Annotated in this window: 49 protein-coding genes and 1 other annotated feature; of the genes, 9 read left to right on the top strand and 40 right to left on the bottom strand. The window is 43.7% G+C overall.

Annotation, left to right across the window (positions count from 1 at the left end; all coding sequences use genetic code 11):
- Positions 1-756: 756 nt before the first annotated feature.
- The 4 genes from pepF to spxA form a co-directional block, all read right to left on the bottom strand.
- Positions 757-2565, bottom strand: coding sequence for an oligoendopeptidase F (gene pepF, locus DVB69_RS01090; protein WP_116015720.1), 1809 nt, complete (start codon positions 2563-2565; stop codon positions 757-759).
- A gap of 53 nt (positions 2566-2618) precedes the next feature.
- A complete protein-coding gene (locus tag DVB69_RS01085; protein WP_116015718.1) occupies positions 2619-3776 on the bottom strand; it encodes a competence protein CoiA in 1158 nt (385 codons plus the stop codon).
- A gap of 162 nt (positions 3777-3938) precedes the next feature.
- Positions 3939-4601 carry an adaptor protein MecA gene (gene mecA / locus DVB69_RS01080; protein ID WP_116015716.1) on the bottom strand — a complete coding sequence of 221 codons (663 nt, stop codon included), beginning with the start codon at positions 4599-4601 and terminating at the stop codon, positions 3939-3941.
- A 281-nt stretch (positions 4602-4882) separates the two neighbouring features.
- A complete protein-coding gene (gene spxA, locus DVB69_RS01075) occupies positions 4883-5281 on the bottom strand; it encodes a transcriptional regulator SpxA (protein WP_025786060.1) in 399 nt (132 codons plus the stop codon).
- A gap of 443 nt (positions 5282-5724) precedes the next feature.
- Positions 5725-5944: a binding site (T-box leader), on the top strand.
- Positions 5945-5998: 54 nt separating this feature from the next.
- Here spxA and trpS point away from each other — a divergent pair.
- The gene (gene trpS, locus DVB69_RS01070) at positions 5999-6985 is read left to right on the top strand and encodes a tryptophan--tRNA ligase (protein WP_116015714.1); all 987 of its coding nucleotides are present in this window, start codon (positions 5999-6001) and stop codon (positions 6983-6985) included.
- Here trpS and DVB69_RS17985 read toward each other — a convergent pair.
- The 3 genes from DVB69_RS17985 to DVB69_RS01060 form a co-directional block, all read right to left on the bottom strand.
- Positions 6942-7160 (bottom strand): YuzI family membrane protein, encoded by a 219-nt coding sequence (locus DVB69_RS17985; protein WP_483315844.1) that lies wholly within the window; start codon positions 7158-7160, stop codon positions 6942-6944. The two genes, trpS and DVB69_RS17985, sit on opposite strands and share 44 nt — an antisense overlap.
- A 129-nt stretch (positions 7161-7289) precedes the next feature.
- Positions 7290-8528: a beta-ketoacyl-ACP synthase II gene (gene fabF / locus DVB69_RS01065; RefSeq protein WP_116015712.1), complete on the bottom strand. Its 1239-nt coding sequence runs from the start codon at positions 8526-8528 to the stop codon at positions 7290-7292.
- Positions 8529-8607: 79 nt separating this feature from the next.
- Positions 8608-9540 (bottom strand): beta-ketoacyl-ACP synthase III, encoded by a 933-nt coding sequence (locus tag DVB69_RS01060; protein WP_116015710.1) that lies wholly within the window; start codon positions 9538-9540, stop codon positions 8608-8610.
- A gap of 187 nt (positions 9541-9727) precedes the next feature.
- Here DVB69_RS01060 and DVB69_RS01055 point away from each other — a divergent pair, with 187 nt between their 5' ends.
- Both DVB69_RS01055 and DVB69_RS17425 read left to right on the top strand, forming a co-directional pair.
- A complete protein-coding gene (locus DVB69_RS01055; protein ID WP_116015708.1) occupies positions 9728-9913 on the top strand; it encodes a DUF2929 family protein in 186 nt (61 codons plus the stop codon).
- Positions 9914-10025: 112 nt separating this feature from the next.
- Entirely contained in the window at positions 10026-10250 is a 225-nt protein-coding gene (locus tag DVB69_RS17425) for a hypothetical protein (RefSeq protein WP_147300745.1), read from the top strand.
- A 202-nt stretch (positions 10251-10452) separates the two neighbouring features.
- Here the strand turns inward: DVB69_RS17425 and DVB69_RS01045 are convergent, their stop codons facing one another.
- From DVB69_RS01045 to DVB69_RS01035, 3 genes are all read right to left on the bottom strand, one after another.
- Positions 10453-12594 (bottom strand): ATP-dependent Clp protease ATP-binding subunit, encoded by a 2142-nt coding sequence (locus DVB69_RS01045; protein WP_116015704.1) that lies wholly within the window; start codon positions 12592-12594, stop codon positions 10453-10455.
- Positions 12595-12790: 196 nt separating this feature from the next.
- The gene (locus tag DVB69_RS01040) at positions 12791-13099 is read right to left on the bottom strand and encodes a metal-sulfur cluster assembly factor (protein ID WP_039042094.1); all 309 of its coding nucleotides are present in this window, start codon (positions 13097-13099) and stop codon (positions 12791-12793) included.
- Positions 13100-13151: 52 nt separating this feature from the next.
- The gene (locus tag DVB69_RS01035; RefSeq protein WP_116015702.1) at positions 13152-13937 is read right to left on the bottom strand and encodes a prolyl oligopeptidase family serine peptidase; all 786 of its coding nucleotides are present in this window, start codon (positions 13935-13937) and stop codon (positions 13152-13154) included.
- A gap of 135 nt (positions 13938-14072) precedes the next feature.
- Between DVB69_RS01035 and DVB69_RS01030 the strand changes: the two genes are divergently transcribed.
- Positions 14073-14888: a Cof-type HAD-IIB family hydrolase gene (locus DVB69_RS01030; RefSeq protein WP_116015700.1), complete on the top strand. Its 816-nt coding sequence runs from the start codon at positions 14073-14075 to the stop codon at positions 14886-14888.
- Positions 14889-14905: 17 nt separating this feature from the next.
- The gene (locus DVB69_RS01025) at positions 14906-15754 is read left to right on the top strand and encodes a DegV family protein (protein ID WP_116015698.1); all 849 of its coding nucleotides are present in this window, start codon (positions 14906-14908) and stop codon (positions 15752-15754) included.
- A 97-nt stretch (positions 15755-15851) separates the two neighbouring features.
- On the opposite strand, the gene DVB69_RS01020 is transcribed toward DVB69_RS01025, so the two are convergent.
- The 7 genes from DVB69_RS01020 to DVB69_RS00990 form a co-directional block, all read right to left on the bottom strand.
- The gene (locus tag DVB69_RS01020; protein WP_116015696.1) at positions 15852-17303 is read right to left on the bottom strand and encodes an alpha-amylase family glycosyl hydrolase; all 1452 of its coding nucleotides are present in this window, start codon (positions 17301-17303) and stop codon (positions 15852-15854) included.
- A gap of 698 nt (positions 17304-18001) precedes the next feature.
- Positions 18002-18373: a YisL family protein gene (locus tag DVB69_RS01015; protein WP_116015694.1), complete on the bottom strand. Its 372-nt coding sequence runs from the start codon at positions 18371-18373 to the stop codon at positions 18002-18004.
- A 78-nt stretch (positions 18374-18451) separates the two neighbouring features.
- Positions 18452-19351 (bottom strand): fumarylacetoacetate hydrolase family protein, encoded by a 900-nt coding sequence (locus DVB69_RS01010; RefSeq protein WP_116015692.1) that lies wholly within the window; start codon positions 19349-19351, stop codon positions 18452-18454.
- A gap of 58 nt (positions 19352-19409) precedes the next feature.
- Entirely contained in the window at positions 19410-20591 is a 1182-nt protein-coding gene (locus tag DVB69_RS01005) for a DUF418 domain-containing protein (protein WP_233505293.1), read from the bottom strand.
- Positions 20588-24304, bottom strand: coding sequence for a helicase-exonuclease AddAB subunit AddA (gene addA, locus DVB69_RS01000; protein ID WP_116015690.1), 3717 nt, complete (start codon positions 24302-24304; stop codon positions 20588-20590). Before addA ends, DVB69_RS01005 begins: the two co-directional genes overlap by 4 nt.
- Positions 24273-27773: a helicase-exonuclease AddAB subunit AddB gene (gene addB, locus DVB69_RS00995; protein ID WP_116015688.1), complete on the bottom strand. Its 3501-nt coding sequence runs from the start codon at positions 27771-27773 to the stop codon at positions 24273-24275. The genes addA and addB overlap by 32 nt, the downstream gene beginning before the upstream one ends.
- Positions 27774-28204: 431 nt before the next feature.
- Positions 28205-28834 (bottom strand): TVP38/TMEM64 family protein, encoded by a 630-nt coding sequence (locus DVB69_RS00990; protein ID WP_116015686.1) that lies wholly within the window; start codon positions 28832-28834, stop codon positions 28205-28207.
- A 120-nt stretch (positions 28835-28954) separates the two neighbouring features.
- Here DVB69_RS00990 and DVB69_RS00985 point away from each other — a divergent pair, with 120 nt between their 5' ends.
- Both DVB69_RS00985 and DVB69_RS00980 read left to right on the top strand, forming a co-directional pair.
- Complete coding sequence (locus DVB69_RS00985) at positions 28955-29677, top strand: AzlC family ABC transporter permease (RefSeq protein WP_116015684.1); 723 nt, start codon at positions 28955-28957, stop codon at positions 29675-29677.
- The gene (locus tag DVB69_RS00980; RefSeq protein ID WP_116015682.1) at positions 29677-29985 is read left to right on the top strand and encodes an AzlD domain-containing protein; all 309 of its coding nucleotides are present in this window, start codon (positions 29677-29679) and stop codon (positions 29983-29985) included. The genes DVB69_RS00985 and DVB69_RS00980 overlap by 1 nt, the downstream gene beginning before the upstream one ends.
- Before the next feature lie 95 nt (positions 29986-30080).
- Here the strand turns inward: DVB69_RS00980 and DVB69_RS00975 are convergent, their stop codons facing one another.
- The 19 genes from DVB69_RS00975 to flaG all read right to left on the bottom strand — a co-directional run bounded on the left by DVB69_RS00975 (position 30081) and on the right by flaG (position 49604).
- The gene (locus tag DVB69_RS00975) at positions 30081-30341 is read right to left on the bottom strand and encodes a CsbA family protein (RefSeq protein WP_116015680.1); all 261 of its coding nucleotides are present in this window, start codon (positions 30339-30341) and stop codon (positions 30081-30083) included.
- A gap of 24 nt (positions 30342-30365) precedes the next feature.
- Positions 30366-31535: a PDZ domain-containing protein gene (locus DVB69_RS00970; RefSeq protein ID WP_116015678.1), complete on the bottom strand. Its 1170-nt coding sequence runs from the start codon at positions 31533-31535 to the stop codon at positions 30366-30368.
- A gap of 105 nt (positions 31536-31640) precedes the next feature.
- A complete protein-coding gene (locus DVB69_RS00965) occupies positions 31641-33089 on the bottom strand; it encodes a S41 family peptidase (protein ID WP_233505292.1) in 1449 nt (482 codons plus the stop codon).
- 277 nt (positions 33090-33366) lie between these two features.
- Positions 33367-33945 (bottom strand): TlpA family protein disulfide reductase, encoded by a 579-nt coding sequence (locus DVB69_RS00960; protein WP_116015674.1) that lies wholly within the window; start codon positions 33943-33945, stop codon positions 33367-33369.
- On the bottom strand, positions 33942-34592 hold the full coding sequence (locus DVB69_RS00955; RefSeq protein ID WP_116015672.1) for a hypothetical protein: 651 nt from the start codon (positions 34590-34592) through the stop codon (positions 33942-33944). The genes DVB69_RS00960 and DVB69_RS00955 overlap by 4 nt, the downstream gene beginning before the upstream one ends.
- 189 nt (positions 34593-34781) lie before the next feature.
- On the bottom strand, positions 34782-36140 hold the full coding sequence (locus DVB69_RS00950; RefSeq protein ID WP_116015670.1) for a murein hydrolase activator EnvC family protein: 1359 nt from the start codon (positions 36138-36140) through the stop codon (positions 34782-34784).
- Between the two features lie 37 nt (positions 36141-36177).
- Positions 36178-37062 (bottom strand): permease-like cell division protein FtsX, encoded by an 885-nt coding sequence (ftsX, locus tag DVB69_RS00945; RefSeq protein ID WP_116015668.1) that lies wholly within the window; start codon positions 37060-37062, stop codon positions 36178-36180.
- Positions 37052-37738, bottom strand: coding sequence for a cell division ATP-binding protein FtsE (gene ftsE / locus DVB69_RS00940; protein ID WP_116015666.1), 687 nt, complete (start codon positions 37736-37738; stop codon positions 37052-37054). Before ftsE ends, ftsX begins: the two co-directional genes overlap by 11 nt.
- 276 nt (positions 37739-38014) lie before the next feature.
- Positions 38015-38341: a cytochrome c551 gene (cccB, locus tag DVB69_RS00935; protein WP_370452901.1), complete on the bottom strand. Its 327-nt coding sequence runs from the start codon at positions 38339-38341 to the stop codon at positions 38015-38017.
- A gap of 314 nt (positions 38342-38655) precedes the next feature.
- Positions 38656-39105, bottom strand: a complete 450-nt coding sequence (locus DVB69_RS00930) for a hypothetical protein (protein ID WP_116015662.1) — start codon at positions 39103-39105, stop codon at positions 38656-38658.
- 143 nt (positions 39106-39248) lie between these two features.
- A protein-coding gene (gene prfB, locus DVB69_RS00925) for a peptide chain release factor 2 (protein WP_116015722.1) occupies positions 39249-40350 on the bottom strand; the annotation gives its coding sequence in 2 pieces (ribosomal slippage) (positions 39249-40277 and positions 40279-40350; 1101 coding nt in all).
- A gap of 39 nt (positions 40351-40389) precedes the next feature.
- Positions 40390-42897: a preprotein translocase subunit SecA gene (gene secA / locus DVB69_RS00920; protein WP_116015660.1), complete on the bottom strand. Its 2508-nt coding sequence runs from the start codon at positions 42895-42897 to the stop codon at positions 40390-40392.
- 1174 nt (positions 42898-44071) lie between these two features.
- Positions 44072-44641: a ribosome hibernation-promoting factor, HPF/YfiA family gene (hpf, locus tag DVB69_RS00915; protein WP_116015658.1), complete on the bottom strand. Its 570-nt coding sequence runs from the start codon at positions 44639-44641 to the stop codon at positions 44072-44074.
- Positions 44642-44764: 123 nt separating this feature from the next.
- A complete protein-coding gene (locus DVB69_RS00910) occupies positions 44765-45127 on the bottom strand; it encodes a PilZ domain-containing protein (RefSeq protein ID WP_158541002.1) in 363 nt (120 codons plus the stop codon).
- Between the two features lie 225 nt (positions 45128-45352).
- Positions 45353-46825 (bottom strand): methyl-accepting chemotaxis protein, encoded by a 1473-nt coding sequence (locus DVB69_RS00905; protein ID WP_116015654.1) that lies wholly within the window; start codon positions 46823-46825, stop codon positions 45353-45355.
- A 135-nt stretch (positions 46826-46960) separates the two neighbouring features.
- Positions 46961-47314 carry a flagellar protein FliT gene (gene fliT / locus DVB69_RS00900; RefSeq protein ID WP_116015652.1) on the bottom strand — a complete coding sequence of 118 codons (354 nt, stop codon included), beginning with the start codon at positions 47312-47314 and terminating at the stop codon, positions 46961-46963.
- Positions 47311-47715 (bottom strand): flagellar export chaperone FliS, encoded by a 405-nt coding sequence (gene fliS, locus DVB69_RS00895; RefSeq protein ID WP_116015650.1) that lies wholly within the window; start codon positions 47713-47715, stop codon positions 47311-47313. Before fliS ends, fliT begins: the two co-directional genes overlap by 4 nt.
- A gap of 34 nt (positions 47716-47749) precedes the next feature.
- A complete protein-coding gene (locus tag DVB69_RS00890; protein ID WP_116015648.1) occupies positions 47750-49228 on the bottom strand; it encodes a flagellar hook-associated protein 2 in 1479 nt (492 codons plus the stop codon).
- Positions 49229-49241: 13 nt separating this feature from the next.
- On the bottom strand, positions 49242-49604 hold the full coding sequence (flaG, locus tag DVB69_RS00885; protein WP_116015646.1) for a flagellar protein FlaG: 363 nt from the start codon (positions 49602-49604) through the stop codon (positions 49242-49244).
- Positions 49605-49757: 153 nt separating this feature from the next.
- Here flaG and DVB69_RS00880 point away from each other — a divergent pair, with 153 nt between their 5' ends.
- Both DVB69_RS00880 and DVB69_RS00875 read left to right on the top strand, forming a co-directional pair.
- The gene (locus DVB69_RS00880) at positions 49758-51740 is read left to right on the top strand and encodes a methyl-accepting chemotaxis protein (RefSeq protein WP_158541001.1); all 1983 of its coding nucleotides are present in this window, start codon (positions 49758-49760) and stop codon (positions 51738-51740) included.
- Between the two features lie 181 nt (positions 51741-51921).
- Positions 51922-53904 (top strand): methyl-accepting chemotaxis protein, encoded by a 1983-nt coding sequence (locus tag DVB69_RS00875; RefSeq protein ID WP_116015642.1) that lies wholly within the window; start codon positions 51922-51924, stop codon positions 53902-53904.
- 56 nt (positions 53905-53960) lie between these two features.
- Here the strand turns inward: DVB69_RS00875 and DVB69_RS00870 are convergent, their stop codons facing one another.
- The 4 genes from DVB69_RS00870 to DVB69_RS00855 form a co-directional block, all read right to left on the bottom strand.
- The gene (locus tag DVB69_RS00870; RefSeq protein ID WP_116015640.1) at positions 53961-54665 is read right to left on the bottom strand and encodes a gamma-glutamyl-gamma-aminobutyrate hydrolase family protein; all 705 of its coding nucleotides are present in this window, start codon (positions 54663-54665) and stop codon (positions 53961-53963) included.
- Positions 54666-54873: 208 nt separating this feature from the next.
- Entirely contained in the window at positions 54874-55479 is a 606-nt protein-coding gene (locus DVB69_RS00865) for an ABC-2 transporter permease (RefSeq protein ID WP_116015638.1), read from the bottom strand.
- Positions 55472-56338, bottom strand: a complete 867-nt coding sequence (locus DVB69_RS00860; protein ID WP_116015636.1) for an ABC transporter ATP-binding protein — start codon at positions 56336-56338, stop codon at positions 55472-55474. Before DVB69_RS00860 ends, DVB69_RS00865 begins: the two co-directional genes overlap by 8 nt.
- A gap of 5 nt (positions 56339-56343) precedes the next feature.
- Positions 56344-56715 carry a GntR family transcriptional regulator gene (locus tag DVB69_RS00855; protein WP_116015634.1) on the bottom strand — a complete coding sequence of 124 codons (372 nt, stop codon included), beginning with the start codon at positions 56713-56715 and terminating at the stop codon, positions 56344-56346.
- Positions 56716-57175: the final 460 nt, after the last annotated feature.

The raw sequence follows: 57175 nt of genomic DNA, 5'->3' as shown, positions 1-57175 counted from the left end.
ATCCATGTCTAAGGTAAAATTAAGTTGGGCCATTTTCCATTCCTCCAATGTTATCGTCGCTGAAAACATTTTATCACAGGAATGGAAAGGCCTTTTCCTATTTACACAATTATATGGACTTCACCGGTTATGATCACTTTTCGCGATTTATGAGCGCTTTCCAGTGGTTATGATCACTTTTCGCGATTTATGAGCGCTTTCCAAGGGTTATGATCACTTTCCACCATTTATGAGCGCTTTCCAAGGGTTATGATCACTTTCACCGATTTATGAGCGCTTTCCAGAGGTTATGATCACTTTCCACCATTTATGAGCGCTTTCCACGGGTTATGATCACTTTCCCTGATTTATGAGCGCTTTCCAGTGGTTATGATCACTTTCCACCATTTATGAGCGCTTTCCAGTGGTTATGATCACTATTCCCTTTACAGACACGCTTTCTCAGATATCCTCTTCCAAATTAAAAAGAACACCGCTCCTGGGGGGAAGCGGTGCTCGTATAAAGGGAATGGGAAAAATGTTCACGTTCAAACAAAAGGGGTGTATGTTTGGTTTGTGAGTTTCATTCACAAGTTAAATCTATCACAAAATAATTGTTACATCAACAATTCACAATCGATTTCATCGATTTGTCACAAATGATATCCTTGAAAACGCTTACTTACAGGATTACTTTCCGCATAGCAAAACAGACATTCATATGCAATGCACATGAATGTCTGTTAAATCATTATTTTGGTATATTAAATTTAAAAATTACTGTTTGGCGAGCAATTCTTCCAACTCATTCAAACGCTCTTCGAATACTCGACACGCTTCTTCAATTGGTGCAGTCGTTGTCATATCGACTCCGGCTTTCTTCAACACTTCAATTGGATAATCAGATGATCCTGCCTTCAAGAAGTTTGTCACATAGCGCTCTACAGCAGGCTCACCCTCTGTAAGGATTTGATGGCTCAACGCAACCGCCGCACTATATCCTGTTGCATATTGATACACGTAATAATTCATGTAGAAGTGAGGAATGCGTGACCACTCTAATCCGATTTCCTCATCCACAGTCATAGCGCCGCCAAAATACTTTTCATTCAAAGCATAGTACTCTTCGGTAAGCTTCTCTGCTGTCAATGCCTCGCCTTGCTGATCCAACTGATAAATTCTGTGCTCAAACTCGGCAAACATTGTCTGGCGGAATACAGTTCCACGGAATCCGTCCAACCAGTGATTCAATAGGTAAATACGTTTCTGATCATCATCTGTTGTCTTCAACAAGTAATCGTTGAGCAATGCTTCATTTACAGTTGAAGCCACTTCAGCTACAAAGATAGAATAACCGCTGTAGATATATGGCTGGTTTGCACGTGAATAATAACTGTGTGCACTATGACCAAATTCGTGAGCCAACGTGAACATGTTATTCACATTATCCTGCCAGTTCATTAAAATGTATGGGTTCGTGCCATATGAACCTGAAGAATACGCACCTGAACGTTTCCCTTTGTTCTCACGGACATCTACCCACCGGCTTTCGAGGCCTTTTTTAATGATGGAACGATACTCTTCACCCATTGGTTCAAAGCTCTCAAGCATCGTCTTTGCTGCATCCTCATAAGTGATCTTCATATCAAGATCTTTCACAAGTGGCGCATAGAGATCCCACATGTGGAGATCGTCCAATTCAAATACTTTTTTGCGAAGCGCGATATAGCGGTGTAGCAACCCAACATTATCCGAGATTGTATTCACGAGGTTCTCATACACTTGCTCCGGAATATGGTTGTTTGACAAAGCAGCATCACGAGCAGATTCATAATTACGGACGGTAGCATTGACATTATTCGTCTTCACATTTCCAGACAGTGTAGATGCAAATGTGTTTTTGAACGAACCATATGTTGCATACATCGCTTTGAACGCTTCTTCGCGTACAGAACGGTCTGGGCTTTCCAGGAAGTTAATGAAGCGCCCTTGAGATAGCTCAACTTCTTCCCCTTTTTCATTTTTCACGGTCGGGAACGTCAAGTCTGCATTGTTCAACATGCTGAAAGTTTTGGATGAACCTTGTGCAACTTCAGACATTTGAGCAATCAGCGCTTCTTGCTCCGCTGGAAGCACATGCGGACGCATGTTGTTCAATTCCTTCACTTCTTGTTTGTATAGAGAAAGCCTTTCATTTTCTTCTACTAGTTGATCGAGCTTAGCTTCATCAATGGAAAGCAACTCTGGTAAGAAAAATGAAAGCTTTGTGGAAACTTTGACAGCCAATGACTTGGCACGGCTATCCATCGCTTGGTACGTGCTATTTGTTGTATCTTGATCTGTCTTTAAATGTGAATATGTGTAGAGCATCCCTAACCGCTGTGAGAGTTCGTCCCGATAAGTAAGTGCTTTCAAAAGCGCTTCCGGCCCATCATTCAACGTTCCTTGGTAAGATTCTGCATGCGAGGATAGTTTTTCAATCTCCTCGTATTCCGTAGTCCATGCCGCATCGCTTTCAAAGATGTTTTCCAAGTTCCATGTTTCTTCAACGTTCACTTCATCACGCGTAAGTAATTTCTCAGCCAATGTAATTCCTCCTTGATCCCGATAATTCGGGAATCGAATCTTCTACCATTTTCTCAATTTTCTATCTGTATTGCAAGGAATCGCTCTAGAAGTATGTGAACAATCTCTTTCTCTATTCGTGCATTCGGGATGGACTCCTTCTTTTTCCATTCAAATCTTTGAAGGAATTGTAAATAGTCCATGCAGGCTTCAATCTGTTGCTCGCTACGGCCCGTATAGTCATGTACAAATCGGCGCAATCGCTGGATTGGAACGCGGGTCGGCGAAAGCTCGAAACGTCTCATCAAGTGGAGTAAACCAAGCTGCCACTCGCAGTCATGAACAGCAAATGCACGATTTCCTTTTACAGGCACACCTATCCACAAGGGAAGTTCTGTTGGATGGAGTTTTAGTTCATAGCAATGGCGTAAAAAAGGATTCTGGACGCCACGTCGATTTAAAAAGATGGACCGCTGCAAGTACGTCGTCCTGTGTATTTTGTAGGACTTATAATAGTGGAGGAGCATATGGTGATCAGGTAGTTTCGGACGCGCGAATGGAAAGGTTTGTAAGTGAGTGGGTAATTTGCGATGGATTGCGATGAAGCGATTTCCATCGATAGGTAGAAGATGACTAAAATAATGGAATTGCTTTGTGTCAGGGGATAATGTGAGCAGTGTGTCTTCTGGGGATAGGCTCTTTGTAAAGAAGAGTTGATGGAACGCCGAAAAACTGAATAGTCCCATGCCTTCAGGTCGCTCCCTATACTTTTCAGGAGTTTGTAAAATCCAAATAGGTTCCATTCCTAAAGATCTGTATCCTTCAGTCCGATTGAATTTTATTTCTTCAGGCAATCGGCTGCATTGGAATTCGATCGGAACAGATTCACCATCATGCTCTACAAGCAGGTCAGGGCGCTGTGCGAGTTGAGGGATAAGCGGTTCCAATACAGATGGTTTTTCTAAGCGTCGAAAGAACGAGTGCAGTAGCTGTTTTCCTTGAAGATGTGGAATTGACTCCCCTTCGGAAAAGCTAGCAGAACAGGTTGAGTCCACTTCATGTGCAAAATGAGGAACCCGTATCGAACCAACTTTCAATAAAACACGTTCACCACATTGTGGACAACGGAACTGTTGCTCGGTACGCCACGTTCTCAGGTGCTCTCGTTTAACCGTATCATCGAGAACAACGGGTGTTCCATCGGTTAACTTTGCTGTAAGAATATCAAACACTCCTTTCTCTGAATAGTTTACGAATTACTAGGTGAAATAGCAAATTTAAACTTCAACATTGATTTATTCATAACGAAATAAAAAATTCAAGGCTTCGCGCTCCTGACTATCACATAATTTTAGTCAAAAGAAAAACCACCTCGAAAGGTGGCTTTAAATCATTTAGAAATAAGATTCAATGGTTTGGAATACATTAGAACCCATTACTTCTGTTCCATATTCTTTCAATCGATGGATCGTCAAATTCGTAGGCGTTCCATACTCAAGAATAATGCTTTCCACATCAATTTTATCTGAGGTTTCTTTATCTGATGAACTATAGTCTATATACAAGTAGTACTTCTCTTCGAACGCATATAATGCAGTCGTTTCATCAAGATCAGAAAGTTGAGAAGCCAAAGGAATTAAATCATCAAATTCTTTGAAAACGAACAACTCACGTGCTGTTGCCATTCTGCTATCTGTAACTGGATCATTTGCCGACTCAGAAGAGTCAATCGATGCTTCAAGTTCAGGCTGGAAGAGTTTACGAGGATCGTCAATGCCATAAGGATATTCTGTCGATTCCCCTTCTTCAGGTAACTGAGCGCGTGTAACAAGGACTTCAATCCCACCACTCATTGCATGCACTTGAATCCATAAAGGTCCTTCAATCTCAAATTCAATGTCAGACTCCGAATCGATTTCCTCCATCATATCCCAAAACAATTCCTCACTCTTATCGCGGTTATACCACACTTCTTCACGAGTAAAGCCACGTTCTTCGATATCCATATAAGACAAGTAAAATTTAACCGTATTCTCATTGATTCTCTCGATCTCCATGATTATTCTCTCCTTTCCCCTGAAGTAGACGTGCTGTCCAACTTCTTTTTTCGTTCCCGCGATGCTTCTTCTACTATATGTTCAATTCACCAGTAACGAAAGGGTTTTGCCTCGAACATCGCAGACAAATTTTTTTTAGCGAAGAATAGCCACTATCTACGCCAAGTTACTGAGTAGAATCCATCTGATGCATCGTCCACGGAAACCAGGAGAATGGAAAAAGCTGATAGGTTTACGGCATTCACCATGACATCCCCTATCAGCTTATTTATAAGTATTCGTTAGTTTACCATGCGACGTGCTTCTAGTAACTGATAGGCTCTAACCTTTCTAGGCAAGAAGCGGCGTATTTCATCTTCATTATAACCTACTTGAAGACGCTTTTCATCTAAGATGATTGGTCTTCTTAACAGACCTGGATGTTCTTGGATCAATTCATATAATCGTTGTAGCGGCAAGCTCTCAACGTCAACATTTAGTTTTTGGAAGATCTTAGAGCGAGTTGATATGATTTCATCTGTTCCGTCTTCAGTCATTCGAAGAATTTGTTTGATTTCATCAATATTTAGAGGTTCAGAGAAAATGTTACGCTCCTCGTAAGGAATTTCATGTTCCTCCAACCATGCTTTCGCTTTTCGACATGATGTACAGCTTGGTGATGTAAATAATGTAACGCCCATTTGCTGACACTCCCTTTCAATCGGCTTCATATAATGGTGACTACCTTTTTTACATTAGAATTATTTTAATTTAATGTTCATATTTACTATTATACACACATTTGTTCCCAATGAATACACTTTTTAAAAATTATTTCTTGTGCTGTTCAAGATTGTAACAATTCCGCAATAAACGCCAAATCTTAAGCAAGATATTTATGTAATCTCTTTTGTTATTCCCTTTTCAGAAAGAGATTAAACATCAATTTTCTACAATTCGTATTATCAATTACAAAATCGAAGTGAAAATGTGTTCTTGTCTACTAGTACGTTCTAAACACCAAAAGGTTCCAATTAAGATTGAAGTTTTCGATGATTATTTTGAGTATTCCCCAAGAACTCAATTTAAAACCGAATAGAACTTGCATTCCAGGAATAAACATATTATACTTACTGAAATTATAGCAACGGCTAAGACGGAACAAGTACTTTTAATGTAGCTTCTAAAGAGAGCCTGTGGGTGGTGTGAACAGGTGGAGCGGTTAAGAGGAATGGGCTCCCGAGCTCGGTAGAATGAGTAGAATACACTACTTTTCCACTGCGTTCCCCCGCGTTACGGGGTTTTGAGTGGCCTTCGGGCAATTCGGGTGGCACCGCGGTTCCTACACATCGACCGTCCCTATTTTTATAGGGATGTGTCGGTGTTTTTTTGTGTTTAAATTTAAGGAGGAAGCAACTATGACAACTATTTTTTCAGGTGTACAGCCGACAGGTATTATTACGTTAGGGAACTATATTGGAGCATTTCGGCAATTCATTGAGCTTCAGCATGAGGCGGAATGTATTTTCTGTATCGTGGATCAGCATGCGATTACCGTTCAGCAAGATCCAGATAAGCTGAAAGAAGCCATCCGTTCGCTCGCTGCGACGTATATCGCGAGTGGAATTGATCCTGAGAAGTCTGTTCTTTTCATCCAATCGGAAGTACCCGCACACGCTCAAGCAGGATGGATTATGCAATGTACGTCTTCCATCGGAGAACTCGAGCGGATGACCCAGTTCAAAGATAAATCGGATGGGCAAGATGGTGTGTCTGCTGGTTTGCTCACGTATCCGCCACTTATGGCAGCAGACATTCTCCTCTACAATACAAATGTTGTCCCTGTCGGAGAAGATCAGAAACAACATTTGGAGTTAACACGTGACTTGGCTGAGAGATTCAACCGCCGTTATTCGGAAGTGTTGACGATCCCAGAAGTGCGCATACCAAAAGTTGGTGCCCGCATTAAGTCGCTGCAAGATCCATTAAAAAAGATGAGTAAATCGGATCCAAATCAAAAGTCCACGATTTTCTTAATGGATACACCGAAACAAATCGAGAAGAAAATTAAAAGCGCCGTAACGGATTCTGAAGGAGTTGTCCGTTTTGACATCGAGAATAAGCCAGGTGTCTCGAATTTATTGATCATCGAATCTGCATTAACGGGGGTTTCTGTGGAGGATCTTGTTGCTAAGTATGATGGTCAAGGCTATGGTGCTTTTAAAGCGGGAGTTGCTGAAAGCGTCATTAATCACCTAGCACCCATCCAAGAAACTTATCAATCATTGATGGAATCAGAAAAATTGGATGAGATTCTAGATGCAGGCGCCATTAAAGCGAATGCAATTGCATCCAAAACTCTTACGAAAATGGAAGCCGCGATGGGACTCGGACGTAAACGGTAAGCAATAATAAGAAGATGGCCCCTATAAATAGCGCAAAGTCTGCAGATTGCAGGATGAAAAGCCCAACAGTCTTTACATCAAATCCCATCGATGTGTAGTTTAAATACGTAATCATCGTGGTACAGGTCGTCACAATGAGGCCATAGCTCAGTAGGAAGAAGAACAGTCGCGTCATGACATCGGTCCTTTTTTAGTTTTGTCCTACTATATGAAAGTTATCCACATTTTAAGACTGACACGCTACACAAGAAAAAAGAGCTACTTCGGAAATTAAACCGAGTAGCTCTTTTTTTGTTAAAATGTATTAGATTTTCTTGAAGATAAGTGATGCGTTATGACCACCGAATCCAAGTGAGTTGCTCATCGCATATGTGATGTCTGCTTTACGGGGTCCATCGGTAATGTAGTCCAAATCACACTCGGGATCCGGATTTACATAATTAATTGTTGGTGGCAAGATCCCTTCTTGCAACGCTTTTGCAGTAAAGATTGCTTCTAGTCCACCTGCTGCTCCGAGCAAATGACCTGTCATCGACTTCGTTGAACTAATTGCAAGCTTGTATGCATGATCGCCGAATACGGTTTTCGCTGAAATTGTTTCATACAAATCGTTATATCCCGTACTCGTTCCGTGTGCATTGATGTAGCCGATTTCATCAGGTGAGATGCCCGCTTTTAGAATCGCTTGTTGCATCGCACGCGCAGCACCTTCGCCCTCAGGAGCAGGTGCTGTAATGTGGTGTGCGTCCCCTGTAGACCCATAGCCCACTAATTCAGCGTATATTTTCGCACCACGTTTTACTGCATGTTCATACTCTTCCAAGATGAGAATGCCTGCACCTTCACCAATAACAAATCCATCGCGTTCTTTATCAAACGGACGTGAAGCGGTGTTTGGATCTGGATTTAGAGATAATGCTGTATTTGCACAGAATCCAGCTACAGACATCGTTGTGATTGGAGCCTCAGCTCCCCCTGTGATCATGACATCTGCATCGCCTCGAAGAATTACTTCGAATGCATCTCCAATTGAGTTTGTGCCTGATGCACATGCTGTTACGGTACAAGAGTTAATGCCCTTCGCACCAAAGTGAATGGAAACTTGACCAGAAGCCATATCCGGAATCATCATTGGAACGAAAAACGGACTAACACGACGATATCCTTTTTCTTGGAATGTAAGGAACTGCTTTTCGTGAGTTTCCATTCCGCCGATTCCTGAGCCGATCCAAACCCCTGTTCGAAGGCCAGTCTCTTCATCCAACTCTTCAAGTCCTGCATCTTTCATCGCCATGATGGAAGCCGCCATTGCGTAATGCGTAAAACGGTCCATTTTGCGAGCATCTTTTTTTGGTAAGTAGTCTTCGATGTCAAAGTCCTTTACTTCCGCAGCAACACTCACCGGGAATAACTCAGTATCAAGTCGTGTCAACGGCCCTATACCTGACTTGCGGTCAAGAACGGACTGCCATGATTCCTCAGCCGTATTTCCTACCGGGGAAACGGCCCCGACTCCGGTAATGACTACGCGTCGTTTTTCCATTAGTTGAACTCTCCTTCGTTTCATAGATAGCATAGTTGCTTCCATCTGTATGGTTTAGTGTGATAAATGTCTTGTTGACTTACTTGCCCCAGCGCATACAAATGCCGCCCCAAGTGAGGCCACCGCCGAAACCGACAAGTACGAGAATGTCATCGTCTTTTACGCGACCTTCTTCGATATCGTCATGTAACGAGATTGGAATCGATGCTGCTGAAGTATTTCCATATTTATGAACCGATTTAGACATTTTTTCTGGAGGAAGTTCGAGTCGTTCGCGTGAAGCTTCCATAATTCGAATATTTGCCTGATGAGGGATCAGGAAGTCGACGTCTTCTTTTGAAAGTCCTGCTTTTTCAATGACGTTAACAGCAGATTGCCCCATTTGACGAACCGCAAACTTGAACACTTCACGGCCATTCATCTTCAAATAACGGTCTTGATAAAGATGCTCGCCACCTGTTCCATCTGCACCAAGTTCAAATGAAAGAATACCGCGGTCTCCGCTTACTTTCCCAACAATTCCCGCTCCAGCGCCATCTCCGAACAAGACAGCCGTGTTGCGATCTTTCCAATCGGTGATTTTAGATAGTTTTTCAACACCGACTACCAGTACATAATCATGTGTGCCAGCTTCCACGAAATGCTTAGCAGTCACAACTCCGTACATGAAGCCGGCACATGCTGCAGAGATATCCATTGCAGCGGCATTCTTAGCACCAAGACGTGCTTGGAGCATCGTTGCTACGGATGGAAACGGTTGATCAGGCGTCACTGTTGCCACTAAGATCATTCCGATTTGTTCAGGCTCAATACCTGCTTTTTCGATTGCTTCTTTTGCAGCGGCGTAAGCCATATCTGATGTATCTGTACTATTGTCTGCAATTCGGCGTTCTTCAATTCCTGTGCGCGTACGAATCCATTCGTCTGATGTATCCATTCTTTTTTCAAGATCTGCGTTTGTCAGCACGTGTTCAGGGACATACTTGCCAATACTTAGAAGTCCTACACCCATTGCTCATACCCCGTTCCTTGTTATCTATTGTTAGTACCTGGTATCAATGATAGTGGATATCGCAAATTTTTTCAACAATGGAGACACGAAACCGTCAAACTCTTTTATGGACGTTGGAAATTAAGTTTCGAAACAAGCGGCGCTATGATATGATGAAAGGTGAAAAAGTATTCTAGAGGTGATTTCGATGAAGTTCATCATGACATTTGTTTGGTCATTCCTATTGGTTTCCATGCTTAACTATGTAGCCGGCGCCATTGCGAACGTACCGACGTTTGAATTTACAACTGGAATCATTGTCTCACTCGTTTTGTCTATTTTGATTTTCGCTATTTCAGCGATTATCCCGGACGAGCCAGTTGCAGAACATTGATCCTCATGACAGTAAAAGGGAGATTTCCCTTTTGCTGTTTTTTTGTGCAGAAGTTGATGATGAGAGTCGATTGTAAGCTATTGAGCGGGTTGACTGTCGGGTGCTGTGGGAAATGAGCGGGTTGTGCTCCGAAACGAGCGGGTTGTGCTCCGAAACGAGCGGGTTGCATGCCGAAACGAGCGGGTTGCACGCCGAAATGAGCGGGTTGCACGCCGAAATGAGCGGGTTGCACGCCGAAACGAGCGGGTTGCACGCCGAAATGAGCGGGTTGTGCTCCGAAACGAGCGGGTTGCACGCCGAAACGAGCGGGTTGCACGCCGAAACGAGCGGGTTGTAGTCCGAAACGAGCGGGTTGCACGCCGAAATGAGCGGGTTGTGCTCCAAAATGAGCGGGTTGTGCTCCGAAACGAGCGGGTTGTACGCCGAAACGAGCGGGTTACGACCGAATCTTGCTGCTTCCCTGAATCTAATAACTACATTCCCTTCCACACGAAAAAAGCCACTCATCGCATCACACGAAAAGTGGCTTGAATCCTTATTTATAACGTATCTACAACCAAGGCCCCGTCCTTCATACGAAGATGCAGACGCTGCCCTTCCTCCAAATCACCTTTGATGACTTCCTTAGCCACCGCCGTTTCCACATAGCGTTGAATGAACCGTTTTAATGGGCGTGCTCCGAAATCCGCATCGGTTCCTTCTGCAACGACCCAATCGAGTACAGGTTCTTCATACGTTAATGGGATGTCTTGACCGCCCAATCTACGAACGAGATCATCCAGCATCTTGTGCGCGATTTGAGCAAATGCATTTCCTGTTAATGAGTGGAAGATGATAATATCATCCATTCGATTCAGCAACTCCGGCTTAAAGTGATTCCGTAGCTCCGCCATCACTAAATCTTCTGCCGCATGTTCTTCAGATTCGAACTGTCCGCTCATTAAATATTGAGAGCCAATATTGGATGTCATGATGACCACTGTATTTGTAAAGCTCACTAGCCGCCCTTGGCTATCCGTAATTCGACCATCATCTAAGATTTGCAATAAAATATTTGAAACATCTGGATGAGCTTTCTCGATTTCATCCAATAAGACAACCGAATAGGGATTGCGGCGAACCGCTTCTGTCAGCTGTCCACCTTCTTCATACCCAATATATCCTGGAGGTGCTCCCACAAGTCGGGATACGCTGTGCTTCTCCATATACTCCGACATATCGATACGGATGAAATGATCCACAGAGTCGAACAACGTACCTGCAAGTGTTTTCGCAAGCTCCGTTTTACCAACACCCGTTGGCCCTAAGAACAGGAACGATCCAATCGGTTTGTCAGGATCTTTAATGCCTGAACGGGCACGCCATACTGCTTCCGTTACAAGTTGAACAGCATTATCTTGACCGATGACACGCTCTTTCAATGTATCCGCCAAACGCAATAACTTCTCGCGTTCGCCTTCCATCAACTTCGTCACAGGAATACCGGTCCAGCGCGCCACAATCATGGCGATTTCGTCTTCTGTTACTTCTTCACGAATCAGACGGTTCTCTTCCCCGCCTTTAAACTGATCCTCCAATTCATGAAGTTGATGTTCCAAAGTAGGAATTTTACCATGACGTAATTCTGCGGCTTTGTTCAGGTCGAATTTGTTTTCAGCATCTTCTAGCTCACGACGATAGCGATCCAACTTTTCGCGCACATCTTGTACTTCCTGGAGCTTTTTCTTTTCGCTTTCCCATTGCTCCCGCATGCCTGATGAAGACTCTTTCAACTCTTTTAACTCGTCACGCAAGGCAGCGAGTCGATTCTGACTGATAGGGTCCTTTTCTTTCGTCAACGCTTGTTCTTCGATTTCCAACTGTAAAATACGACGAGTCACTTGGTCGAGCTCTTGTGGCATTGAATCAATTTCAGTACGGATCATCGCACTTGCTTCGTCCATTAAGTCAATCGCTTTGTCGGGCATGAATCGCTCCGTCAAATAACGATCCGACAATGTTGCAGAAGCAACAAGTGCACGGTCATGGATGCGAACACCATGGTGCAATTCAAATCGCTCTTTTAACCCGCGTAAGATGGAAATTGTATCTTCAACGGATGGTTCGCGTACCAATACTTGTTGAAAGCGTCGCTCAAGAGCTGGATCTTTCTCGATGTACATCCGATATTCGTCCAAAGTAGTTGCACCAATACAATACAATTCCCCTCGAGCAAGCATCGGTTTCAACATGTTTCCCGCATCCATCGCGCCTTCAGTCTTCCCTGCTCCGACAATCGTATGAATTTCATCAATGAACAAAATAATTTCACCATTACTGTCTTTCACTTGTTTTAACACGGCTTTTAGCCGTTCTTCAAATTCACCACGATATTTTGCGCCTGCAATTAAAGAACTCATATCTAGTTCGTGAATTTGGCGGTCTTTCAATCCTTCAGGTACGTCACCTTTCACAATACGCTGTGCTAACCCTTCCACGATTGCCGTTTTCCCAACACCCGGTTCACCAATCAACACTGGATTGTTCTTCGTTTTTCTAGATAAAATCCGGATCACATTACGAATTTCTTCATCCCGGCCAATAACCGGATCCATTTTTCCGTTTTTTACATCATCTACTAGGTTGCGCCCAAATTGTTCTAATGGGGAACGCTGATCTTCTTGTACGCCGTCCATTCTCATGAACCATCACCTCGTTATTATTGTTAGGTTGTTTGACTTTGACTATCTTTGACTAATACTAGTATACCTCGCTTTTTCGTGTGTGTAAAGTCAAAAGCTTAGGTCTCATTAACTAGTATTTCCTAAGTTGATTCGGTTAAAACGACAAAAAATCCGACCAGTGAAAAACTCACTAATCGGATCATTTTTTGTTTATTTATCGGACGCCAAGTGCCATTTTAGCATAGCGTGACATATTCTCGCGTGACCAAGGTGGATTCCAAACAATATCAACTTCCACTTCTTTCACTTCAGGAAGCTCCATTAGTTCTTGTTTCACGTTCGCAACAATTTGCGGTCCCATTGGACAACCGATTGATGTAAGTGTCATTGTTACTTTACCGATTCCGCCTTCAAGCAATTCTGCATCATAGACGAGACCTAGATTGACTATATCTACACCAAGCTCAGGGTCAATTACGTTTTCAAGTGCGCCCATCATGCTTTCTTTCATTTCATCAGCCATTGGAATTCCCCTCTCCATTTCAATTCGTTGTTCACATCATAGCAAAATGAGCTCAATCATTCAAATTGTCTGCCATAAAGTCCACCGCACGTAACATTCCAGATCTTGAAACGGCGTGACCTGCATGCTCGTCCACCATGAATTCAAAGTCTTCTGGGTGGTCGTTGTATTTCTCTTTTACAGCATTGTAGAAATGATGCGTCGGCTCAAACGGCACCATGGTATCGTTCATGCCGTGCCAGAAAAAGACGGGGCGTCCATTCAAACGTTCTGGATGTTGAGTTAAGTCAAATTCAGCGAGCGTATTCAATAACTTTTGGACATCTTCATCTTTCATCGGAAGCTTGAATCCTTTATTCTCAAACTGCTTCATTTGCCCTTTTGCAAGTTTCACATATCCCGGTGCTCCCATCATGACTGCTGCGCTATGGATCCATGGATACGCTGCTAGGCACCCAAGCGTCGTAATTCCTCCCATGGACGTGCCTGAAAATGCAATTCGACCAGATGCTAACAATCCTTTTTCTTTCAATTGTTGTTGTAAGACACCTGCTTCTTCAATGGAAGTCAAGACGATTTCCCAGAACCGCAAACTGAGCTGGACTTCATCCAGTCCTTCAGAGCGGACACCATGGAGATGGGCTTCAGGTAAGAGTACTCGGATTCCTCTTTTCGCTATATTAAATGCGTAATGTAAGTTATGCTCTTTCGCACTCGTAAAACCATGAAAAAAAATGACAACCGGCATCTCAGACGATTCCTGTTGTTCATCTACAATATGCAATAAAGGGATTGGATTTTGGCCATCGGAACCCCATTGTTCTTCTCTGATAATCATCCGCTACACCTCGTCTTTAGTTTAATTGAGCATACCAATGTTTTTCTAAAAAAACAAAAGTTGCGCACGTGTGATTACTTTTGACTTGCATGCAGCTGAAAGGATACACTTGAATGAAGAAGGAGGCGTTTTGCCATGAAATCTCATTTAATTGTACTCGATTTAGACGGAACATTATTAAATGATAAAAAAGTAATCTCTGAAAAAACGCTAGCTACACTCAAACAAGCGGAATCGGAAGGTCATCAAATCATGATTGCAACGGGACGCCCCTATCGTTCCAGTGAAATCTATTACCGCCAGCTCGGACTGAAAACTCCAATTGTTAACTTCAATGGAGCATTCGTGCATCACCCAACTGATCGAACATGGAAAACTGTCCATGAAACGATTGATTTGTCTGTTGCTAAAGATGTCGTCGACGCCATGGCCGACTTCAACTTGAAAAACATTGTGGCGGAAGTCATGGATGACGTCTACTTGCATTATCACGACGAAAAGTTACTCGATATCTTCAGCTCTGGTAGCCCGAAAATTCAAGAAGGCGATATTCGCCAGCTCCTTCAAGTGAATCCAACGAGTCTTCTCATTCAAGGAGGCAAAGGGATGGCTGATCCGATTCGCAAGCATTTAGAAGAAGTTCATGCTGAAGTCATTGAGCATAGACGCTGGGGAGCTCCTTGGGAAATTGTCGAAGTCATTCGTCATGGACTCAACAAAGCAGTTGGAATTTCCAAAGTTTCGGAGTGGATTGGTATACCACAAGAACGAATTATTGCATTCGGGGATGAAGACAATGATCTAGAGATGATCGATTACGCCGGGATCGGTGTGGCAATGGGCAACGGTATTGATCAGCTGAAATCGATTGCAAATGAAGTGACATTGACGAATAACGAAGACGGCATTGCCATAATGTTACAAGAACGACTTAATTTAAAAACTTTATAAGCGATTGGAGGATTCCCATGAAAATTTTCGTAGATAGTGGTTGTGACCTACCCAAATCGTATTTAGATGAAAATGATGTTACGCTACTGCCTTTGACAGTGTTGCTGGATGGAAAAGAATATCAGGATATTGTGGATATTGACTCAAAAGAAGTATTCCAAGCGATCCGTGCTGGCAAGCAGCCGAAAACGTCACAAGTCTCTCCAGATCGGGTTCTCGCATTGTGGAAAGAATTTGCAGAAACTGGAGAAGACGGGATTTATATCGCATTCTCTTCCGAATTGTCGGGTACATATCAGACCTCTGTCATGATGCGGGATCAGGTGAAAGAAGGCAATCCGCGCATGAACTTAATCGTCATCGATACGCGTTGTGCATCACTTGGCTGTGGATTAGTCGTTCAAGAAGCAGTTCGCTTACGGGATACTGGAGAAGACGTGCGGACCATTGAGCGCAAAATTCGTAAAATGGCGGGCAACATGGAGCATTTGTTCACAGTTGAAGATCTCGATTACCTCGCAAAAGGCGGTCGCGTCTCGAAAGCAAGCGCATTTTTCGGCGGGTTATTGAACATCAAACCGTTGCTTCATGTGGAGAGTGGACGATTAGTGCCGATTGAGAAGCATCGCGGACGCAAAAAAGTGTTCCGTAGAATTCTAGAACTTATGGAAGAACGCGGAGATCATGTGTCTGAGCAAGTGATTGCAATTAGTCACGGTGACGACGAAGCAGGCGCAATTGAATTGCGTGACTTGATCGAAGAGAAGTTTCATCCTAAAGAAATTCAAATTCACATGATCGGTTCCGTTATCGGCTCACACGCTGGCCCCGGAACACTCGCAGTATTTTTCTTGAACAAACAATAAAAGTAGCCCAGTCGCCTATATTTAATGGCAACTGGGCTACTTTTAAATTGTGCCTTTTTCCAAACAAAAAAGAGCACATATGCGCTCTCTTTCATCCTTACTTCTTCGCTGCATCTTTTCGTTCTTGACGTGCTTTACGACCTTTTCTCCAAACTGCCCATAGGAAGCTCAGGAACAAGACGTACACCATGATCGATGCAATTAGATAGGGGACATTGAATCCTTTGTCCTCTTTCACCAAATAGACTTCTGCCATTTCACGATCTACAACGACGTGGTATTTGTCATCTTCGGTTTCCACGATTTGATCACTATCCAGCATTCCACGTAATCGTTTCTTACTTCCGATTTCTTCCGCGTCCATAGCATAACTTTGTGTTTTAGATGTATTGTTGATAGCAATAATCCACGATTCGTTTTCATCGTAGATTTTATAAACTATATACCCATCTTTGTTGTGAAGCATTTTAAAGTTCCCGTTACGAAGAGCATCTGATTGGTTACGAAGTGAATTCAGGTTCCCAATCAACTCTTTCAATTCCATATCCGTTTTAAAGTTAAACAACGGATGACTTTCAGGAGCTTCTTTCCCATTCACCGCAATCTCTGTACCATACGGCATGACGGGAATTCCAGGTAACGTAAAGAGCGCAGTAACGGCTACTTTCCAACGTGTCGGTGGAAACATTCTCTGTTCCACGATGTCGTACGTGAAGCGCGGTCCCGTTAACTGATCGAATTGAATCAAGTCCTTGGAATGTTCCGTTTCAAATTGATTCATTGGAGAGGAGTCGGGATCCACTTTAACGAATGATTGACGTAACGCTTCCATGGAAGCATCATTTGGCTGCGAGTCTACATTTGCGTCAGTTTCTTCACCAGACAATACATACAATTTAGGGGATGCTTTTTTTAGCGCCGCAATGAAATGGTCGAGTACTTCTTTCGAATACCCTTGCGTTTTCGTCAAACGAATTCCATCTAACGGATACGTCTTCACGAAGTCGACCATCGCCTCTTCAAGGTTCCGTTGTACGTCGGCATCGTCTGCTTTCCAATCAATCGTATTGCCTTCACCTTTTGTGAAAGGAAGTTTGTTAGCCCATACGTGATCTTTGCTCACTCCTGCTAATGGGAAATCCGCGATGATTTTAACGTCCTTATCATGCAATTCCTTAAGCATTGAGTTAAAGTCTTCGACTGTACCAAAATGTTTCTCCAACTTCGTGTAATCCAGCACTTCGTTGCCGTCATAAGAAGCAGTCTGGAAAACAGGTCCGATCGAAACCGCCGTGAAGCCCATATCTAAAATATGTTGCAAACGGAGAGAAATCCCGGAGAAATCGCCGCCATTAAATGCCGACACATCCTGTGCATTCGTATCGACATCATTTCGTCCGTCTCCGTTATTAAAACGGTCAACCAATAAATCATATATACTCTCGTCTTTCAAGGTCCGTTCCGCCTTAGCAGAAACCAAGCCTGGAAGTGCTGTCGTTGCCAGCAATAGAACCATCATTATTATGCCAAGTAATCGTTTGACGTTCACTAAAAAAGCCTCCTTCTACAATAAATCCGTTGGGTGTCATCATACCCCATGGGATGTGCTCATAAATCCCGAAATGTGATCATCACTCACGCATTCCGCTCATATATCCCGGAATGTGATCATAACCCACGCGTTCCGCTCATAAATCCCGAAATGTGATCATAACTCACGCGTTCCGCTCATATATCCCAGAATGTGATCATAACCCACGCGTTCCGCTCATATATCCCAGAATGTGATCATAACTCACGCGTTCCGCTCATAAATCCCGAAATGTGATCATCACTCACGCATTCCGCTCATATATCCCGGAATGTGATCATAACCCACGCGTTCCGCTCATAAATCCCGAAATGTGATCATAACCAACGCGTTCCGCTCATAAATCCCGAAATGTGATCATAACTCATCACTTAATACTACCAAACCATCCCCACCGTCGCCATGGTTTCCGAAGAAAACTAAAACCCGTATTCAAAAATAAGTCAATCCTGTGAAAATGGCATAGCAAAACCCGCTGAAACGTTTCAGCGGGTTCCTGATTTCATTCTAACTCATCATTGTTTTCCATCGATTGCATCTTTCGTGATGTGACAACTACAGAAAGTGCGAATAGAAGCATGATGCCAAAAACAGCTAGCAAAACCGTCCATCCGACCATTCGAAACCCTCCTTAGTTAGCCATCCGACAAAGAATATTAAAAGAGCTGGATACCAAATGGTAAGTGGAAACCAAGTCCTACAGTTACCAATACTGAAATGATAAACAAAATCCAAAATAGTTGAGTGGGTTTGTTTTTCGCCTGGCGTGCTAATACCATCTCCATCATTCCGATTGTCAAAATGCCGAATATGAATTTCACGCCATACAATGCAGCGTCACCACTCATAAGTTTAATGAACAGTGCTACACCAGTAACGATGATCAAAATGTAGAATACACGCAATACCATTTTCAAAACTTTACGACCTTTTGAGTCAAGTGGTTGTCCTGTAGCAATCACAAACAATATAATGCCAACAACCCATGAAAAGATGTGTAAGTGTGTTGAGCTTGTTAAAATTTCCAAGTTATTCACCTCATTCAAATGTCTTAAGTGCATGTATTATCTTACCATACATCATAAGCGAGGCAAAATAAGGGACCTTTACTCAAAGTAGTTCACAAGTGTTCCGATTCCTTCGACAGACACTTTCACGGTGTCCCCTGCTTTCAAGTAACTTGGAGGGTCCATCGCTTTTCCAACACCTGCTGGAGTTCCTGTCAAAATGACATCGCCCGGTTCAAGTGTGACAAACTTAGAAAGCTCCGCAATGATTTCATCGATTGGAATAATCATGGAACCTGTATTGCCATTTTGACGGACGTCATCATTCACTTTTGTCACAATTGACAAGTTATGAGGATTCGGGATCTCGTCTTTCGTCACGATGTATGGGCCAAGCGGACAACTGCCGTCAAGCGTTTTTCCGAGGAAGAACTGCTTGCGCTCCGCCTGCAAATCACGCGCAGTCAGATCGTTTGCAATTGTATACCCAAAAACGATATCGTATGCGAGCTGTTTTGGAATGTTACGACCACCTTTTCCGATTACAACGGCAAGCTCCCCTTCATAGTCGAGCTGATTCGTCACGTTTTCATGGACTGATAACTTCTGTTCGTCCGCTGCAATCGCAGTGTGTGCTTTCGTGAAGATCATCATTTTCTCGGGAGCACCTTCTCCACCCATCTCAGACGCATGATCAGCGTAATTTTTACCGACACAAAGGACGTTTTTAGGAGTCCGTGGAATTGGCGATAACCATTCGATTGTATCATAGGAATACTTAAAAGCATCCACATCTTCATGCGTAATTGCTTGTTCACATAAGTCACGGATTTTTTCTACAAAATCCATGCCACCTGCAACGCCTTCAGCAATCGACGTTGGGAAATGCTGCACTCCAACTGCCTCCGCAATTTTCTGTACATCCCATACCGCTTCCTCTTTTTTCACTTTAGGTCCGAATAATGTCTTCCCGTCATACTTGAACGAAAGTAGTTTCATTGAGTTGTCCATCCCTTCCATCATTGGTTTGCATTACGTACAGTTACGACAAATGTCGTCACTTCTCCTTTTTATTCGATAAAATTGTGCCATACGTACCGATTCGCCATACCCATTCAAGTGGCCCCATTTTATAGCGTGATAACCACAAGTCCGCGAGCAACGCCTGAACGACAAAGATTCCGACAGCCATAAGCGTTCCAGTCATTATATCCACTTTGCCGTACATTCCGAAGCCATAGTGGTAGAAGATAAGTGTCGCAATGACGGATTGACCAATATATGTCGTCATTGACATGCGTCCTGCCTTGGCAACGGGACGGAAAATATTCGTAAACCATTGCCTTGTGCAAAACAGTAATACGATCGCGCCATATCCAATTGCAACGAGCGGTCCGCCGAAATACGTTTGAACGAGTTGCATGGAGAATTCAGGGCCAATTAAAAATGGCAGTGCCTTTAATAACAAACCGATTACAAGTGTACTCATTCCCACGACAACTAGGTGGCCCTTCAATTCTTTCGCGCGCTCAAAAATTTTCCACTTTGCAAACGCCGCCCCGATCATCATGAGTGGCAAAATCATAATTGGTGTTAAAAATAGATTCGCACCGCTTATCATTAACCACTCTTTTGCACGAAATGCCACTGCCGCCAAGTAGCTTCCATGGCCATAAACTTCAATCGATTCCTGAAGCTGCTGAATGTCCGCAAACTCAGAAAGTGATGTACCTCCCGAAAATTGCTCGCCTAGGTAAAACAATCCTGTAATCAACAGGTTCGGTACCACATAAAGAGCAAGCGCTCCATAAAACAACCACTTTGGAGGAACTCGAACAAGTGCGATCATGATGAAGCCCATAATGGCATACGTGAACAATATATCCCCAGACCAGATGAAGAACCCATGGATGAGTCCGAACAAAAGCAGGATTGCCATTCTGCGAACTGCGACAGGTCCAAATGGTGACTTCTGCAGCAAAGACTTTTCATACTGCATACTTAGTCCATACCCGAAAAGCATCGCAAATATCGGATAAAAACTCGCTTCTACAAATATATCCAGCCACATGAATGGAAGTCCTTCTCCATTGTCGACAAACCAACTATACGGATCCATGTACATATAAGGAGAATGGAATACGAGCATATTGGCGATGAAAATACCTATTAATGAAAATCCTCGAAGCATATCTAGCGCTTCAATCCGTCCGGCATCGCCGGTTGGTAGTCTAGTCAAACTGTCTCCTCCTGAACTGTCAATGTTCGACCTTCATCAAACAAATACAATAGCATTTCTTTAATCGTAACGTGAGTAATTGCTTCTATCGCGGTTTTGTACAAACTAAGTTGCATGCTATAACGCAAACGCATTTCTGCATCTATTGCCTCTTCAGATGCAAAACGCCCCTTCAGGCGGTCGGTTTTATAATCCAACAGCACCCATCCGTCTGGTTCCTCAAACAAGCAATCCGCGATCCCCTGTAAAATCTGTGAATCTCCATCCGCTCCATCATATGCATAGGTGAACGGTAGTTCCTTCAACACTCGCGTTGCATTTTGCATGCGTCCTGCCACCGATGAGTTAGCAAACTGCACTACAGCATCCTGATCGAGTGCATTCACTTCTTCTTCGGTCAACAATTGTCGCTGCAATAGATTATCCAAAAGCGCTAGAACACTTTCCTGATCATTCGTTGTTCCTAAGTCAATATGCTGCATCACCGTATGCATTGCCGTTCCGACTTCCGCTGCACTGATCGACCGTTGTTGCAAGAAAGCCGGTCTTGCGTGCAAGTAAGCTTGGCTCACTTCACCATCGAGGTTTGCGAACGAGTCATTAGCTGTTGACTCTGCTTCCAGTTGGGCAATACGTTTCAATTCTGTCACAGACACTTTCGAACGCTTCTTAACAGATGCAAGATGAGGATATTCATAGTCAAACCGCTTCGTTACTTCAGCCAGAAGGGATTCATCTACATCCGGAACCAGCACTTCTTCTGTTTCGGATAAATCTTCGATGAACTCCTGCTCAGCCATTGACTCACTAAAATAGGAGACTGGCAGTGCACTGATATTCCACTTTGAAGGATGTTCTTTCACCATTGCCCCTTGCGTCAATCCGAACTTTGAAAAATCGGCATGACGTGCCACCGCTGGACCAATCCAATCCAAATAACCATTCGCACGGGAACGCATGTAATCTGGTAAACGTTCACCAGGATCAACGAGCTGTGCATCTTGCCACTTCGTCACCGACTTTTCGATGTCTTTCACCGTCGCGACTAGCTCCAATTGTTCTTTTGCCCGAGTCATCGCGACATAGAGAATACGCATCTCTTCAGAACGCATCTCCAACTCTTTCTGCTCTTTCATCGCAAGAAAAGGCAATGATGTATACATGATTCGTTTATCCGGATCAATCGCTTTCACCGCAAGACCGAAATGTTGGTCAAACAAATACGGTTCGTTGAAATCCATTTTGTTGAACTGCCTGCCCATACCAGCGACAAAGACATTCGGAAATTCCAAACCTTTCGATGAGTGGATCGTCATAATTCGCACGACATCTTCCTTTTCACTCAAATAACGTGCCGCCCCGAGATCATCCCCACGTCGTTGCATTCTGTCAACAAAACGTAAGAACCGGAACAACCCGCGGAATGAGGTCTTCTCATATTCAATCGCTCGATCATGCAACGCTCGTAAATTCGCCTGGCGCTGTTTCCCGTTCGACATGGTACCGACCATTTCATAGTAGTTCGTATCACTGTAAACGTGCCATATGAGTTCCGATAATGAGCCTCGTCGTGCCAAATTCCGCCACTCTTCAAACGCGAGCAGGAATCGCTGCAGCTTTTGCTGTGTTTCAGGCGCCATTCCAGTTCCCTTCGTTGCAATGAACGTCTTCAGTGCTTCATAAAACGGTGCATTCTTCGCAGCTAGACGTACTTGCGCCAACTCATTTTCCGTCAACCCGACAAACGGTGCACGTAGCACGGACGCGAGTGGAATGTCCTGATATGGATTATCGATCACCCGTAACGTATTCAGCATGATCGTCACTTCAAGTGCATCGAAATACCCGCGGGACAATTCCACGTAAACAGGAATTTCTGCGCGCTTGAATTCCTCTGCAATTTCAGCGGACCACGTCATTGAACGCATAAGAACGACAATATCGCTATATCGAATCGGCCGCTTTTCTCCGCTGAATGCATCGGACACTTCATGTCTGTCCGTCATCCACTTCTTGATTTTCTTCACCATATAACGCGCTTCTGCCTGAGAACTCTTCAGATTTTCCAAGTCTTCCGCCGTTTCATCTTCAAACTCTTCCTCTTCTGAGTAAAGGACAGTCAAATGAGCAGCCGTTTCCATTTCAGGATAACGCGCGCCGTATTTCAACTCTGCAGCTTCGTCATATTCTATTTCTCCGACACGTTCTCCCATGATTTGAGAGAAGATGAAGTTTGTCGCATCCAATACTTCTTTACGACTCCTGAAATTTGCGTTCAAATCGATTTTCAATCCATGATCTAAAGCGTCTTCAGTAAATCGTCCGTATTTCCCTAAAAATAATCCCGGCTCAGCAAGGCGGAAACGATAGATAGATTGCTTCACATCCCCTACCATGAACAAGTTGCCGTCTGACTCCGTTCCGCTTTTCACGAATTGGACAATCGCTTCTTGCAAAAGATTCGTATCTTGATATTCATCGACGAGCACTTCTTTGAACTTCGATCGATAGTCTATCGCGATATCGGATGGGACCAGTTCGCCCCCTTCCCGGTCGGTCAAAATGTCGAGCGCGAAATGCTCAAGGTCGGAAAAGTCGACAATCCCTTTTTCCGTTTTGACTGCGCGAAAGCGATGACCAAATTCTATGACCAGTTCAATGAGAGTATGCATCATCGGTGCCATTAAGCGGATTTCTGTAAGTAGACGGGCCGGCGTGCGCACGAAATAGGCATCTTTGATTCCCGTGACGAGCTTCTTCACAGAATCTCTTAATGATTTCGCGCGCTTTGCGAGTTCTTCATCACACGAATCCTTTTTTACAGCCCCAGCTTTCACCCAAACGAGCTGTTGGAAAATCGTATGGGTTTGTTCCCAAGTATTAGTTGAAATTGAACGAATGGCTTCGTTGATCCAAACCAAGTCCGCTTCCGCCGTCTTAATGAGCGGTGTAGGACCATCTGGCAAATCTGCAATACGATGCAGATCTGTCGCAAGCGCAGCCGCTTCTTCCAGCTTTTGCTGAATGGCGGATTTCAAAGGTTGGATAAATTCCAACTCATCGATCGTGACCTCATCGCCTATTTCGTATTGCTGTGGAATTTGCAGCAACCACGATTCAGGATTGGGGTGCACACGGGAATAGTCGTACAGCCGATCAATCAATAATTCCAGCGACTGGTCATTCCGGTCGGACGTAAAACTGTCCGCCAATCGATATACTGCTTCAGGATTTTCTGCGCTATAGGCATCCTCTAATACGTCCGCAATCGTATCGTCGCGCAGTAACGCCGCTTCCGTGGTATCCGCAATTCGGAATCCCGGGTCAATATCGAGCAGGTACGCGTATTGCCGCACGACATTCAAACAGAATGAGTGCATTGAAGATATTTGTGCTTTGTTTAATAAACTGAGCTGTTTTCGTAGATGAGAAGATTCTGGATGCAATGCGATTGCTTCTTCCAAGGCTGCTCCCATGCGATGCCGCATTTCTGCAGCCGCAGCATTCGTGAAAGTCACAACGAGCAATTCATCCACGTTAATTGGGTTTTTATCATCCAAAACTTTCTCAATAAGACGCGTAATGAGGACTTTCGTTTTCCCGGATCCAGCAGCAGCGGAAACAAGAATGTCCTGCCCTGACGCGTAAATCGCTTTCCATTGGTCGTCGGTAAATGTCACGTCACTCGGTTTCGGTGGTATGTGCATCGCCATCAGCCTCCTTCCGCATTTTTTCGAGCGACTCTTTCGCCGAAAGTTCCGCATAATTTCGGTACTTCGCATCCGGATCCGTCGTGTCGAACTGACAGACTCCTTGGTACGGGCAGTAGTTACATGGCATCCGTTCCTTTAATCGATATGGATACACCCGTGCATCCCCTGCAAGCATCGCATCGCCCGCTTGACGATGGCGTGAACGGACTGCCCCACGCAGCAATTGCATATCGTCTGGTGCGAGCACTTTAGAGGTCGCATAGAACGAACCATCTTTCTTCACACGAGCAGGAATAATTTTCGATGATTGTTCAATGTCGCTATCCATTTCTTTCACGACAGAAAGATCCTCTAGCACATACCCTTTCATCGAAAACGATTTCAACATCTCTTCTTCAATCGCTTCTTCGGTCAGTTCTTGCACGCTACGAACCATCGGGTTATGGACGTGGACATATAACATTCCAGCAGGATCTGCGTGCACGTGCAGCCATTCGTCAGCATGCTCGAGTGCAACGTCCAAATACGTCAGCATTTGCAGCGACAGTCCGTAATATACTTCCGTCAAGTCAAGCGCTTTAGATGATGACTTATAATCGACAATGCGAATAAACGTCTTATCATTGACGTTCGAAGCATCGACCCGGTCAATCCGTCCGCGTAAATTCATCTGACCTCCACGTTTCAATGGAATTGTCAATGGTGGCATCTGCTCCCCAGGACCGAATCCAACTTCGACCGCAATCGGTTCAAAGCTTGAAGCAGTCGCTTGGCTACGGAGCGCAAACAGCGTCCTCTGAATAATGCGTGTCAGTTTGCGTTTAATGTAAACGTGCCTGCTTGTTGATAGCAAAATCCGATGGAAGAAATACGGTGCGATGCTGTCCACAGCTTCCCTTGCCAAGCGAAAACAATCTTCTTTTGTTAGTCCAGCCCACGTTTCACCGGTCCTCATAATTTCATCAGATACCCATTTCAGTGACGCGTGGAATAAATCCCCGATTGCCGGTGCTTCCAACGTGAATTCTGAACGCTCCTGCAACCCCAGTCCATACGTCGCAAAATGTTGGAACGGACAACTGTAATACGATTCTACTCGCGATACACTCGAGGACATCGTTTCACCGTATAGTCCATGTGTTAAGTCTGGCGTCAAACGCTCCGTATCTGTCCCATGTTTGCGTTTTCCTTGAATTCCAGAGAGAATCGATGCCCAAAGTGGGTCATCTTCATAATAAGCAACAACGGCTTGCCATAGAGGGGATAATCCTCCTGCAGTTTCTGCATGACGTAGTTGCGCAGCCGCGTATGGCAACGCAGATTTCGGATGGGTGATGTAAGGTAGTTCATCCGCATTCTCTAGTAAATCTAGCGGATCAGTCACCACCATCTCTGTCTTCAAACCTTCGAATAGTTGACCAAGTCTCGGGATATAAAGCGATGGAATGAGTGCTTTCCCCGCTTCATCTGCAATTGGATAAGACACCGTCAATCCTTCTGACGCCGCAGTGAACGCACGATACGCTTTGTACGTTTCATCCATCAATCGTGATTTTGCAGAGGGGGCCAGTTCAAATCCGACGGCTTCAAACCATTGTCGATCGGTATCGGATATGAGTCCTTCATTGTCGATTCGTTGTGGCAAAATGCCATCATTCGTCCCGATAACAAACACTTCATCCATACTTAAGAATGTGGCGAGGTCAATTGTCATGACCGTCACTTGGTCGAGAGACGGTGGAATCCGAGAGAATTCGAGCGTATCGAACCCTTCATCTAGTACCCGTACCGCATCTTTCGGCACCATTTTGACATCCCCAAACATGAGCACAAACTGATCTAGGATATTGATCCATCCCGTCCATGCCTGTTCATGTTCTGACGCTCCAAGCAATCGTCCTGCGCGCTCTTCTTTAGCACGAAGGTCAATGATTTTGTCATATATATTGAGTTCTTCCATGAAAGTAAACAAGGCTTCAGCAGCTTGTCTGCCGTCTTTTGCCGCTTTCAACTTTTCCCCAAAAGTCTCAAGTGGTTCACGAATCAAATCCCGCACACTATGCAATTCTGCTTGCATCGCGAGTTCTTCATCTGTCTGGACTTCGGTATGCAATTCGAGTCCTCGATACTTTTTCACGCGCCATCGAACGTCGTCAAACCAACGATGCCCATGGATTCCATGTGCCAGCACATAGTTTTCCAAGCGATCTGCACGTTCCCGCCAAATCTGACGGTCTTCTCCATGCGGGAAGAACAAATCTGTTTTCACAGCACGGAAAACCGCTTCATACGACCAATTCCCGGTGACTGCCTCGAGCACTGAACGTGTAAATTCGATGAGCGGATGGTGCAGCATCGGCTTTTTCTGGCTAATGAACACCGGGATATCATACTGCGGAAAAATCGTTTCGATCAATTCATCGTACACTTCTGGCTGACGATACAAAATCGCCATTTCGTTATATTGTTTCCCTGACATCGCCAGCTTTCGAATCGAACGTGCCACAGCGTGCATTTCAGCCCGACGATCCGTTGCTTCAATAATCCGAACATCCCCGCTACTCACTTGCTGCGTTGCGGGATACTTATCAAATTGAGCTTCTAGATGTAGCACATCAGGATTCCGAAAACGTTGTGTGGTCCTCAATCGCACCTCTGACTCGATTTCCACAGATTCCTCACGTGCAATTTCCGTAATGAGTTGTTTCGTACGCATTGGACTGAAAAATAGCTCGTGATCCTCTGTTGCTTCGCCCTCTTCATCCGTCGGGAGTGCAACGGTCACGCGCTTTGCATATTTCAATAATTCCCGGACGATCTCATGCTCACGGTTCGTCAATAACTCGAACCCATCTATGTAAATATCTGCTTCTTTCATATAGGAAGAAAATTGGACTTGACCTGATAGCATTGCTAAATGTCCTTCACTATCGACGTGCGTTGTCCCAAGACGTTCTTCCACTTTGGAGAGTAGCAATGACAAGTCTCCGGCTTTATCGACTAACGAACGCGGCGCAGATGCTGCGGATAACTGCGTATGGAGCTGTGCAAGTGTTGTGTGATCGAGACAATACCGACTGAACTCTTTCAATACACCTTCGACTTGCTCCGTAAATCCTCGCTTATCAGCAGCTTGACGGAACAATTTGAAGTCCTCGCGATTTTCTTCCAGCACACTTCGAATGAGCATTCGGTAACCGAAACCGTCCACTTCGCGTCGTGTGATGCCCCCTGTTTCTTGTAGCACTCTCCAAGCCAAACGCTTGAACGTCAACACTTGTGCACGCACCATCCCGTTCAATCCGAATTGGGCTGCCAAACTATGCTCCAACGAATAAGACATCTGGTCCGGCACAATTAGCACAATCGGTTGGCCAAGCGGATCTTGTTTAAGCGCTTCTACAATTTCCTGTTCAATCATATAAGTTTTTCCTGTCCCTGAACGTCCAGTTATAAATCGCAGCGTCATCAGATAGCCCCTCTCATTTGTAACTTGTCTCCTCATTGTAATTGTTTTCGCTGGAAGAATCAAAGTTCGAGAGGTGATTTTACGAATAAATGTTCGCATTTATGAAAGTGCTGCTGATTGGAGGTTGTTAGATGAAATGTCGCGGAGTAATAAGGGGTGGGCGAAAGGGTTATGAGCACTTTGATAGCTTTATGATCACTTTCCACTGGTTATGATCACTTCCCGCAGTTTTTGAGCACTTCCACAGACTTATGATCACTCTCCGCAGTTTATGATCACTCTCACAGCTTTATGAGCACTTCCACAGCTTTATGATCACTTTCACAGCTTTATGATCACTTTCACAGCATTACGAGCACCCAAACAAGTTCCCCCCCTTATTTGTCCCAAATCAAAAAACGCTTCGCCAGGCGAAGCGCACATCATTCTCTTTAGTTGTCCTTCCAGTCTTTCTTTCCATCCCATTCCCGCGCATGGCGTTCGACTTTCTTATTCAAGCGGCGCTCAAAATACTTGCCAGCTAGCCATAATAACAAAATCACAGCTCCGACAATTGCCGTTCGAATTGGTTGGGTCAGCAACGCTTTCAAATCGTACCCTACAAAACTGATCATGAAGATCATGACAAACTTCCCTGCCATTAAGATCATCAAATAATACGTCTTCCGCATATTCGACAGTCCCGCGACCAAATTCACGAGAGCTGAGGGTGTAAATGGAAAACAGATGAACAAAAACAATGGTCCAAACCCATTGCTCTCCACCCACAAAATAAGCTTCTTCACTCTTTTATGGCGAGTGATGAAGTTCAGTAAACGGCTTTGCCCATACTTTCGGATCAGTAAAAACACCGCGTAGGAACCAACCGTTGTCCCCACCCATGATAGGATGAACCCTAACCACAATCCATACGCCGCAGAATTTGCGAAGATGAACACAAACAACGGTAAAAAGGGAAGAAACGACTCGATGAACGGCAGTAAAATGCCGATGAACGGGCCGAATGCCTTATATTGTTCTGCAAGTTCGATAACTTTATCCACACTTAACCATTCTTGCATCTCGAGTCACCCCAACCTTATTCTCTCTTTTTTTAACCATTCAAAGATTCAGTCTTGTTGTCTATAGCAAATATAGTATAATCACTAGTATTGAAAATCATTAGAAAGCTGGGATGCGAAATGGAACGCAGTGAATTTAATAACGGCCTTCGTGCCGGTCTCAGCATTGCCATCGGGTACTTTCCCGTTGCGCTTACGTTCGGTCTACTTGCAAAGACAACCGGTCTTTCGCTGTTTGAGGCGACCGCGATGAGTATTTTCGTCTTTGCCGGCGCCGCACAATACATATCGCTCAGCTTGATTACTGCTGGCGTCGATCCATTTTTAATCGTCATGAATACATTCATCGTTAACATCCGCCACTTTCTTATGACGGCTTCGCTGAATGAAAAGATGCAACCCGCACCAAAGCCCGTCAAAGCGGCTTATGCGTTCGGCGTCACGGATGAAACCTTTTCTGTTATCGCAACGAGTAAACAAGAAAAAGTATCGAGTGGACATGCATTCGGCGTTATCGTCATCGCCTACGGAAGCTGGGTCGTTTTCACTGCCCTTGGGCATGTCATTGGCGCCAATTTACCACTTTTCCTGCAAGCCGCCATGTCCATTGCACTTTATGCCCTCTTCATCGCTTTACTTGTCCCATCTATGGAAGGCAATCGGAAAGTTGTCTTACTTGCAAGTGTTGCTGCAATCTTGCACTGTATCTTTTATTATACCGAATTATTATCGACAGGGTGGGCCATTCTTGCTTCTACCTTGCTCTCTTCCGTCCTTATCGAGCTGCTCTATGTAAAGTACGGTCGAGCCCTTATTCCAGTAATTGAAAAGGAGGAGAGCTAATGGGTCCAACTTATTGGTGGATGTTGTTCGGTATGGCGCTCGTGACATATATTCCACGTATGATCCCACTTACAATTCTTGATGGAAAAAAGCTCCCTCCACTCGTTACAGGAATTTTAAGTAACATCCCGTACGCCGTGCTCGGTGCTCTCATTTTCCCAGCAGTATTCTATGTACAGGAAGGCAACATATTTTTCGGATTAATCGGCGCCGTCACCGCATTTCTCATAGCAATCTTTGGCTTTGGACTGATGACTGTCGTCCTTGGCACTATCGGTGTACTCGCAATCTATAGTCTGTTCATGTAACCCCTTTGAACCTACCATACCCCAAAATCATGGTTCTCATACTTATAGAATAGAAGAAACGAAAAAGCCTCACACACTTGTGCAAGGCTTTTTCGTTATTCATGGAGATTTTCATTGGATCGACGTTGTGCATTCGCAACCATTCGATTTGCATACCAAAATCCGACTGTCAACGATAACGCGTCTGCCACGTACAGCATCCAATTATGCGTATACCCTGCATAGACGGAGGCGGCGATAAGTGCGATCGTCAATACCAATCCGACTAGTTGATGAAACGTGACCCGCGTAAAGAACACAACGAGAATGCCAGGAATGAACAACGCCATCACGAGTTTTGTTGCTAAACTTTCCACTCGACACCGCCTCCTCTCCATCTATCATCTAACAAGTAACAAACCGAGCTTATAATGATCATGACGATACAACACCTGTTGCATAAGACGGACTTCTCCATTTCGATCCGCTACTTGCAAGCGACAATGTGCAGCATTCACTTGGATCGCATCATATAACTCTTTATCGTTCGCGACTTGCATGCCGTTCACCGCACGTATGACTTCACCTGGCTTCAATCCGAGCTTCTCAGCAGGCGAACCAGGAAGAACCCCTGCAATGACTACACCTCTCGCACTCGGCGATGCTGCGTAACCACCGTTACGTTCTTGCACGGCTACTGCAATCGTCAATACTGTGCGAATCACGACACCGATTACCAATGCTCCCCAGCCAATCAATGGCTCGAAGAGTGCACCTAATCCAAGTATCGTCACAGCGATTCCGCTCCAGATTACCGACACCCCAAGCTTCGGAAAGAGTTCATCTGGAAAACGTTTGCGTGCAATCTGGCTAAAGCCAATCAACACCGGCACTGGAACAAAGCTAAATGTTTCTGCACCTAGCGTAAACTGTGGCCAATACGGCACATATGCTGAAATCATATCACCCGGCACTAGCAAAATAACCGGCAACAACCAAATCTTTTTTACTTTGAAGACGGCAGCACGTAGTCCTCTGTTCGTCTTTTCCAAATGGGGCGATGCATAGTTCACTGTGGATTTCCGGATAAGCTGTCCTTCTGCAATTAGTAAAAGACCTGCGATAATCGGAATCGTTATCGCCAATTGGTCTAGTAAATCCACGTCTTGCAGCGACCATCCGTGGTACGAAAACGATCCACCAAATTTCTGCCACACCACCAATCCGAAAAATGCGATTGCCGTTGTGTAAATTGGTGACCCCCATTGGTAATAAAAACTGATCAGAACAATAACCATGACGATGGAAAACAGCACAATCCATCCTGCATCTGTCACTAATCCGATCCCACTTAGCAGGACGGACAAAATGAGTGCATGCACCCATGAATCTGCAAGGAGCCGTCTCAATTCCGTGAGTCCCGGCAACTTACGAATGTTGAAGTCTTTCCGCTCCCGCTTCACCCTCATATATCCGAGCGCAACCGCAACGAGGAGAATTAGCCAGAATAGTGGATTTAGGAAAAAGACTGCTGCTGCACGTAAGACGTCAAACCACCAATTCTCAGACACGTTCTATCACACTCCAATCCAATCCTGCTTTTCTTCTATTGTAACAAAGATTGGAATGGAATGGATAGTCGCGACAGACTGTTATTTACGTGTAGGGCAAATCGATCACTTACCGGACAACTTATGGTGTAAATATCCGATCGCCATCGACAGCTGTTCGTCGTTCGCCCGATCGTTCCGATAGGCCTCTGAACTATCCTTCAACGTCTGGAAGAACTTGCTGTCCATATCTCCCGACGAATCTACCTTTTCATGATCCATGAATTTAGCAAGAGCTTCGCCCGTTCCCTCATCAAAGAAACCGTCTACTCTCCCTGGATCATATCCAAGCGATTTCAACAATCGCTGTGCATACGCCACATCATCGTGATACTGCTGTTCTTTATAAACCTCTGCAATGACTCTGAAATGCTCCGAGAACAGGCTATTTTGCTTCACTTCGAGATCCGTTGTGATTCCTTCCGTATGAATCCATCGTTCTTTCGGCGTCAACCACTTATGAGTCGACAGTTTCACTTCTCCGCCATTTGAGAGTTTCATCGTCTCCTGCACGGTTCCTTTACCAAAACTCGTCGTCCCGACAATGAACCCACGACCTAGATCCTGAAGCGCACCACTCAATACTTCACTCGCAGAAGCACTACCTTTGTCTTGTAGCAAGACAACCGGAAGAGCCTGCAATTTCGGATTGTACGTTATCTCTTTTGACGCTTCTGTCACAAGGGGAGTCAATTGCCCTTTTACGTCTTCCATATAGGCAAATACCGTATCTTCAGGAAGCATACTCCCTGCGATATTACCGACGGCGTGTAAATATCCTCCAGGATTCCCACGGACATCAATAAGCAATGCTTCCGCACCTTCCTTGACGAGTAACTCTGTCGCCGCCTGCCACTCTTTCGCACTGTCCTCCCCGAACATCGTCAACCCTATGTAACCAATTTTCTTTCCTCGTTCTTCCAATATTTCCGATGTCACTGTGTGGACTGGAATGACATCTCGTTCAATCGACATTTCCACGTGCTTACCGGATTCCGGACGATAGACCACGAGTTTCACGGATGTCCCTTGCTTACCTCGGATCTGTTTAATGACTTCTTTCAGTGTTAATCCGTCCACTCGCTCCCCATCAATTTGAACAAGTTCGTCATAAGGAAGCAATCCAGCTTTTTCAGAAGGCGAGCCTTTTACAGGTGAAACAATTACAAACTTACCATTCGTCCGAGTGATTTCAGCACCAATACCCACCCGTTCTCCTGCAAGCGATTCTTTATGGGACGCAGCCTCTTCTTTCGTCAAGTAGGTCGAATACGGATCCCCGATCACGTCTGCCATTCCTCGCAATGCCCCTTCGATCAACTCATCATCTTTAAGTTTATACACCGCATTCCCCGTAATGACGTCGTATGCTTCGTCAATGACGCCAAACTTTCCACTCGAGGTGTGAACCTTTTCCTCACCTTTCCCACAGCCATCCAACACCAATACAAGACAAACCGCAACTGCGGCTAAAATACCGAACGCAAAAACCCGGCTCCTACGCATCGTCACCATCCCCTCCTCTTTCCACTATATGAAAGAGGGTAGATGGTTACGACAAGCATGGGCCGGGAATTAAAAATAGTGTAAACTGTGTTGATTTGCGCTTCAGACGGACGCGTTCCAGGGGGCTCGATTTCAGCCGCTTCCTTTGCTTCGCTCTGTCCAGGGTCTTCAATCTTCGCTGATCCCCTAGGAGTCGCCGTCTAACGCTTCAATCAACGAGAACGGTTGGAATTATTATTTTCATTGAATAAAAGAGATAAAAGAAAAACATTTAGTTCAAAATCCTTTACTCAACGTCCTTCACTAGCTGTTCCATCATTTTTTCGTCCATAGGGCCAACGATTTGGTTATCGATGGTGCCATCAGTCCTCAGGATGTATGTCGTTGGAATCGAGAATACTTTGTAGTCCGTCATGCCGAGATCTTCCGTATCGAGCAAGATTGGGAATGTTAACTCGTACGCATCTGCGAATTCTTCGACTGCCTTTTGTCCGCGATTTTCGGCAGTGGTTAAGTTGACGGAAACGAGTTCTACATTGTCTTCAGGTTTTAATTTCTTATAGAAGTTTTCCATGTGTGGCATTTCTGCTTTACATGGCGGGCACCAAGTGGCCCAGAAGTTCAAAATAACTTTTTTTCCTTTTAGATCTGAAAGACGAACTTTATCGCCTGTCAACGTCTCAAGTTCAAGGTCTGGCGGTGTGTCGCCTTGTTCTAGTCCTGATCCAGCAGTTTTTTTGGACATCGCTTCCGTATTAGCCGTATCGATGACTTCGGGTTTATCCAAATTCGACTTCACCATCATGACAATCATTGTACCAATCAAAAGAATTGCGATTGCGTACCCAATCCACTTTTTATTCATCGTATCCCTCCATCTGTTTCCTTACCTTGTGTGAAACGCCAAGAAATTATTACTACTAACATGCTCGAGATAACCGTCGCAGAAAAAGGAATGCCCATAAATCCAGCAGGCTGTAGGGCAGCAATGAATGCGTGGACTGCTACAAACAACCCTGTAGCATAAACAACGGGTACACGTTCATTTTCCGTATGAATAAAGGCAAGAATAGCGATCACTGCGAACATAACGATTGTGATTACTCTTGTTATAAGCGTTCCCTCATTCAGTAGAGCCATCATCACCTGATAGACCGCTTGTGCACTGATAATCCCTAACAAAAGTGCTTGGCTAACAGTTGGCGAATTGAGCTTGCGAGAAAAAAGAAAGAACAAAGCAGCAATAAGAATTCCTAAAAGGAATCCAAACATACCTCCGTTGAAATAGAGGATGGCCATGGGTGCACGGCGTACCGTTTCAAAGTCCGTTACAATTACGGACAGCTTCCATATAATAATAGTGGTAAAAAGTGCATCCACAAATAAATCCGCAGCTGATTTACCAAGTTTCGTTCTAACAGCGAGCCATGCGAGGATAAATCCAATGACAGCTGCGATCCAAGAAGAAGGCACAGTAACCTTCCATAGTAGAAAATAGTCAGTGACAGGCATGGGGTTCTCCTTTAGTCCAGTATACCTCTCATGGTATCGTAAATTGCTCATCAAAACCACAAAGTCCTCTTATATTACCTAAAGAAAAAGGCTCGCATATATGCGAGCCTTTCCGTTTAGTCCGTGTTCCCTGAACCTAAGATGTTTGTGACAGGTGAAAACCGGAAATAGAACTTATAAAGGTGTTACTTAAAAGGATACATAACGTAACGGGTTCACGGCACTTGGACCGGATGCAGAGAAGTTACCTACATGAATTTCAAAGTGCAAATGGGGCCCTGTTGAATTTCCTGTACTTCCTGATTTCCCAATGAATTGACCTTTACCAACGTGCTGTCCTGTGCTCACTCCGATACTAGACAAGTGTGCGTAAACAGATGTAAAGATTTTTCCGTCGATGGAGTGTGTAACCATAATCGCGTTACCGAATCCGCCCATTGGTCCTGCATGGGACACGACACCTTCAGCCGCAGAAACGACTGTTGTACCAATTGGAACCCCGATATCTTGTCCACGGTGTTGCTTCTGTGTATGGAAGATCGGGTGCATTCTCCAACCAAATGATGATGTGAGTGGACCACTTGCTGGACGAGTCCATGAGCCACTGGAAACAGGAGGTGCAGTTGTTTCTGGTGGTGTATACGTATGGCTGCTAGATGAACTTGATGCTTTATTAGCTGCCTGCTGAGCTCTTCGTGCAGCTGCTGCTTTCGCTGCCGCCTCGGCTTCGCGTTTACGTTGCAATTCTGCTTGACGTGCAACTTCTGCCAAACGATCTTGTTCAGCACTAATCTTGTTCACAAGGTCTGCAGAAAGTTCATGAGTTTCATGGGATTCGCTTTCCAAGCCTTCTTTTTCAGTAGAAAGTTTAGCTTGTTCAGCTTCTAGTTGATCGACCAGCTTGTCCTTCTCAACTTTTTGCGCTTCAAACTTTTTCTTAAGGTCAGTCAATTTGTTTTTACGCTCTTCTTGCTGAGCAAGTTTAGTCTCTACCATTTGTTTTTCTTCTTCAAGCTGGTTCATATCATCTTCTTGCTGTTGCATGATTTTACGGTCAGCATCCATCAATGTAGAAACTGCTGAGAATCGGTCAATGAAATCCGAAAAGCTGTTCGCTCCAAGAAGTACGTCCAGGTAGCTGACGTCTCCGCCCTTCACCTGCATCGTACGAACACGTTCTCTTAATACTTCATCACGTTCTTTAATCCGCTTTTCTAATGTTTTAATAGAAGCATGAAGTTCTGTGATTTCAGTAGTTGTTTGGCTAATCTTTTCCTTAACGTCACGAATCTTTTCGTTATTCGTATCGATTTCACCATTCAACTTTGTAATTTGTTCCATAATGGATTGTTTCTTAGTTTGCTTTTTATTAATCTCGTTGGATTTGTTTTGAATGCCCTTGTTCAACTCATTTTGCTTTTGTTGTAGTACCTTTTGCTCATTTTGCATATCTTTCAACGAACTTGCTGATGCTACTGTTCCAGATAATGTTGTTGAAAGTAACAACACCCCCAAGGATGATAATAGCAATCCCTTATTCTTTCTCACAGTCCCAGTTCCCCTTTCAATACTACGAATCGGCTAGTTAGACTTTCAAGAATTTGCGTACGGACATCAAACTGCCCCACACACCAATGAACACACCCATGAACAACAGAAGACCGTCCACCTGAATGATGAATGGAACCGGATCTAACAATTGGAACATTTCATTAACCAATTTAGGTTGCCAGTAAGCATGGATTTGTTGATAGGCAATGGCAACTCCGGCCATTGGAAGAATCGATCCGAAGATTCCGAGCCAAATGCCTTCTAAAATAAATGGAATACGTACAAAATTATTGGTCGCTCCCACAAGTTTCATAATTTCAATCTCTCGACCACGTGCAATGATCGTCAAACGAATTGTATTGGAGATGAGGAACATCGCAGTAAACAGCAACGCTAGTATTAATATCAATCCGACATTCCGGCTAATTTTAACGACGTTGAACAATTTCTCGACTTTTCCTGCTCCGTAGACAACTTCATCTGTGTACTCGTATGTATCGATCTTTTTTGCAATTGCAGCCGTATTATGTGGATCTACCGCCTTTACATAAAGGGCATCTCCTAATGGATTACTTTGTTTGTAGAGTGAGAGTTCTTTACCGTACGACTTGATAACCTTGTCCAACTCATCTTCTCTCGAAGCAAATTCGACACTTGCGACTCCGTCAATCTTTTCAACTTTCTCTTGCAACTCTTTTACGGCCGCATTACTTGCTGCAGCGTCCGCAACCACTTTAATTTCCACGTCGTTTTCGATGTTATCTGCCATCTTGTTCAAATTCATCATCATAACAATGAAACTACCCACAAGTAGGAGAGTAACAGCAACGGCGCTGATGGAGGCGAACGTCATCCAGCCATTTCGTCCGAGACTCTTAAAACTCTCCCGGAAGTGACGGCTTAGCGTTCTACCCTTCATAACTGTAAACCCCTTCATATTCATCTCGTGTGATCATCCCGCCTTCTACTAACAAAACGCGATGACGGATACTATTCACAATATCTTTGTTGTGTGTCGCCATGATAATGGTCGTCCCACGGTTGTTGATTTTTTCGAAGATGTTCATGATGCCTAACGACGTATCCGGATCCAGGTTTCCTGTCGGTTCGTCTGCAATTACCATTTTAGGCTCATTGACAATCGAACGAGCAATTGAAACTCGTTGCTGTTCTCCGCCTGATAACTCGTTAGGAAACATTCTCGCTTTTTGGGATAATCCGACCAGCGCTAAAACATCCGTCACTTTTTTACGGATTTCCGTAGGTGTTTCTTCAATCACTTCAAGTGCAAATGCCACATTCTCATAAACATTCAACCTCGGAAGCAGTTTGAAGTCTTGGAACACGACCCCTATTTGTCTTCGCAAGTACGGGATTTCTTTGTTTTTTAAAGTACCCAGGTCTGTTCCATCGATGAAAATCTGTCCGCTTGTTGGGGTTTCCTCACGATACATCATTTTTATGAATGTTGATTTACCTGCGCCACTCGGCCCCACTACGTAAACGAATTCTCCACGTTTAATGTCGATATTTATACCATTTGCGGCAACGACTCCGTTGGGATACTTTTTGTACACGTTTTTCATTTTTATCATTTTGTAACCACCTGATTAAAAACTTTTCTCCAGCTTTTTAAGTATAACAGATATAAACCTACACAGTATTACAGGAATATTTCATTTCCTCTAAAATGTTCATCGCGTTTCAACAATCTTGTAATGTTACCCCCTAGTTTTTGGTAGACGCATAGATTCATTGTCGAAGATTGCATACGTCATTTCCTATGTAAAAACACAAACAAAAAAACAGAAGCAGCCTAAGCTCGCTTCTGTCTTTTATGTTTGTCATACGTTCAACTAAGTTGAAATAGCTTATTTCTTTTCAGAAAGCCATTTAGCAACAGCGTCGAGGTCGTCCCCTTTAATGAGACCGCCAGGCATTCCACCTGATTTACCGTTTTCGATCGTGTCGTGGATTTCACTTTCAGAAAGCTCTCCACCAATATTAGCTAGTGCTGGGCCGGCACCGCCTTCCAAGTTTCCACCGTGACAAGATGCACAGTTCGCTTGGAATACTTTGTCCGCGTCTACGTTGCCAGCAGCCGAATCTTTGTCTCCAGCTTTGTCATCTCCGCCGCCACCACAAGCACCAAGTACAAGTGCAGCGCCAAAGATTGTTGCTAAGAATTTGTTTTTCAATTTCATGAATAGTTCCTCCTTCGATTAAATGAATTACTTGCTTTCCTAGTATAGCAAAAAAAGTTCGTTTCCGCTTAAATGGTGTTACAAAACCGTGTCGAATACCCAACTTGGGACGAACTTGTTCTATTTAGAATTCCCTATTCCCCGAAAATCAAACATGTTTTGGTGAACAATTAGTTTTAATCGAGCTCAAATTTGTATTCAACACTTACTTAAATACCGCTCCTTCACCCTCCATCTAATTGACCGAAAAGACTGTCTCTCTTTTCAGCTCTGTTCCTCTTTAGGCTGACCAATTTGCTGATATTTATTCATCCTAAATTATCGATCTTCGCATGTTCCACTAAAAAACGTTCGGCTTCATCCAAATCATTCGTACAAAGGAGCGCTCTCGATGCATCTGTAACAATACGGTCTTCAATATCGAGATAAACGCCTAAAGGAATTAATTTGAAAAACTTGCGCCATTTCTGAGTACTTTCCATTTTTTCCACTTCTTCTTGAATTGCCGTGTAATCAATTTCATTAATTTGAAAAAAGGGCTGCTGCTGATCTACAGTTGGAAACCGTTCCTTAAGAATTTCAAGTTGCCGGGGGTTGTATTCTTCTGCAATGATCCATTCAGCTGTCCCGACATTCTCAGCGGCGTCCATCAGCTGGTCCGTCCACGCTTGTAACGTGTCGTCATCCGTGGATTTGTTTGTAAAGAGTTCAACATTATAGAGCACTTGAATTGGTTTTTCTTTCTTATTAAAGAACAAGTTTTCACCTCCAAAAAAGAATTATTCTATGTATACAGGAACCGATTTACATCTAATTACAGAAAAATGCGAGGCTGCCTTCAATCACATTTTTGTGATTTTCGAAAACAGCCTCGCTATTCGCTTTTAAATTTATTACGCTATTACGAAATACGTGAACGTAAGAATGCATTGATGAATGGATCGATTTCTCCATCCATAACCGCACCAACGTTACCAGTTTCTTCGTTTGTACGGTGATCCTTAACCATTGAATACGGGTGGAATACGTAAGAACGAATCTGACTTCCCCAACCAATTTCTTTTTGGTCTCCGCGGATTTCAAGAAGACGTGCTTCTTCTTCTTCCACACGGATCTGATAAATTTTCGCTTTCAACAAGTTGATAGCGCGTTCACGGTTTTTAATCTGTGAACGTTCTGTTTGACACGTAACGATTGCACCTGTTGGAAGGTGAGTCATACGGACAGCTGAATCTGTCGTGTTAACGTGCTGTCCACCTGCACCACTTGAGCGGTACGTATCGATTTTAACGTCTTCCATCTTCAAATCGATGTCCACGTCACCTGAGAATTCAGGCATGACTTCAACAGAAGAGAATGACGTATGACGACGACCTGATGAGTCAAATGGTGAAATCCGAACAAGACGGTGAACGCCTTTTTCAGCTTTCAAGTAGCCATACGCATTGTGACCTTTGATAGAAAGTGTTACGGATTTAACGCCAGCTTCGTCGCCCGCTTGATAGTCCAGTGTTTCCACTTTATATCCGTGCTGCTCTGCCCAGCGTGTGTACATCCGTAAGATCATAGATGCCCAGTCTTGAGACTCTGTACCACCAGCGCCAGAGTGAATTTCTAGAACAGCACTACTGCTGTCATATTCTTCACTTAGAAGCATTTGCAAATCAAAGTCTTCCATACGTTTCAAGAACGCCTTTAATTCGCTCGCTAGTTCAGTTTGGAGCTCCTCATCTGGCTCATCTTTCAACAGTTCGACTGTCATTTCAAGATTTTCTTGCTCTTCACTCATCGCATGGAACTCACCGACGCTGTCTTTGAGTGCGTTCGATTCTGAAATGACCACTTGCGCTGCATCTTGGTTATCCCAAAATGTAGGGTCCATCATCATTTCATCGAGTTCCTGCATACGTGCCTCTTTGTTTTCTAAGTCAAAGAGACCCCCTAAAGTCCACTAATTTCTTAGCTGTTTTGTCGAGCTCGTTGCGTACATCTGATAATTCTATCATAATTGGTTCCTCCAAAAATTCAGGTTCACAGCCAGATTACTCTTGACCATGGCAGTTCTTATATTTTTTCCCGCTGCCACAAGGACATGGGTCATTACGACCGATATTGACGGAACGACGCATTGGTTTCTTAACCGTTTTCTCGCCATCTTCTTTCGGATTCACCGCTTGCCCTTTCGCAACTTCTTCACGCTCCAGGTTGTTGCGGATTTCCGCCTTCATGACGTATTTCGAAGCATCTGACTCGATGGCATTGACCATTTCTTCAAACATGCCGAATCCTTCTGCTTGGTATTCACGAAGTGGATCGTTTTGTCCATATGCACGCAAGTGGATCCCGTGACGGAGCTGTTCCATCGCATCAATATGGTCCATCCATTTCGTATCAATTGCACGAAGTAGTACAACCTTCTCAAACTCACGCATTTTCTCTTCGGACATTTCCTCTTCTTTTTCATCATAGCGTTTAATGATTTCTGCTTTGATGAAATCCGTCAATTCTTGTGCCGATTTCCCTTCTAAATCCGCAACCGTTAACCGGTCTTCAGATAAGAAGTTCGCGCCTAAATAGTCAACAAGAGCTTTAAGTGCCCAGTCTTCTTGTTTTTCCTCAGTCGTATGAATGGCTACTGAATTTTCGATGACACGTTCAATCATCGCTTCCAGAACTGGACGGACGTTGTCTGATTCGAGTACGTCATTCCGTTCTTTATAAATGATTTCACGCTGCTGACGCAACACATCATCATATTGGAGCAATCGTTTACGGGAGTCGAAGTTATTCCCTTCAACCCGTTTCTGAGCAGATTCAACTGAGCGTGAGACCATTTTCGATTGGATTGGTGTTTCATCATCCATACCGAGTTTCGTCATCATGCCTTTCATTTGCTCTGAACCGAAACGGCGCATCAATTCATCTTCTAGTGACAAGTAGAACTGAGTAATACCCGCGTCTCCTTGACGACCAGAACGTCCGCGTAACTGGTTATCGATACGACGAGATTCATGACGCTCGGTACCGACAACTGCAAGCCCACCAACATTTTGAACGCCGTCACCAAGTTTAATGTCCGTACCACGACCAGCCATGTTTGTTGCGATTGTAACCGCACCTGGCTGACCTGCTTGTTCAATAATTTCTGCTTCACGACCGTGGTTTTTCGCGTTTAACACGTTATGAGGTACCCCGTACTTCTTCAAGAAGTTCGAAATGATCTCAGACGTTTCAATCGCAACCGTACCGACAAGAACCGGCTGGCCATTTTTGTGTCGCTCTTTAATGTCATCCGCAACAGCTTTGTACTTTCCTTCAGTTGAAGAGAAGATTAAATCTGGACGGTCATCACGGGTAATCGGACGGTTCGTTGGAATCGCTACAACGTTCATGTTGTAAATGTTGCGGAATTCCTCTTCCTCCGTCTTTGCAGTACCCGTCATACCAGACAACTTGTCATACATCCGGAAGTAGTTCTGGAATGTAATTGTCGCAAGCGTCATCGATTCGTTTTGGACTTCAAGTCCTTCTTTTGCCTCGATCGCTTGGTGAAGTCCATCGCTGTAGCGACGTCCTTTCATTAGACGACCTGTGAACGAATCGACGATAACTACTTCGCCTTCTTGTACGACGTAGTCTACGTCAACATGCATACTTACATGCGCTTTTAATGACTGATTAATCGTGTGATTGAGTGTGACGTGCTGCAAGTCAAACAAGTTATCGATACTGAATGCTTGCTCCGCCTTCTCAATACCAGCTTCCGTCATCGTTACACCTTTAGTCGATTCATCATACGCAAAGTCATCTTCTTTTTTCAACGTTGTCACGAAACGGTTCGCCAATCGGTACAATTCTGCTGATTTCGCAGCTTGCCCCGAAATAATAAGCGGAGTTCGAGCTTCGTCAATTAAAATCGAGTCAACTTCGTCAATGACAGCAAAATGAAGCGGACGCTGTACTTTGTGCTCGCTGTACAACACCATGTTGTCGCGCAAGTAGTCAAAGCCGAGCTCGTTGTTCGTCGTATACGTTACGTCTGCAAGATACGCATCACGCTTTTCATCTTTACCTAAACTGTTCAAATTCAAGCCAACGGTCATTCCAAGAAACTCATACAACCGTCCCATTTCCTCAGCGTCACGAGAAGCCAAGTATTCGTTGACAGTAACGACATGCGTGCCTTTGCCGTCGAGGGCATTTAAGTATACTGCTAAAGTTGACGTCAGCGTCTTACCTTCACCAGTTTTCATCTCCGCAATGTTACCTTCATGGAGAGCTGCTGCTCCCACGATTTGCACACGGAATGGGTACAATCCGAGCACACGGCGAGCCGCTTCACGGACAACCGCAAATGCTTCCGGTTGAATCTGGTCTAGGGATTCCCCTTCGCTTACGCGTTTCTGGAATTCCGCTGTTTTTGCAGTCAAATCAGAATCAGAAAGCTGTTCCATTTGGGTAGCAAGTGCTTCAGTCTGATCAGCAATCTTGTCTAGTCGTTTCAAATCACGTTTATTCGGATCAAACATTTTATTCAATACGCTTAGCATAATTTGGTCACATCCTCACAAAGTTCACCCTTCATTTTAACATTGTGAATGGACAGGCGCAAATGCAATGCAACGAAATTTCCGACTTTTGGATTATGGAGGGAGTTGAGAGGATTGTTTGAGCGGATTTGGGTGGTTGCTTGATGAGATTTGTTCTGGCTTGAGCGGATTTGCTGGGTGCTTGATCACTTTTGGCCCGGCTTGAGCGGATTCGCTGAGTGCTTGATCACTTTTGGCCTCGCTTGAGCAGATTTACCACTTGCTTGATCACTTTCGGCCCGGCTTGAGCGGATTTGCTGGTTGCTTGATCACTTTTGGTCTGGCTAGAGTGTGGAAGTGACGGTTTTGCGAGGGTAGGAGCTGAAAACGAGCGCGCTGAGAACAAATCCTACCTCCACCATTCGCATCACTAAATGCGCAGCGAAGCGGAGCACACCAATTAGTCTTGGTTTTCAATTGAGGAAAGATGAATTGGTCGCGAGGTTGGATGCTATTGGGAAAGGGATTTTGTCGCGGGATCGTGCGGGTTGTGGGTTGCTTGATCACTTTTGGCCTCACTTGATTGTGGAATTGACGTTTTTGCGAGGGTAGGAGCTAAAAACGAGCGTGCTGAGAACAAATCCTACCTCCACCATTCGCATCACTAAATGCGCAGCGAAGCGGAGCACACCAATTAGTCTTGGTTTTCAATTGAGGAACGATTAATTGGTCGCGAGCTTGGATGCTATGGAAAAAGGGATTTTGCCGCGGGATCGTGTGGGGTGTGGGTTGCTTGATCACTTTCGGCCCTGCTTGAGCGGATTTACCACTTGCTTGATCACTTTCCGTCTCGCTTGAGCGGATTTACCACTTGCTTGATCACTTTTGGCCCGGCTTGAGCGGATTTACCATTTGGTTGATCACTTTCCGCCTAGCTTGAGCAGATTTACCACTTGCATGATCACTCTCCCCTTTGCTAGATTCTATATGTGACATTATAGAGCGCTTAGGCGTCGTAATCGAGCGGTTACCATCCTGAATAGAGCTCTTAGCCATTCGAATAGAGCGGTTACCCGCCACAATTGAGCGCTTAGCCATTGTAATCGAGCGGTTACAGGCATGTATGGAGCGCTTGCAGACAAACAAAAAATTCCCCACAAAAAAACCGCCCAAAGTTCTGGGCGGTTTCCACACATTAATTAGCTTCAGTTTCGATCAAGCCGTACTTGCCATCCCGGCGTTTGTATACGATGTTTGTTGCATCAGACTCACCATCTGTGAAGATGAAGAAATCATGTCCGAGCATGTTCATTTGAAGGATGGCTTCTTCTTGATCCATCGGCTTCAAATCGAGTTGCTTTGTACGGACAACGTTGAACTCGTTCTCGTCTTCAACATACTCTTGTTCTTTTGAATCGTTTTCCATTGTTGCCTGCAAGAATGCACCAACGCCTTCGCGCTCACGGAACTTGCGGTTGACACGTGTTTTATATTTACGGATTTGACGCTCAAGCTTATCGACGATTAAATCGATGGCAGCGTATAAATCGTTATGACGTTCTTCTGCTCGGAGTGTCAAATTTTTCATCGGAATTGTAATTTCAACTTTAGTTTGCTTATCGCTGTATACTTTCAAGTTCACATGAGCAGTTGCTTTCAAAGACTCAGTGAAGTACCTTTCCAGTTTACTGACTTTCTTTTCGACGTGCTCCCGAATTGCTGGAGTAACCTCGATGTTTTCGCCACGAATGTTGAAGTCTAACATATAAACTCCTCCTTTAATTTGACCCTATCTCTATCTTCTCCATTGACCGAACAAAATCCTTCTTTTCTTTATGAAAAATAAAAAGAATTTTGTCGGATATTGCTGAAACACTTTTCCAACTGTTTACCGCTCAGCTTGTCTGCGAAGTTTCAGATCATCGACGATAGCTTTAGCTACTGATGCATTTTCGTCGAAGTCTATACCATACATCCAACCAGTTCCAACCCTTTCCTTCCAGACCATGACTCCGTCTGTCTCAATTGGTCTCTGAAAGATGTTGAACCGCAGTCGAAGAGCCACTTCATCTCGATTTACTGGAATATCAAAAAATGTTTCCATGCGAGTTCCGCCTGGACTAATATCCAGCAACTTGGAGTCACCCGTTCCGGTTCCAGGACGATCACTGTTTTTAAGATATATACTGAATTCTGCTGGGACTGGTTCATTAAAGGAATATCTGAATGCTTCATCACGTTTATAGTGCATTTTCTCACGCTCCATCCACTTCTCTAGTCCCTTCAGTATATCAAATAGTTACCAGTGTCGGGTCCTTCAGTTTCCCGGAGTTGTTACTAAGTGATCCATCTTCTACTATTACCGAACTGACACAATACGAAACCTCGGAATGTTTGCGTCGGTTACAATATGATACGAAACTCACTCTCATGTATTTAACAAAACCACATAACAAACTAAACTGAGTAGAGTTTGTTACGCATGAAGGCTCACTGCTTCATTATGTGTTTCTTGCAAATAGCGATCGATTTCACTTTGTTCTTCTACTAGATGCGTTAGTGTCGCATCCAACTCTTCAATCGTAGCGGTACTCTCTTCGATAACTGAAGCAAATTCCATCGTATGTCCGCGGACAGTATCGGTGTTGGTGGTGATTTCTTTAAATGATTCGATGAATGATTGCATTTCTTTCTGCAAGTCACGCATTTCTCCATGCAATGCAGTGAACGTTGTATTGGATGAATCTGCAACTTCCGTCTGCTCCGTAATCTGTTCTTTACCCGTAGATAGTTTGGATACAGCCAGTTGGTTGAATGTATTCACTTCAGAAAGGTTGGCGTCGATTTTTGATAACGTTGAATCCGTCATCCCCGCAAGTTTCCGGATTTCATCTGCAACGACTGCGAAGCCTTTCCCGTGCTCCCCCGCTCTTGCTGCTTCAATGGAAGCATTCAATGCAAGTAGGTTCGTTTGGTCTGTAATCTCTTTAATGGAACCTGCAAACGCATTTGTTTCAGCAATTTTTTCGGATAAAACTAAAAACGTATGATTGAGCTCCTCGAAAAAATGAGCAAATGCATCAATCCCATTTTTCAATCCAGCAATCCGGGAACTTCCTTCATCAGCACGCCCTCCTGCTTCATTTGCTTTTTGGACAAGTAATGTGAGGCCACCGGAAATTTTCTCCACCGATTCATGCGTCTGCTCGGAGCGTTCTGCAATATCCGAAATGTAGTCGGCCTGATGTTGGCTAGCTCCACTTACTTCTTGAATAGCTGTCAGCATTTCACGTTGAGCGCCTAAAGAAGTCTCAGAAGAATCGCGAAGTTTACCTAAGTTACTTGTGATTTTCTCGACTGTCATGTCCAAACGTTTCGCAAGTTCAGCTTCTTCTTTTCTCAGAGCTTCTGTTTGTTCAGTAAAACGTTCAATCTCTGAGAAGTTTTTCGCATTTTGACGTACGACAAGCATCAGAATCATACCACTCAGAAAGTGCAGTAAAATTAAATTCGCACCGCTTCCACTAACTAAATCTGGTGATACAAACACCAAATTATTCAAGACAAGCGCCGCTAAACTAAGTACATAAGCGACACCCATAATAAGTAAGCGGCCATGTATACCACCAAATACCAATAAGAAAAAGATAATACCAACAGAACCTAAGTTAGCTTCTGACAATAAAATAACTCCAAGTGATACAGCAAAAGTGGATACTAATAATATGTACGGTAAACTTTGCATCAACCATTTGGTTTCCGTGAAACGAAATGCAACATAAAAAGCACTCCCTATGATGAAGGGAATCAAAACAGACAAGATGGTGGCCATATTCGAACGCATAATCAGTTGGGCAATCAGTCCCAATCCTCCACCTAACGCAAAGCCGATATACAAAATATGATTCTTCCGAAGCCAATCAGCCAATTTCAATTGTTCAATTGTCATAAGGACACCTCTAGTTGATTTATTTACCAATCTATCACTACCATCATACCTGAACCAAGTTAATCCGATAATAGGTAAAAGGATTCATAGGAAGTCAAAAAAATCCGACGAATAGGTTCATTCGCCGGATTCTTCTTATTGTTTCGTATCATAAAACGTGCCGTCGCGGGCAACTTTGCTATAAGGATTGACATAACTACGAACGCCGTCTTTTTTCGTATGTGAAGCAGACAAATCTTTGCGGATAGAAGTTAGGTACGTTTCTAACTTCTTCGCAACTTTCGGCTCGATTGCAACCAATTCCTGACCATATAATTCTTCTTCAGTAGAAAAAGGTGGCTGGATTTTCAGTTGCAATTGTTCACGCTCATCCAAAATAACTTCAATGGCAACAATCATTTTTTCACGATGTTCATCGTCTGTCGTAATCGGTAACGCAAGAAGTCGTTCAGTAACTTGCTTCCATTGAAGTAGCTCCGGCCGAATCATATCTCGCTCACATTGCCATATTGCTTCTGGCGATTGAGTTGAATGACTTGCTTCCACGTATCCCTGAACTCGGTCATGATCCCCGCAGCTTCATCAAATAACTCACTGTCATTCTTAATGTTGCCATCAATCAGACGGCTGTTCGCAAATTCATACAACACAAGCATATCTTTCGCAGCTGGGAATGTAGAAACATCTAACGTCAACATCAGTTCAGAAATAATCGCTTGTGCTTTTTGCACTGCAACATTTTTGTCTTCGATGTTGTTCACTTCTACAGCTCTTTTCGCTTGTTGAATAAACTTCAAACATCCGTTATAAAGCATTAATGTCAGTTCCCCAGGCGTCGATGTAGTGACAGTGTTATTTTGGTACGTAGCGTACGGATTATGCATGACCATTTAAATGACTCTCCTTTTGTATTGCTTGTTTCAATTACATTCCTCCGCCAAGTGAACTCATCAAACTAGCTGATTGAGCATTCGCGCGTTGAATTGCATTTTCCATGGCATTGAACTGTTTCCAGTAACGAGTTTCAGACATCTGCAGGCGTGTTTCAAAACGTTCGATTTGTTTGTTCATATTATCAAGCGTACGCCCTAAGCTAAAGGATTTGTTTGTATCACCTAGTTTACCGGCGCTCTTTTGAATGTTTTTTTGTGTTGAATCAACTTCAGCACGCAATTGGCGAGCGATACCTGTTCCGCCGCCGTCTTTGCTATCATTGTTAAACAATTTCTCGATTCCTTGAGGATTTTGAGCGATTGCTTCTTTAAGTTTCTTTTCATCAATTACTAATTTACCATTATCCAGATAGTTATTAGAAGTCTTTATCCCAATATCACTTAGACTGATTTTCGTACCATCACCAAGCTCAATTGGGTTGGTCATGATATTACGTAATTTAGTCAACATACTCTTCAATTCAGGATCATTTCGTAGCGTACCACTCATCGCTTTCTCTTCCCACTGCTCTACTTCTTTATCAGAGAGTTCCTTTTTCTGTTCAGCAGATAGTGGTTGGAACGAACGATATATTGGTTCCCGTATTTTCTTGTTCAGATCTTCAATCAATTTGTTGTAATCGTCTACGAAACCTTTGATGTTGTCGAATACTTTTTCAGTGTCTGTTGTTGCATTGAATGTAATAGGTTCAACACTTTTTCCTTTGAGAGTAATCTCCATACCGTCAATTTCAAAAGTATTAGAAGATCTACTTGTAGTTAGACCGTTATAAGTAAATTTAGCATCAGTTCCATTAGTTCCTTTACCTGGATCGCTAGATGAACCTGATATACCAAGTGTAGATGCTAAATTCCCTCCATTTACATCACTTATAGTAATCGCACCATTTCCACTTTCCTTTGATGAGATACCAATTTGACCAGAATCCACATCAAAAAAGGCTCTAACTCCGGTTGCAGAAGTAATATCTTTCATTACTTTAGAAATGTTATCGTCTTTACTGAAAGTTAATTCTTTCGCATTAGCCATCCCAGGCGCTTTTATACTAATCGTAACTGTATCAGCGGTAACACCTAAAGTACTTAACTTTTGCCCATCTGTTGTACCTGTTGCTAGCTTTGTACCCTGCATAGTTGCATTAGTGGCTAATTGCTCAACTGTGAGAGTACCTGAAAAATCCTCAGCATTTCCCTTCGATCGAATATCAACAACACTCGGGTCTGAAACCTTCACATTCTTCGCATTAAAATTCTTCGATAAAATCGAGTTATCAAACAGTTTCGTACTATAATCCTTCAAATCACGATTCGCGGTACGGTAATCATTCAATTGCCATTCAAAGTATTGTTTCTTCTGAGTCAGTTTATCGAGCGGAATACGCTCTGCTTTCATTAAATCATTAACAATGGATTCGGTATCCATTCCACTGGCTAGTCCACCAATTCTCATATCCAATCACTCCTTATATTTTACGATCAATGAGCAATCCTACGAACTTTCTCATTTCTGCATGCATATCCAATAACTTTTTTGATGGAATTTCCCGTATGACTTCGTCGGTTTTCGAGTCCACAATCGTCACATAGTATTCGTGCAATTCGTCGTGCATTTTAAACCGTAGCTGCGTGTCCACGCTTTCTAGAAACTTATTCATTCCCGCCGTTAGTTCTTTGGCTTGTTTTACAGGTAAATCGCGTTCTCTAGATGCTTGCTGCTGTGCTTGGTCTTGAATGGCTTCAACTTTTGTCACAATTTCGGATGTCGTTCCATCCACAGGTCCCGCCGCAATTTGCCGGTCGGGACCTCCCCCTATTTGACTGACCATTTCTCCGTCCTCCTTAAGTTCACTTCTTCTCATATGTATTATATCGGCAGACGAAATTTAAAGTTTACCCGATTCAAAAGAAACCCTCTTAACTTTCACTGAATGGCGCCGAAGTATATTGTATATATTTATGATCTAGAGAGGAAATTTCAAATGACTAAATCGCTTAAAACTAAAATTATTGCTGCAGTAATTGCATTATTTACTGTAGGTATGCTTCTCATGTTCTATATGTTGAATGATAAAGTTCAAAAGCTTTCATTGGAACGTGTCGTCAATTCAAGTGAAACCCTAGCTGAACAAACTGCTGGTACAGTGGATCAATTCATAGATAAGTATACGAAAGGTATTTCGTCACTTGCTCATTCTGAGACACTCCTGAACTTTACTGGCCCTGAAGGGAAAACGGTATCGGTACAACAGTTAGAAAAAGCGCTTCAGGAGAACTTAGACATCTATTCTGATGCGTCTTCATTCTATTATGCACTACCTGATAAATACACGGTGATGGTTCCCGAACACGATCTGACAGGGTATGACCCGACAACTACAGACTGGTATCAGGATGCTGTCGAAACCCCCGGGGTGGTTCAATGGTCTTCTCCATATCCTGATTCTACTACTGGCACCTTCATGATTACGGGATCGGTTGCGCTTGAACAGAATGGGAAGGTCGTAGGGGTAACTGCAGTGGATCTAGAGTTGACAGCAGTAAGCAACTTACTAGAGTCCATGAACATTCCCTATAAGGGATTCCCTGTTTTGTATGACCAAGAAGGGACAGCTATTTCTCATCCAACAGAAAGTGGAAAAAACTTAATGGACGTTTCTTATGTGAAAGCGATGTATTCCAAAGAAACTGGAGAGGTGACCTACAAGGACGAAAAAGGAGTTGAAAAAGTTAATACGTATGCTACGATACCTAATTTCGGTTGGAAAGTTGGCACTGTTTATGAACTAGACCACTTAATGGGAATGGCGAAGGATCTACGAGCAGTCATTATTGCCGTTTCGCTGATTATTTTAGTTATTGTCAGTGTTGGTTTGTATTTCATCATCGGGAAGTTATTGAAACCGATCGCTCGTCTTCGTACGTTGATGGACGAAGTTTCAGGCGGAGATTTAACTGTTCAATCCGATATCCAGTCTAAAGACGAAATTGGTCAGTTGAGTACTAACTTCAATGACATGATTTCCAACATGCACAGCATTATTTCTGTTGTGAATTCATCTGCAGAAAACGTACGAACGAACTCTGAAAGTTTGAGCGCGGTCGCTGAAGAAACGAGTGCTTCAAGCTCTGAAGTGGCTCATGCAGTAGGTGAAATTGCTGAAGGGGCTTCGAAATCAGCGGAAGATGCTGAAACTGTTTCTGAACGAGCAGAAGAACTAGGACGGCAAATTAACGGCATCACAGAACGCGCGGTCTCCATGAACGAAATTGCAATCCGCACTGGGGATATGAACTCGAGCGGACAAACTCAAATGGCACAATTGCAAAAGACGTTCCACTCGTCTGGAATGAATTTGAAGTCGATGAATGATGCGATTGTGACACTTGGCGAGAAAGTGAAAGCCATTGGCGGTGTGATGGACACGATTACGGATATTTCAACTCAAACGAATTTGTTGGCACTAAATGCGAGTATCGAAGCAGCTCGCGCTGGAGAGCATGGGAAAGGGTTTGCAGTAGTTGCTGAAGAAGTTCGGAAGCTAGCGGAGCAATCTGCACGCGCCACTGAAGATGTGAAAATAACGGTCCAGCAATTGCAGGAAGAATCACGTCTCGTCACAGAGCAAATGGATGAAACGATTACTACGTTCCGTGAGCAAGGCATTGTCGTTCAAGGAACAGAAACAACATTTACAGAGTTATCGGCGTTGATGGAAGATATGCAAGCATCCATTGAATCGATTTCATCTGAAATTGAGATTGTCTCGCACCATAAAGATGATGTAGCCTCTACCATTCAAACGATGGCAGCAACTTCGCAAGAAACCGCTGCAGCGTGTGAAGAAGTAAGTGCATCAACTGAGGAACAGCTTCGCGCTATTCAATCGGTGACAGATGCTGCAGAGACGTTAACGGACTTGAGTGAAGAGTTGAGTCATGCGATCGATCGATTTAAAGTTTGATGACGAAATAGGAATTGTATAAATAGAGGAGATTGCCATTTAAAGGCGATCTCCTTTTTTACTTTTTCGAATAGAATCAGAAAGTAATTCACAATCATTCCCACCTATTTCTCTCTTAACTTTCAACAAAATCTGCCGAAGTATAAGTAAGTATAAATAACTAATTTAGGAGGTATCTCAGATGACAAAGTCATTAAAGACTAAAATAATTTCAGCAGTAATCGTTCTATTTTTAATCGGCATACTTCTAATGGCTTACATGTTAAATGACCAAGTCAAAAAGCGTTCTCTAGAAAATGTCATCAACTCAAGTTCTGGTCTATCCGATCAAATGGCTATTTCAGTCGAGAATTTCCTCGGTCAATATGGAAAAGGGTTAGATTTTTTAGGGACAACCGAAACACTGTCCACCTTCACTGGCCCTGAAGGTAAAGAAGTAAGCGAGAAGGTTTTACTCGAGAAGCTTGAAGAGTTCCTCAACAAGTATCCGGATGCTTCTTCTGTCTATTACGCCCTGCCTTCAAAATATACTGGAATCTACCCAGTTGTCGATTTGACCGGTTTCGATCCGACGAGTCGCGAATGGTATCAGCTTGCTTCCGATAATCCAGACAACGTTCAGTGGTCAAAACCGTATATGGATGAAGCCACTGGAAAGTTCGTCATCACAGCGTCAAAAGCAGTCATGATAGATGATAAGCTTGCGGGTGTCACAGGAGTGGATATTCAATTATCCGCTATGACCACTGCATTGAATTCAATTGACATTGCTTATAAGGGATATCCTGTTTTGTATGACAAAGAAGGTATTGCCATTTCTCATCCGACTAAAAGTGGGAAAAACATGATGGATCTTCAATATGTGAAAGATATGTACATGTATGAAAAAGGTGATTACGAATTTAAAGATGAAAAAGGAAATGAATCCGTCAGCATCTTTTCAACACTTCCTCACTTCGGATGGAAAGTTGGGACAGTTTACGAAACGGACAAGCTAATGGGAATGGCAAAGCAACTAAGAATAGCTATTTTAGTAATATCATTGATTACATTAGCAATTGTGGCGATTGCGTTGTTCTTTATAATTGGCAAATTACTAAAACCAATCGGAAGTCTTCGTAAATCGATGGACGCCGTTGCTGAAGGCGATTTAACGACCCATTCAGACATTAAGTCAAAAGACGAAATTGGTCAGCTAAGCGATAACTTCAACGAGATGATTTCGAGTATGCATGACATCATTTCAGTTGTGAATCAATCCGCTGAAAACGTTCGGACGAACTCTGAAAGTTTAAGTGCAGTGGCGGAAGAAACAAGTGCTTCCAGTTCAGAAGTGGCACACGCGGTGAATGAAATCGCTGAAGGTGCATCGAAATCTGCACAAGACGCAGAAAATGTGACAGAACGAGCGGATGCACTTGGTCAACAGATTAATGGAATCACCGAACGTGCAGTATCCATGACAGAAATTGCTGAACGCACTGGAAGTATGAACGCAAACGGACAAACTCAAATGATCCAATTGCAAGATACATTTAAGTCTTCAGGCGCTAATTTGCAGACGATGAATGAAGCCATTGCGACGCTTGGTGAAAAAGTACAAGCAATTGGTGGCGTGATGGATACGATTACGGATATTTCATCCCAAACGAACTTACTTGCATTGAACGCGAGTATCGAAGCGGCTCGTGCAGGAGAACATGGTAAAGGATTCGCTGTTGTGGCGGAAGAAGTACGCAAGCTGGCAGAACAGTCTGCGCAGGCTACCAAGGAAGTTCAAACGACCGTTCAACAACTACAAGAAGAATCCCGTCTCGTAACGGAGCAAATGGAAGAAACAATTACTACGTTCCGTGACCAAGGGAGTGTCGTTCAAGAGACCGAATCGACGTTTGGTCAGTTGTCTGCATTAATGGAAGACATGCAAGCATCAATTGACGCGATTTCCTTAGAAATTCAAGAGGTATCGAATCATAAAGATGACGTTGCCATGACGATCCAGACGATGGCAGCGACTTCACAAGAGACCGCTGCTGCGTGTGAAGAAGTGAGTGCGTCTACTGAAGAACAGCTTCGAGCAATCCAGTCGGTGACGGATGCTGCGGAGACGTTGACGAACTTGAGTGAAGAGTTAAGTCATGCGATTGATCGATTTAAAGTATAAAAGATAACAAAGAGGGACTGCCCAAGTGTATCTGGGCAGTCCCTCTTTGTTGCTAATTATTGCTGCTTACTTGCTTCTACTAAACCTTCAAACAATCGCAATGATGTTTCATCTCCCCGATTAGAAAGTGCTTCTGGATGCCATTGCACACTCATTACAAAACGATGCTTCGTACTTTCTAACGCTTCAATGATTCCATCTCTTGCAGTAGCAATGACTTTCAATGGTTCAGTGACATCGTTCACGGCTTGGTGATGAAGAGAGTTCACTAGAATTTTTGATGTCGGAGCGTATTCCGCCAAACGACTTCCCTCCTTCACTTCGACAGTGTGCGTCGGATAATTCCGATCTGCCTGCTGCTTATGTTGTAACAGTGGTCCCTCTAAATCTGAGTAAATGTGTTGGTAGATGGTTCCTCCAAGTGCAACATTCAGTATTTGATGCCCTCGACAAATGCCGAGCACTGGCATGTCCTTGCCAACCGCGCACTTCGCAAGTGCCATCTCCATCGTATCGCGTTCAGGTGCAATCTTACCAAGCTCTCTTTTTGGTTCTTCTCCGAAAAGAAGTGGATTTACGTCTTCCCCACCTGTCAACAGCAAACCATCGATTCGGCTGCAAATCTCTTCGATATCTTCAATCCCTGCTGGAAGTACAACAGGTAGTCCTCCCGCACGCAAAATCGCTCGGCTGTAGTCTGCTTTCAAGAACGTTTCTCCGTTTTCGTCTATGTCTGAAGTGATGCCTATGAGTGGTTTCATGAATTGGTCCTCCTTTGGAATAGAAGAAACCAGCCTTATATGAAAGAGGCGGGTTTCATGCATGCTAAGTTCTATTCCCGAAATATAAGAGATTCAATCTAGTCCAAATAGGGAGCCTCTTTTTTTTTTATTGTGTATGAATGCTCATTAATATAGAGCTGTCCTACTAGCAAATTCCATGTTTTATAGCTTTCATATTTCTCTCGTATTAAAAAGCTTTTCGCTCATAAACCGTAGCAGATACCACCCAGGACAAACTGTAGAGCACCGCTGCGATCGCGAGGAACCCAGACAGAATGGTCGTCATGGATAAGCCCATCACAAATTGGATGATGCCTTGAAGGGAATCACTTACCAGTGCAAACACTGCCGGCCCTCCCCCTACGAACAGGAAAAAACTGATCATGACAATTGGAAAGATATACCCCTGCTTGAGCACGTAAAACAGCGGAAAAGTCATCGCTGAAAACAGCAGGAACAGTCCAGCTCCGAGTGCAACATGTGAAAACGTGAAGGATTGGCCCGCAACGAATAAAGCCAGAGCCGTCAAACCAATTGCAATTGCCATATAGACTAAACTACCAAGATATCGGGAAGCAATGATTTCTTTACGCGTATATGGAAGAGAGTTCAGCAGCACATTGACATTCGTTTTTTCATCAAAAGCCAATGCGTTAAAAGGTATAAACAGGCTCGTCACTAAAAAAATAAAGACAGGATGCGAATCCATCACGATGAAAAATATAATGAAAGGAAAAAACAACAGCAATTGTTTTTTCTGAATAATGACTTCCCGTTTTATCAAGTTAAACATGAACGTCACTCCTCTTTGAATAATACATAATATCTTCAAGCGAAGTCTTTTCTATCAACGCCGACTCGCCGAAAACGATTCCCGCTTCCCTCACGTTTGAAGTCAGTGCTTCAAATCCAGCCTGTGTGCGGTTCACGTGAACGAACAACTTTTCCGTATCCCGGTCCAGCAAGTCCACTGTCCCTTTCACCAGTCCGTAATTTTCCTCTACATCATGAATGGATTGGTTGAACATCAGCTCACCGTTTTTTATGAATGCGATATAATCCGCGATTCTGTCCAGATCACTTGTAATATGCGTAGAGAAGAAGATCGTCCGCTCGCCATCCAGCATGATTTCTTGCAACATATCAAGCAATTCTCTCCTGAAAATCGGGTCTAGTCCAGCTGTCGGTTCATCCATAATAATTAGTTCTGCCCGATGGGACAGCGCCAATGCCAGAGAAGCCTTCATTTGCATACCTTTTGAGAATGTCTTAATGGCCTTATTCAGCGGCAGTTCGAACTGTTCAACATACCGGCGGAACAACGCATCATCCCATCTTTTGTAAGCAGGTCCGACAATCCGTTGAATGTCCTTTAAATTCATCCCTTCGTAAAATACATTGCCATCATACACAAAGCCGATACGCTCTTTAATCACTTTTTCATGGGTCGCGTAATCGAGCCCAAACATGCGCACTTCTCCCGCGTCCGGTCTCAGCAAGTTCATCATTAGCTTGATGGTCGTCGATTTCCCTGCACCATTCGCGCCGATGAATCCTGTGACAAACCCCTTATTCACTCGCAAATTCATATTCTCAATCGCAAAGCCTTTCAACTGTTTGGATACATTCGTAAACTCAATGATCGGTTCCAACCCATTCACTCCTCATATAGAATCTTCAGTATGTCCTGCAACTCATCATAAGAAAGTCCAATTTCCTTACTGTTTCGGATTACATTTCCGAGCTGTTCCTCGATTGCTTTCAATTTCTTCTCCCGGATAACCTCCATGTTCTGCTCAGCCACAAACGACCCTTTACCAACAATAGAATAAATAAAACCTGCCTTCTCCAACTCCTCATATGCCCGCTTCGTCGTAATCACACTAATATGCAAGTCCTTCGCCAGTTGACGAATCGACGGCAACGCACGTCCTTCATCCATCTCCCCCGATAAAATGGCAGCGATGACTTGGTTCATGATCTGTTCGTACAACGGTTCCTTCGACTGATTCGATAAAATTATCTGCATGCTATCCCTCTTTGCGATCGTCTATTTATAATATTGTATATATGCTTTATATACACTACACACAAAAGAAAAGAACATTGCAATGGTTTTTGCAATGTTCTTTAAGTCGTTATATACACTGAAAATAAATACCCTGAAAAGCAAAAGTGCGTAATGAAACAATTTTGAGTCCGACGAAACTTGATGACATCAGAAACGTAAAGATAGTACTATATAATATGAAGACGTTTAAGATGAACGAACATAACGAAAGCACTTCCTGACCGTACAATTACTTCAGGAAGACAAGTTATCCTGATTTTAAATATGGGTATACACTATAAACCAAAGTCCTGTGTTTTGCAAGGAAGAAGTGCATAAGTTTGCAATGAAAAGTACACAAGCTTGCCAGCCTTCAATTTAGGTATTATTTTTGTCGTGATAACGCATTTGTAACTCTAAAACTATCTCCAGTAAAATT

The organism is Sporosarcina sp. BI001-red (assembly GCF_003384035.1).
Taxonomy (GTDB): domain Bacteria; phylum Bacillota; class Bacilli; order Bacillales_A; family Planococcaceae; genus Sporosarcina.
Note: the sequence above shows the minus strand (reverse complement) of the source record. Positions and strands in the feature narration are given on the sequence as shown.

Coding starts and splice junctions, on each gene's coding strand:
- mecA (WP_116015716.1), bottom strand. CDS start 4,601: ATGGAGATCGAGAGAATCAATGAGAATACGGTTAAATTTTACTTGTCT.
- spxA (WP_025786060.1), bottom strand. CDS start 5,281: ATGGGCGTTACATTATTTACATCACCAAGCTGTACATCATGTCGAAAA.
- trpS (WP_116015714.1), top strand. CDS start 5,999: ATGACAACTATTTTTTCAGGTGTACAGCCGACAGGTATTATTACGTTA.
- DVB69_RS17985 (WP_483315844.1), bottom strand. CDS start 7,160: ATGACGCGACTGTTCTTCTTCCTACTGAGCTATGGCCTCATTGTGACG.
- fabF (WP_116015712.1), bottom strand. CDS start 8,528: ATGGAAAAACGACGCGTAGTCATTACCGGAGTCGGGGCCGTTTCCCCG.
- DVB69_RS01060 (WP_116015710.1), bottom strand. CDS start 9,540: ATGGGTGTAGGACTTCTAAGTATTGGCAAGTATGTCCCTGAACACGTG.
- DVB69_RS01055 (WP_116015708.1), top strand. CDS start 9,728: ATGAAGTTCATCATGACATTTGTTTGGTCATTCCTATTGGTTTCCATG.
- DVB69_RS17425 (WP_147300745.1), top strand. CDS start 10,026: ATGAGCGGGTTGTGCTCCGAAACGAGCGGGTTGTGCTCCGAAACGAGC.
- DVB69_RS01045 (WP_116015704.1), bottom strand. CDS start 12,594: ATGAGAATGGACGGCGTACAAGAAGATCAGCGTTCCCCATTAGAACAA.
- DVB69_RS01040 (WP_039042094.1), bottom strand. CDS start 13,099: ATGGCTGATGAAATGAAAGAAAGCATGATGGGCGCACTTGAAAACGTA.
- DVB69_RS01035 (WP_116015702.1), bottom strand. CDS start 13,937: ATGATTATCAGAGAAGAACAATGGGGTTCCGATGGCCAAAATCCAATC.
- DVB69_RS01030 (WP_116015700.1), top strand. CDS start 14,073: ATGAAATCTCATTTAATTGTACTCGATTTAGACGGAACATTATTAAAT.
- DVB69_RS01025 (WP_116015698.1), top strand. CDS start 14,906: ATGAAAATTTTCGTAGATAGTGGTTGTGACCTACCCAAATCGTATTTA.
- DVB69_RS01010 (WP_116015692.1), bottom strand. CDS start 19,351: ATGAAACTACTTTCGTTCAAGTATGACGGGAAGACATTATTCGGACCT.
- addA (WP_116015690.1), bottom strand. CDS start 24,304: ATGGCGATGCACATACCACCGAAACCGAGTGACGTGACATTTACCGAC.
- addB (WP_116015688.1), bottom strand. CDS start 27,773: ATGACGCTGCGATTTATAACTGGACGTTCAGGGACAGGAAAAACTTAT.
- DVB69_RS00990 (WP_116015686.1), bottom strand. CDS start 28,834: ATGCAAGAATGGTTAAGTGTGGATAAAGTTATCGAACTTGCAGAACAA.
- DVB69_RS00985 (WP_116015684.1), top strand. CDS start 28,955: ATGGAACGCAGTGAATTTAATAACGGCCTTCGTGCCGGTCTCAGCATT.
- DVB69_RS00980 (WP_116015682.1), top strand. CDS start 29,677: ATGGGTCCAACTTATTGGTGGATGTTGTTCGGTATGGCGCTCGTGACA.
- DVB69_RS00965 (WP_233505292.1), bottom strand. CDS start 33,089: ATGGTGACGATGCGTAGGAGCCGGGTTTTTGCGTTCGGTATTTTAGCC.
- DVB69_RS00960 (WP_116015674.1), bottom strand. CDS start 33,945: ATGAATAAAAAGTGGATTGGGTACGCAATCGCAATTCTTTTGATTGGT.
- DVB69_RS00955 (WP_116015672.1), bottom strand. CDS start 34,592: ATGCCTGTCACTGACTATTTTCTACTATGGAAGGTTACTGTGCCTTCT.
- ftsX (WP_116015668.1), bottom strand. CDS start 37,062: ATGAAGGGTAGAACGCTAAGCCGTCACTTCCGGGAGAGTTTTAAGAGT.
- ftsE (WP_116015666.1), bottom strand. CDS start 37,738: ATGATAAAAATGAAAAACGTGTACAAAAAGTATCCCAACGGAGTCGTT.
- secA (WP_116015660.1), bottom strand. CDS start 42,897: ATGCTAAGCGTATTGAATAAAATGTTTGATCCGAATAAACGTGATTTG.
- hpf (WP_116015658.1), bottom strand. CDS start 44,641: ATGTTAGACTTCAACATTCGTGGCGAAAACATCGAGGTTACTCCAGCA.
- DVB69_RS00910 (WP_158541002.1), bottom strand. CDS start 45,127: ATGCACTATAAACGTGATGAAGCATTCAGATATTCCTTTAATGAACCA.
- DVB69_RS00905 (WP_116015654.1), bottom strand. CDS start 46,825: ATGACAATTGAACAATTGAAATTGGCTGATTGGCTTCGGAAGAATCAT.
- fliT (WP_116015652.1), bottom strand. CDS start 47,314: ATGATTCGGCCGGAGCTACTTCAATGGAAGCAAGTTACTGAACGACTT.
- fliS (WP_116015650.1), bottom strand. CDS start 47,715: ATGGTCATGCATAATCCGTACGCTACGTACCAAAATAACACTGTCACT.
- DVB69_RS00890 (WP_116015648.1), bottom strand. CDS start 49,228: ATGAGAATTGGTGGACTAGCCAGTGGAATGGATACCGAATCCATTGTT.
- flaG (WP_116015646.1), bottom strand. CDS start 49,604: ATGGTCAGTCAAATAGGGGGAGGTCCCGACCGGCAAATTGCGGCGGGA.
- DVB69_RS00880 (WP_158541001.1), top strand. CDS start 49,758: ATGACTAAATCGCTTAAAACTAAAATTATTGCTGCAGTAATTGCATTA.
- DVB69_RS00875 (WP_116015642.1), top strand. CDS start 51,922: ATGACAAAGTCATTAAAGACTAAAATAATTTCAGCAGTAATCGTTCTA.
- DVB69_RS00870 (WP_116015640.1), bottom strand. CDS start 54,665: ATGAAACCACTCATAGGCATCACTTCAGACATAGACGAAAACGGAGAA.
- DVB69_RS00865 (WP_116015638.1), bottom strand. CDS start 55,479: ATGTTTAACTTGATAAAACGGGAAGTCATTATTCAGAAAAAACAATTG.
- DVB69_RS00855 (WP_116015634.1), bottom strand. CDS start 56,715: ATGCAGATAATTTTATCGAATCAGTCGAAGGAACCGTTGTACGAACAG.